Source organism: Micromonospora maritima, from assembly GCF_902825405.1.
Lineage (GTDB): Bacteria > Actinomycetota > Actinomycetes > Mycobacteriales > Micromonosporaceae > Micromonospora > Micromonospora maritima.
Genome location: NZ_CADEAU010000003.1, coordinates 1 through 49,975, shown reverse-complemented (window position 1 = coordinate 49,975; position 49,975 = coordinate 1). Strand labels below are relative to the sequence as shown.

51 protein-coding genes, 1 tRNA gene and 2 pseudogenes are annotated in these 49,975 nt (G+C 70.6%); 24 read left to right on the top strand and 30 right to left on the bottom strand.

Translation table 11 applies throughout. From position 1 onward, the window contains the following. From HUW36_RS00995 to HUW36_RS00980, 4 genes are all read left to right on the top strand, one after another. Positions 1–1,279 (top strand): FAD-dependent oxidoreductase (locus HUW36_RS00995; RefSeq protein ID WP_174526319.1); only part of this gene is annotated, 1,279 nt, incomplete at its 5' end. 149 nt (positions 1,280–1,428) lie between these two features. Continuing rightward, positions 1,429–2,379: a helix-turn-helix domain-containing protein gene (locus HUW36_RS00990; RefSeq protein ID WP_174526318.1), complete on the top strand. Its 951-nt coding sequence runs from the start codon at positions 1,429–1,431 to the stop codon at positions 2,377–2,379. A 94-nt stretch (positions 2,380–2,473) separates the two neighbouring features. Beyond that, the gene (locus tag HUW36_RS00985; RefSeq protein WP_174526317.1) at positions 2,474–3,220 is read left to right on the top strand and encodes an alpha/beta fold hydrolase; all 747 of its coding nucleotides are present in this window, start codon (positions 2,474–2,476) and stop codon (positions 3,218–3,220) included. Between the two features lie 39 nt (positions 3,221–3,259). After that, positions 3,260–3,841: a DUF6434 domain-containing protein gene (locus tag HUW36_RS00980; protein ID WP_217428742.1), complete on the top strand. Its 582-nt coding sequence runs from the start codon at positions 3,260–3,262 to the stop codon at positions 3,839–3,841. 30 nt (positions 3,842–3,871) lie between these two features. Here the strand turns inward: HUW36_RS00980 and HUW36_RS00975 are convergent, their stop codons facing one another. From HUW36_RS00975 to HUW36_RS00905, 16 genes are all read right to left on the bottom strand, one after another. Continuing rightward, positions 3,872–4,267: a DivIVA domain-containing protein gene (locus tag HUW36_RS00975; protein WP_099164506.1), complete on the bottom strand. Its 396-nt coding sequence runs from the start codon at positions 4,265–4,267 to the stop codon at positions 3,872–3,874. A 195-nt stretch (positions 4,268–4,462) separates the two neighbouring features. Further along, a complete protein-coding gene (locus HUW36_RS00970; RefSeq protein WP_099160224.1) occupies positions 4,463–5,128 on the bottom strand; it encodes a GntR family transcriptional regulator in 666 nt (221 codons plus the stop codon). Next, a complete protein-coding gene (locus tag HUW36_RS00965; RefSeq protein WP_174526315.1) occupies positions 5,125–6,195 on the bottom strand; it encodes a Gfo/Idh/MocA family protein in 1,071 nt (356 codons plus the stop codon). Before HUW36_RS00965 ends, HUW36_RS00970 begins: the two co-directional genes overlap by 4 nt. Positions 6,196–6,216: 21 nt before the next feature. After that, complete coding sequence (locus tag HUW36_RS00960; RefSeq protein ID WP_174526314.1) at positions 6,217–7,314, bottom strand: isocitrate/isopropylmalate dehydrogenase family protein; 1,098 nt, start codon at positions 7,312–7,314, stop codon at positions 6,217–6,219. Next, positions 7,311–8,150: an amidohydrolase family protein gene (locus HUW36_RS00955; protein WP_174526313.1), complete on the bottom strand. Its 840-nt coding sequence runs from the start codon at positions 8,148–8,150 to the stop codon at positions 7,311–7,313. The genes HUW36_RS00960 and HUW36_RS00955 overlap by 4 nt, the downstream gene beginning before the upstream one ends. Further along, complete coding sequence (locus HUW36_RS00950; protein ID WP_174526312.1) at positions 8,143–9,585, bottom strand: four-carbon acid sugar kinase family protein; 1,443 nt, start codon at positions 9,583–9,585, stop codon at positions 8,143–8,145. Before HUW36_RS00950 ends, HUW36_RS00955 begins: the two co-directional genes overlap by 8 nt. Continuing rightward, positions 9,582–9,986: a VOC family protein gene (locus tag HUW36_RS00945; protein WP_174526311.1), complete on the bottom strand. Its 405-nt coding sequence runs from the start codon at positions 9,984–9,986 to the stop codon at positions 9,582–9,584. The genes HUW36_RS00950 and HUW36_RS00945 overlap by 4 nt, the downstream gene beginning before the upstream one ends. A gap of 2 nt (positions 9,987–9,988) precedes the next feature. After that, the gene (locus HUW36_RS00940) at positions 9,989–10,897 is read right to left on the bottom strand and encodes a carbohydrate ABC transporter permease (protein ID WP_174526310.1); all 909 of its coding nucleotides are present in this window, start codon (positions 10,895–10,897) and stop codon (positions 9,989–9,991) included. 2 nt (positions 10,898–10,899) lie between these two features. Next, positions 10,900–11,856: a carbohydrate ABC transporter permease gene (locus HUW36_RS00935; RefSeq protein WP_174526309.1), complete on the bottom strand. Its 957-nt coding sequence runs from the start codon at positions 11,854–11,856 to the stop codon at positions 10,900–10,902. Between the two features lie 5 nt (positions 11,857–11,861). After that, positions 11,862–13,184 carry an ABC transporter substrate-binding protein gene (locus HUW36_RS00930; RefSeq protein ID WP_174526308.1) on the bottom strand — a complete coding sequence of 441 codons (1,323 nt, stop codon included), beginning with the start codon at positions 13,182–13,184 and terminating at the stop codon, positions 11,862–11,864. Between the two features lie 236 nt (positions 13,185–13,420). Further along, positions 13,421–14,245, bottom strand: coding sequence for a hypothetical protein (locus HUW36_RS00925; RefSeq protein WP_174526307.1), 825 nt, complete (start codon positions 14,243–14,245; stop codon positions 13,421–13,423). 146 nt (positions 14,246–14,391) lie between these two features. Then, positions 14,392–14,784 (bottom strand): DUF1996 domain-containing protein, encoded by a 393-nt coding sequence (locus HUW36_RS00920; RefSeq protein ID WP_246247771.1) that lies wholly within the window; start codon positions 14,782–14,784, stop codon positions 14,392–14,394. A 358-nt stretch (positions 14,785–15,142) separates the two neighbouring features. Continuing rightward, the gene (locus HUW36_RS00915) at positions 15,143–15,307 is read right to left on the bottom strand and encodes an SUMF1/EgtB/PvdO family nonheme iron enzyme (protein WP_281357486.1); all 165 of its coding nucleotides are present in this window, start codon (positions 15,305–15,307) and stop codon (positions 15,143–15,145) included. Between the two features lie 129 nt (positions 15,308–15,436). After that, entirely contained in the window at positions 15,437–15,559 is a 123-nt protein-coding gene (locus HUW36_RS34820; RefSeq protein ID WP_281357483.1) for a hypothetical protein, read from the bottom strand. 109 nt (positions 15,560–15,668) lie between these two features. Next, a complete protein-coding gene (locus HUW36_RS00910) occupies positions 15,669–17,456 on the bottom strand; it encodes a glycoside hydrolase family 6 protein (protein WP_174526305.1) in 1,788 nt (595 codons plus the stop codon). A 1,342-nt stretch (positions 17,457–18,798) separates the two neighbouring features. Then, entirely contained in the window at positions 18,799–20,202 is a 1,404-nt protein-coding gene (locus tag HUW36_RS00905) for a family 43 glycosylhydrolase (protein WP_174526304.1), read from the bottom strand. A gap of 288 nt (positions 20,203–20,490) precedes the next feature. Here HUW36_RS00905 and HUW36_RS00900 point away from each other — a divergent pair, with 288 nt between their 5' ends. Further along, positions 20,491–21,789, top strand: a complete 1,299-nt coding sequence (locus HUW36_RS00900; protein ID WP_174526303.1) for a hypothetical protein — start codon at positions 20,491–20,493, stop codon at positions 21,787–21,789. 182 nt (positions 21,790–21,971) lie between these two features. Then, a complete protein-coding gene (locus tag HUW36_RS00895) occupies positions 21,972–23,249 on the top strand; it encodes a BAR domain-containing protein (protein WP_174526302.1) in 1,278 nt (425 codons plus the stop codon). A gap of 107 nt (positions 23,250–23,356) precedes the next feature. Here the strand turns inward: HUW36_RS00895 and HUW36_RS00890 are convergent, their stop codons facing one another. Together HUW36_RS00890 and HUW36_RS00885 are read right to left on the bottom strand one after the other, a co-directional pair. Further along, positions 23,357–24,160, bottom strand: a complete 804-nt coding sequence (locus HUW36_RS00890; RefSeq protein WP_174526301.1) for a hypothetical protein — start codon at positions 24,158–24,160, stop codon at positions 23,357–23,359. A gap of 174 nt (positions 24,161–24,334) precedes the next feature. After that, positions 24,335–25,114 (bottom strand): GerMN domain-containing protein, encoded by a 780-nt coding sequence (locus HUW36_RS00885; RefSeq protein ID WP_174526300.1) that lies wholly within the window; start codon positions 25,112–25,114, stop codon positions 24,335–24,337. Between the two features lie 178 nt (positions 25,115–25,292). Between HUW36_RS00885 and HUW36_RS00880 the strand changes: the two genes are divergently transcribed. Continuing rightward, positions 25,293–25,811, top strand: a complete 519-nt coding sequence (locus tag HUW36_RS00880) for an RNA polymerase sigma factor (RefSeq protein WP_174526299.1) — start codon at positions 25,293–25,295, stop codon at positions 25,809–25,811. Positions 25,812–25,855: 44 nt separating this feature from the next. On the opposite strand, the gene HUW36_RS00875 is transcribed toward HUW36_RS00880, so the two are convergent. The 4 genes from HUW36_RS00875 to HUW36_RS00860 all read right to left on the bottom strand — a co-directional run bounded on the left by HUW36_RS00875 (position 25,856) and on the right by HUW36_RS00860 (position 28,016). After that, positions 25,856–26,131, bottom strand: a complete 276-nt coding sequence (locus HUW36_RS00875) for a hypothetical protein (protein WP_174526298.1) — start codon at positions 26,129–26,131, stop codon at positions 25,856–25,858. Further along, positions 26,110–26,640: a carbohydrate-binding protein gene (locus HUW36_RS00870; protein WP_174526297.1), complete on the bottom strand. Its 531-nt coding sequence runs from the start codon at positions 26,638–26,640 to the stop codon at positions 26,110–26,112. The genes HUW36_RS00875 and HUW36_RS00870 overlap by 22 nt, the downstream gene beginning before the upstream one ends. Beyond that, positions 26,630–27,496: a hypothetical protein gene (locus HUW36_RS00865; RefSeq protein ID WP_174526296.1), complete on the bottom strand. Its 867-nt coding sequence runs from the start codon at positions 27,494–27,496 to the stop codon at positions 26,630–26,632. Before HUW36_RS00865 ends, HUW36_RS00870 begins: the two co-directional genes overlap by 11 nt. 151 nt (positions 27,497–27,647) lie before the next feature. Then, the gene (locus HUW36_RS00860; RefSeq protein WP_099164497.1) at positions 27,648–28,016 is read right to left on the bottom strand and encodes a hypothetical protein; all 369 of its coding nucleotides are present in this window, start codon (positions 28,014–28,016) and stop codon (positions 27,648–27,650) included. A 209-nt stretch (positions 28,017–28,225) separates the two neighbouring features. Between HUW36_RS00860 and HUW36_RS00855 the strand changes: the two genes are divergently transcribed. The 10 genes from HUW36_RS00855 (at position 28,226) to HUW36_RS00810 (ending at position 39,659) form a co-directional block, all read left to right on the top strand. Continuing rightward, positions 28,226–29,587 (top strand): HlyD family efflux transporter periplasmic adaptor subunit, encoded by a 1,362-nt coding sequence (locus HUW36_RS00855; protein WP_174526295.1) that lies wholly within the window; start codon positions 28,226–28,228, stop codon positions 29,585–29,587. 67 nt (positions 29,588–29,654) lie between these two features. Beyond that, positions 29,655–30,365 carry a response regulator transcription factor gene (locus HUW36_RS00850; RefSeq protein WP_425487212.1) on the top strand — a complete coding sequence of 237 codons (711 nt, stop codon included), beginning with the start codon at positions 29,655–29,657 and terminating at the stop codon, positions 30,363–30,365. Between the two features lie 2 nt (positions 30,366–30,367). After that, the gene (locus HUW36_RS00845) at positions 30,368–31,939 is read left to right on the top strand and encodes a sensor histidine kinase (RefSeq protein WP_174526294.1); all 1,572 of its coding nucleotides are present in this window, start codon (positions 30,368–30,370) and stop codon (positions 31,937–31,939) included. A 96-nt stretch (positions 31,940–32,035) separates the two neighbouring features. Then, positions 32,036–33,142 carry an alpha/beta hydrolase family protein gene (locus HUW36_RS00840; RefSeq protein ID WP_174526293.1) on the top strand — a complete coding sequence of 369 codons (1,107 nt, stop codon included), beginning with the start codon at positions 32,036–32,038 and terminating at the stop codon, positions 33,140–33,142. A gap of 74 nt (positions 33,143–33,216) precedes the next feature. After that, positions 33,217–34,401 (top strand): efflux RND transporter periplasmic adaptor subunit, encoded by a 1,185-nt coding sequence (locus HUW36_RS00835; protein ID WP_174526292.1) that lies wholly within the window; start codon positions 33,217–33,219, stop codon positions 34,399–34,401. Continuing rightward, entirely contained in the window at positions 34,398–35,141 is a 744-nt protein-coding gene (locus tag HUW36_RS00830) for an ABC transporter ATP-binding protein (protein WP_099164493.1), read from the top strand. The genes HUW36_RS00835 and HUW36_RS00830 overlap by 4 nt, the downstream gene beginning before the upstream one ends. Next, the gene (locus HUW36_RS00825; RefSeq protein WP_099164492.1) at positions 35,138–36,376 is read left to right on the top strand and encodes an ABC transporter permease; all 1,239 of its coding nucleotides are present in this window, start codon (positions 35,138–35,140) and stop codon (positions 36,374–36,376) included. Before HUW36_RS00830 ends, HUW36_RS00825 begins: the two co-directional genes overlap by 4 nt. Before the next feature lie 11 nt (positions 36,377–36,387). Beyond that, complete coding sequence (locus HUW36_RS00820; RefSeq protein ID WP_174526291.1) at positions 36,388–36,852, top strand: hypothetical protein; 465 nt, start codon at positions 36,388–36,390, stop codon at positions 36,850–36,852. Between the two features lie 370 nt (positions 36,853–37,222). Beyond that, positions 37,223–39,232 (top strand): hypothetical protein, encoded by a 2,010-nt coding sequence (locus HUW36_RS00815; protein ID WP_174526290.1) that lies wholly within the window; start codon positions 37,223–37,225, stop codon positions 39,230–39,232. Between the two features lie 31 nt (positions 39,233–39,263). Beyond that, a complete protein-coding gene (locus tag HUW36_RS00810) occupies positions 39,264–39,659 on the top strand; it encodes a hypothetical protein (RefSeq protein WP_174526289.1) in 396 nt (131 codons plus the stop codon). A 386-nt stretch (positions 39,660–40,045) separates the two neighbouring features. On the opposite strand, the gene HUW36_RS00805 is transcribed toward HUW36_RS00810, so the two are convergent. Beyond that, entirely contained in the window at positions 40,046–40,540 is a 495-nt protein-coding gene (locus tag HUW36_RS00805; protein ID WP_174526288.1) for a DUF6326 family protein, read from the bottom strand. 232 nt (positions 40,541–40,772) lie between these two features. On the opposite strand from HUW36_RS00805, the gene HUW36_RS00800 reads away from it, so the two are divergent. Both HUW36_RS00800 and HUW36_RS00795 read left to right on the top strand, forming a co-directional pair. Next, the gene (locus HUW36_RS00800; protein ID WP_246247765.1) at positions 40,773–41,861 is read left to right on the top strand and encodes a sensor histidine kinase; all 1,089 of its coding nucleotides are present in this window, start codon (positions 40,773–40,775) and stop codon (positions 41,859–41,861) included. Then, a complete protein-coding gene (locus tag HUW36_RS00795) occupies positions 41,858–42,514 on the top strand; it encodes a response regulator (RefSeq protein WP_174526286.1) in 657 nt (218 codons plus the stop codon). The genes HUW36_RS00800 and HUW36_RS00795 overlap by 4 nt, the downstream gene beginning before the upstream one ends. Before the next feature lie 50 nt (positions 42,515–42,564). Here the strand turns inward: HUW36_RS00795 and HUW36_RS00790 are convergent, their stop codons facing one another. Together HUW36_RS00790 and HUW36_RS35065 are read right to left on the bottom strand one after the other, a co-directional pair. Beyond that, positions 42,565–43,491: an IS3 family transposase gene (locus HUW36_RS00790; protein ID WP_174526285.1), complete on the bottom strand. Its 927-nt coding sequence runs from the start codon at positions 43,489–43,491 to the stop codon at positions 42,565–42,567. Between the two features lie 91 nt (positions 43,492–43,582). Then, positions 43,583–43,798 (bottom strand): annotated as a pseudogene (locus tag HUW36_RS35065) (transposase); the annotation flags it as partial. Between the two features lie 169 nt (positions 43,799–43,967). Between HUW36_RS35065 and HUW36_RS00785 the strand changes: the two are divergent. Further along, entirely contained in the window at positions 43,968–44,288 is a 321-nt protein-coding gene (locus HUW36_RS00785) for a hypothetical protein (RefSeq protein WP_174526284.1), read from the top strand. 160 nt (positions 44,289–44,448) lie between these two features. Here the strand turns inward: HUW36_RS00785 and HUW36_RS00780 are convergent, their stop codons facing one another. Then, positions 44,449–45,285 (bottom strand): TIGR02452 family protein, encoded by an 837-nt coding sequence (locus tag HUW36_RS00780; RefSeq protein ID WP_174526283.1) that lies wholly within the window; start codon positions 45,283–45,285, stop codon positions 44,449–44,451. A gap of 275 nt (positions 45,286–45,560) precedes the next feature. On the opposite strand from HUW36_RS00780, the pseudogene HUW36_RS34255 reads away from it, so the two are divergent. The 3 genes and pseudogenes from HUW36_RS34255 to HUW36_RS00765 form a co-directional block, all read left to right on the top strand. Next, positions 45,561–45,924: pseudogene (locus HUW36_RS34255) on the top strand (transposase); the annotation flags it as partial. Between the two features lie 83 nt (positions 45,925–46,007). Then, complete coding sequence (locus tag HUW36_RS00770; protein WP_174526281.1) at positions 46,008–46,361, top strand: effector-associated constant component EACC1; 354 nt, start codon at positions 46,008–46,010, stop codon at positions 46,359–46,361. Beyond that, positions 46,358–47,482 (top strand): caspase family protein, encoded by a 1,125-nt coding sequence (locus tag HUW36_RS00765; protein ID WP_174526280.1) that lies wholly within the window; start codon positions 46,358–46,360, stop codon positions 47,480–47,482. The genes HUW36_RS00770 and HUW36_RS00765 overlap by 4 nt, the downstream gene beginning before the upstream one ends. Before the next feature lie 199 nt (positions 47,483–47,681). On the opposite strand, the gene HUW36_RS34250 is transcribed toward HUW36_RS00765, so the two are convergent. The 4 genes from HUW36_RS34250 to HUW36_RS00750 all read right to left on the bottom strand — a co-directional run bounded on the left by HUW36_RS34250 (position 47,682) and on the right by HUW36_RS00750 (position 49,325). Beyond that, positions 47,682–48,104 carry a site-specific integrase gene (locus tag HUW36_RS34250; protein WP_246247763.1) on the bottom strand — a complete coding sequence of 141 codons (423 nt, stop codon included), beginning with the start codon at positions 48,102–48,104 and terminating at the stop codon, positions 47,682–47,684. Continuing rightward, a complete protein-coding gene (locus HUW36_RS34245) occupies positions 48,058–48,654 on the bottom strand; it encodes a hypothetical protein (RefSeq protein ID WP_246247761.1) in 597 nt (198 codons plus the stop codon). Before HUW36_RS34245 ends, HUW36_RS34250 begins: the two co-directional genes overlap by 47 nt. Beyond that, on the bottom strand, positions 48,651–49,049 hold the full coding sequence (locus tag HUW36_RS00755) for a hypothetical protein (RefSeq protein ID WP_246247759.1): 399 nt from the start codon (positions 49,047–49,049) through the stop codon (positions 48,651–48,653). Before HUW36_RS00755 ends, HUW36_RS34245 begins: the two co-directional genes overlap by 4 nt. Before the next feature lie 189 nt (positions 49,050–49,238). Continuing rightward, positions 49,239–49,325, bottom strand: a tRNA-Leu gene (locus tag HUW36_RS00750). 198 nt (positions 49,326–49,523) lie between these two features. Between HUW36_RS00750 and HUW36_RS00745 the strand changes: the two genes are divergently transcribed. Beyond that, on the top strand, positions 49,524–49,975 hold a 452-nt coding region (locus HUW36_RS00745; protein ID WP_174526279.1), incomplete at its 3' end, for a tetratricopeptide repeat protein.

Genomic DNA, 49,975 nt, shown 5'->3' with positions numbered 1-49,975 from the left:
CGCGCACGCCGCGCACACGCTGGCGACCGCCGGCCGTTTCGGGCTGCGCTGCGGCGCGCCTCGGGTGGACGACGTCGCGGTGCTCGCCGCCGTGCGGGCCGCGGCTCGCGCGGAGTCGGGTCAACTGCGCGACGGCACGATCGCCGGCGGTCCGTACGTGCTGGACGGCCGGGCCGAGTTCACCGGCCCGGACTCACTGCGGGTCACCGGCACCGACGCGGTCCGCGAGGTGCGCTTCCGTCGCGCGGTGATCGCCACCGGATGTGCTCCCGCCGTACCCCTGATTCCGGGCCTCGCCGACGCGCAACCGCTGACCGCCGACGACCTGTCGCGGCTCGACCGGCTACCGGAACGGATCGCGGTGCTCGGCGGCGGCTCGACGGGCTGCGAACTAGGTCAGGCCCTGGCCCGGCTGGGTGTGCGAGTGACCCTGATCGAGGTGGCCGACCGCCTGTTGCCGAACGAGGAACCGGCTGCGGGCGCCGTGATCAGCGAGCGGCTCCGCGCCGAAGGCGTCGCGGTGCGTACGGGCCAGCTGGTCGATCGCGTCGGTGTGGGGACGGTGCATCTGGCCGACGGGGCGATCGTGCCGGCCGACCGGATCCTGCTCGCCGTCGGGCGCCGGCCGCGCACCGATCGGCTCGGGCTGACCGCCACCGGCGTGCGGCGCGACGTGCGGGGGCACGTCGTGGTGGACCAGCGGCTGCGCAGCGCGAACCATCGGGTCTTCGCCGCCGGCCCGGTCACCGGTTCCGCGCCGCTGGCCCGGGCCGCCGAACTGCAGGGCGTCCAGGCGGCCGAGAACGCGCTACTCGGACCGGTCGGGCGGGTCGACCGGATCCCGGTGCCCCGGGTGACGCGTACCGATCCCGAGGTGGCGCAGGTCGGCGTCACGCTGGAGCAGGCACAGCGGCTCCACGGCGACCGGGCGCGGGCCCGCTGGTGGGTCGACGACGACCTCGACCGGGACGAGCTCGGCGAGCGGGTCGGCGGCTTCTGCCACCTGGTCGTCGGGCCGGGCGGCCAGCTGCTCGGGGCCACGGTGGTGTCGCCCCGGGTCGGGCAGTGGATCGGCGAGCTGGCCGCCGCGGTGCGTCAGGGCATCAGCGTGTCGGAGCTCGCCCGGGCGCTACCTGGGCAGCCCACGTACGCGGACGGCCGGCGACGGGTGACCGGCGACGTCGACGACGGCCTCGGTGCCCCGTTACCCGCCCGTCTCGTCGGCGCCTGGCGCGGACTGCGCCGGATCACCCGACCGTCCGCCCGCCACAGCGGGTGACCGCCTCCGCCCGGCCGGAAATCGCGATCCGGGGCGGCCCCGGATCCGTCCGGACAGCCGAGGCCGGCCCGTCCGGGCACGAGGATCATCGAGGGAACCGAGCGCGCCCGCGGTCGCCCGAGCCGCGGCGAACAGATCAAGGAGCGACCGTGCCCGTGCTCACGCACCGCTTCTCGGGTCCACGCGGCCTGCACGACTTCCGCCGTGCGGTCCGGCAGAGCCTGGTCAGCCAAGCGGTCGAGGCCCGGGACCCGGCCGGCTTCCGTGCCCGGCTGAGCACCGCCGACGTCGGTCCGACTCGGCTGGTGTCCGTCACCGTCGCCGCGCTGCACGCGCGGCAGACCGGACAACGCTCGCCCGGGGGCGTGTTCCTTCTGCTGGGCGCGAAGGCCGACGGTCGGATTCGGCACCGCTTCGGCGTCGAGCCGGTGGTGCCGGGCCGGCTCGTGGTCGTACCGGGCGGAGAGTCCTTCGAGGTCGACTATCCCGCCGTCGCCAAGCTGTTGTTCGTCGTGCTTCCGCCGGCTCTGGTCGAGGCCCGGTACGCGGCACTGGACGCAGCGATCACGTCAGCGCCCCTCGACCCGGTCGGGCGCGCCCTGGGCAGACAGCTGCCCCACCTGATGACGGCGGTCGGCGCCACCGAGGACCCCGCCCGCCGGCGAAACCTCGCCTCGGTGTTCGCCGCCGTGCTGGATCTGCTGCTCGCCGGCACGTTCGGTGACACACGGGGCAACCCTCACCTCGCTCTGCGCATCGGCGCGGAGCGACTCGTCGAGGACCACCTCACCGATCCTGACCTCTCCGTCTCCTGGCTGGCCAGCCGACTCGCCGTGTCGGTGCGCCAACTGCACCGCGCCTTCGCCGACAACGACCACGGCCCGGCCGGCTACATCCGGCTACGGCGGCTGCAGGCATGTGCTCGGCACCTGGTCCGCTCTCCGGTGAGCGCAGCCGAGTTGGCGTACCGCTACCAGTTCGCCTCCGCCTCCCATTTCGGCGCCGCCTTTCGGGCTCACTTCGGCTCGAGCCCGGGACGCTGGCGAGCGGACGCGGCGGCAGATGGGCACGGCCTCGACAGTGTTGCGGCGCAGCTGTGATACCGGTGCCGCGCCGGTGCCCCCTAGCGTGGTCCGGGCCGGACGCGAGTCACGGCGGAAACCGCACGGCACCACGACCCGGACGGACCACAGGGTGGAAGTCAGCGAACACGGCCCACTGGAGGCACCCCCGCTGCTCCTGTTGCACGGCCTGCTCATCGACCGCACGATGTGGCAGCCCGTCATGGAGACACTCGGCCGCTCGTTTCGACTGCTGATCCCCGATCTGCCCGGGCACGGCACGGCCCGGAACCGGCGATGGACTTCGATGAGCCGAGTGGTGCGCGACCTGACCGACCTGATCGACAGCAGGGTCCCCGACGCCCGGGTCGGTGTGGTGGGGCTGTCGCTCGGCGGGTATCTGGCCTTGGAACTGGCCCGCGCGGCGCCGGATCGGATCGCGGGTGCGGTCGCCAGTGGAGTCAACGCCGTCCCGTTGCCGTTCTGGTCGCCACCGCGGCTGCTCGGTCCGGTGCTGGCGCCGTTCATCGTCACCCGGCCGATGCTGAGCGCCAACGCCCGGGTGCTACGGATACCGCCCGACCTTCACCCCTGGTATCTGTCGGCGGCCCGGCGGACCCATCCTCGGGCGTTCGCCCGCGTCAACCGGGAGCTGACCGGATATCGGCCTCCGGTGGACAACGCATTCGTCCGACCGGTCCTGGTGCTGTGCGGTGGCGACGAACCGCCCGGCATCCGGCGCTCCGCGCCACTGCTCGCCGCGGCCTTCGCACGCGGAGAGCACCGGACGGTTCCCGGCGTCGGGCACGGTTGGATCATCGAACGACCGGCGTTGTTCACCGAGACGGTGTCGAACTTCATCACACCCCTGTTCCCCTGAATGCCCGGCTGGAGAATCACGGTGACGGATCGCCCGCCATTGACCCACGTCCGTTCCGGTTCGGAGTTGCGCCGCTGGTACTGGACGCTCGCCGAGCTGACGGAACTGGCCCGGACAATGGGCGTCCCGCGCGGGGGCGGCAAGCTGGCACTGGTCGAGCGGTTGGCCGCCGCGTTGGACGGCACGGCAGCGCCGGAGCATGCTCGGCGGGCAGGGTCGGCGCGACAACTGGGTCCGCCGGTGACGGTCGACACCGTCATTCCCGCCGGGCAGCGGTGCAGCCAGGTGCTGCGGGCATTCTTCCGCGATCAGGTCGGCAAGGGGTTCGTCTTCGACGAGTTCATGCGGGCGTTCATCCGTGACGGTGCGGGACGGACCCTGGGTGATGCCGTCTCGCACTGGTACGACACCCGGGCCGAAGCCGCCCGCGAACGGCCGGTGGCAGCACAGTTCGAGTTCAACGCGTTCCTGCGGCAGTGGCGGAGGGCCCACCCTCAGGCGGACCGGGCGGCTGCGCTGGCCGCCTGGCAGGAGCACCGGTCGCGGCCGGTGGAGGACCGTCCCGGACCGTTCCGGACCGACGCGCCGCCGAGCGAGGAGGGGCGAACGACAGTGCGGTGAGCGCCTTCGGCGGCCGGTGCGGGCGATCCGCTACCTCGCGGAGTCCTCGGTGTCCGTCCGGTGGGTCGCCGCGTGCGCTCCAGGGGTGCCTGCGGAACCCGCCGCAGGCTCCGAGGGCAGCCGCTTCGGCATGGTGGTCCGCCGCACCCGCCGCCCGGTGGTCGTCCGCCTCGCATGCGCCCCGGAGCCGGCTCGTTCCGACTGCCAGACGCGCAGCGCCCGCTTGATCCGCTGACCCTCCGCCCAGGCGATCTCCAGTTCCCGCCCCCGCTCACCCAGCTCGTACGCGAGCCGGTGCAGCAGCGCGTCGACCTCGTCGCGCCGGTAGCCGCGCTGGTACCAGGGCGCCAGCGGCAGCCGTACCCGGGTGACGTCCTCGGGGGTCAGTCTCCCGGCGAGCGGGCTTCCGCTGCGGTACGTGCCCATGTCAGCCTCCGCCCCCGCCACGACCCATACGGTCAGGGGTACGGCGGATGCCCGGTGACCGGTTCACTACTCGTGCGGGGCGCGGGCAGTCGTGGCGCACCCGCGTCGCCTGGCCGGGCCGCCGCACCGGGTGCCCGCGGAGACGGCCACCCGGGTGCGACGCGGACCGGGACGCGGCCCGGAGCCGGGCGACCATCAGGTGGCCTCCGCTCCCGGCACGTACACCGCACCGGTGCGAATGTTCGGCACGGCCGCGCGGATGTGCCCGCGGGCCAGTTCCTCGGCCCGGTCGGCGTCGCCCGCCGCCAGCGCCTCGATGATCGCCAGGTGCTCCGGATGCGTCTCGTGCGGGTCGCGGTAGAGCCCGGGCGCGAGGCTCGTCGTGAGTATGTGGTGCACCTCGGCGGTACGGCTGAGCAGCGGCTCGCCGGCCAGCTCCAGCAGCGCCCGGTGGAACACCACATCCGCCTGGTAGTACGCCTCGGCCGAACCGGTGGTGGTGAGCTGCTCGTAGGCGTCCTGGAACAGCACCCGCAGCCGGGCCAGCTCGGCCCGGCCGGCCCGACCCGCGGCGAGCCGGCACGCGAGCCCTTCGAGCACCGCGCGGATCTCGAACACGGCGGTCATCCGATCGGCGTCGAAGCCCACCGCGTGCCAGCCCCGCGGGCCGGCGGTGACCAGGCCCTCGCCCTCCAGGCGGGAGAGCGCGCGGCGGACCGGTGTGCGACTGACGCCCAGCGCGACGGCGACCTCGCTCTGGTTGACCGGCTGACCCGTCGGGATCTCACCGCTGAGCAGCATCGCGCGCACCCGCTGGTAGGTGCTCTCCTCCAGTGGAAGATAGGTCGTCTCAGTGCTCACGGCAGCCTCTCACCCGCGGGTTCCGGCACGCCTGCCACCCGCTCGGACCGGATCCGGACCGCCTGCCCCGATGCGGCCGACTGATAACAGGCCTCCACCACCCGCATCGTACGGACATAGTCCGCGGCGGGCGTCTCCGCCTCGGCGCGACCTCGCAGGGCATCGACGAAGTTCTGCTGGGCGGCGGTCGCGCAGCCGCCCTTCCAGCCGTCCGGGATCCGGTAGTCGTGCCGGACCGTCCGCCCGTCGCGGCGCAGCACCGTCATCGTGCCGTCGTCGGCCACCTCCAGGGTGGCGTCCGTGCCCTCCACCGACATCGTCCCGTACGCCAGGCTGCGGACCGTCCGAGCCACCGCCGAGCGGTCGGCGTCGTACACCACGATGCCGCCGCCGGAGGTGTGCAGCACCGCGATGACGAGGTCCTCACCGGTGACGGCCGGGTTGACGGTCGCGGTCGTGCACCGGACCTCGTCGATCTCACCGAAGAGGTATCGGGTCGTGTCGACGTAGTGCACGCCCGTCTCGAACAGCACCAGGCGTGGCATGGCGGCGAAGTAGGGCTGGTCCGGATAGGGCCGCTCCCCCCAGCCGTCGCCGGGCCGCATCCGCATGGTGGTGTGGAACGGTCGGCCGAGCACGCCGTCGTCGATCAGCCGCTTCGCCTCCCGGTACCACGGCTGCCAGCGCCAGTTCTCGTTGACCACGAGCGGCACGCCGCGCCGGTGCGCCAGGTCCGCCAGCTCGGCGGCGTCCGCCACGGTCGGCGCGAGCGGCTTCTGGCAGAGCACCGGCAGTCCGCGGTCGACCGCGAGCCGGATCAGTTCGGCGTGGGTGGCCGGAGGCGTGCAGATGTCCAGGAAGTCGGGCCGGACCCCCGCGATCGCCGCCTCGAGATCGACCCCCGACCAGCTCACGCCGGCCTCCCGGGCCACCGCGGCCACCCGCCTCGGATCACGGTGCCCGACCAGGCCGTGGATCTCGGCACCTGACACCGCTCGCCAGGCGGCGAGCTGGATCGGCGCGAAGTAGCCGGCACCGACCATCAGGCCCCGCAACGGCCGTTCCATCCCCGTTCCTCCCCTACTCACTTACCGCCTCCGCCCCGCCGCCGCGACGATCGCCGCACCGACCTCGACGGTGCTCGCGGTCCCACCCAGGTCCGGCGTAAGGACCCGTCCTTCGGCGAGCACGTCGCCGACGGCGTCCTCGATCAACCTGGCCACCTCGGCCGCGGCCGGATCCGCGTGCCGGTCCGCCAGCCAGTCGAGCATCATGGCCGCCGACAGCACGGTGGCGATCGGATTGGCCACGCCCTTGCCGGCGATGGTGGGCGCGGAGCCGTGCGCCGGCTGGAACAGCGCGTGCCGGTCACCGACGTCGCCGGAGGCGGCCAGGCCCAGCCCACCGACCGTGGCTGCCGCCAGATCGGAGATGATGTCGCCGAACATGTTCTCGGCGACCACCACGTCGAACATGTCGGGCTGCTGCACCTGGTACGCGGTCATCGCGTCGACGTAGACGTGCTCGGCGCCGATGTCGGGGTGGCCCTCGGCCACCCGGTCGAAGACCCGCCGGAAGAACGCGTACGAGGCGAGCACGTTCGCCTTGTCCACACAGGTGACCGTCCGGCGGCCGTCGCGGGGGCGGCCGGCGCGCTTGCCGGCCAGGCGGAACGCCTGTTCGGTCACCTTCCGGGTACCGGTCGCGGTGATCACGATGGTGTCCGTGGCGACTTCCTCCCGCACGTTGCAGCCGCCGGTCCGGGAGGCGTACAGGCCCTCCACGTTCTCCCGCACCACCACGTAGTCGACGGGCGGCGCGGCCGACAGCGGGCTGGTCAGTCCCGGCCAGGACCGGACCGGCCTGATTCCGGCGTACAGGTCCAGGTCGAAGCGGAGCCGGAAGATGACGTCGCCGTTGACCTCCCGACCGTCCGGGTGACGCGCCTCGGGCAGACCGATCGCGCCCATCAGGATGGCGTCGGCCCGCACGCAGGCGTCGTACGTCTCGTCGGTCAACACGGTGCCCTCGCGCAGCCAGCGGGTGGCACCCGCGTCGTGCCGGTCGAGATGGAGCGAGATCCCGCCGTGCGCGGCGGTGAGCCGTTGCAGCACCTCCGTGGCGACGGCGATGATCTCGGGACCGATGCCGTCTCCGGGCAGCACGGCGATGCGGTAGTCGGTCATGCGGAAACCTCCGGTCGGGGGGTGGCGGGGGCGGACGGGTCGAGGGAGAAGACGCTGGCGGCGGTGCCGGCGTAGACGAGGCGCCGTTCCCCGGGGGTCAGACCGACGGCGTCGAACTTCGCCAGTTCCACCGGGATGTTGTCGATGTGGTCGCTGCCGAACATGACCCGGTGGGCACCGAGCCGACGCACCATCTGCCGGACGCTGAAGGCCGGGCACCAGGACGGCTCGAGGTGGACGTTCGACTGCGTCACCGCCACCTCGATCGCCTCGGCACAGAACGCGCCGAATCCGGCGTGGCAGAGCACCACCGGCCGCTCGGCGTACCGACGGGCCGGGTCGACCACCCGGTGCGGCAGGGTGTGTGGCCCGCCCAGGCCGGTGTGCACCATCACCGGTACGTCGTAGTCGGCGGCGATTCGGAACGCCTTGTCGCAGACCGGGTCGTCGGGCGCCACCGCGAACCCCGCAGTGTGGATCTTCACCGCGACGAAACCCGGCCGGTCGAGCAGGGTCGCGGCCCGTCGCCGGTACTCCGCGTCGGGCAGGCGCGGGTCGAGGTTGACGATGCCGTAGAGCCGCCCGGGATGGCGAACGACCGCCTCCCCGATCTCGGCGTGCACCTCGTCGGCGGTCTCCCGGTCGGTCGACGGCTGCGGCATGACGAGCGTGGTGTCGATGCCGTGGTGGTCCATCGCCGCGAGCAGTTCGGGCGCGCCCGCCGAGTATCCGGTGGCGGCGGAGCGACCGAAGTGCCCGTGCACGTCGACCAGCGGCGACCGGCGGCTCGCCGGCCGGATCGTGTGTACGTCGTATCCATTCAACGGCTCAGGCACGTGTCGACTCCTGCCAATCGGCTCCACCGAGCCTCGCCACCACCGCCAGCAGGTCGTCGGGACCGCCGACGTTGCCGGGAAAGACCACGTAGGTGAGGCCCGGATACCGGCTGTTCATGCCGGCCCGCCACACCGGCACACCCGGCACCACCTGCCCGAGCACCTCGGCCCGGTTGATGCCCAGCCCGTCCGCGGCGACGTCGCTGGACGTGATGCCGCCCTTGGCCACCACGAAGGCGGGCCGCGCCGGGATCCGGCCGACGATCCGCACCAGCCCGGTCGAGATCCGTACGCTGCGGGCGAGGGCCCGCGCCGCGGTCGCCGCGGTCAACACCCGCCGGCTGGTGTGCACCACAGCGGTGCACCCCGCCGCCATCGCGTGGTCGGCCAGCGTGGCCACCCGGTCGACCTCGGCGGCCGCCTGCCGTTCGGTTCCGGCGAGCAGTGTCGCGTCGACCTCGACGCCCACCACCGTGGGGTCGGCGAGGAGCCGTTCGAGCTGGACGGTGGTGGTGGGCACGTGGGAGCCCACCACCACCAGTCCTCCCCCGCCGGTCCGCCGCCGCAGCCCCAGCTCTCCGTTGGTGAGCAGGTCGCGCGGCGGCAGCCCGGCACGGACCCGGACGAAGGACGCCGCCGTGCGGTAGAGCAGTCGTGCCCCGGCCGCCTCGGCGGCCAGCACCCCGGCGACCAGCACGTCGAGGTCGGCCTGGTCGGCCGCGTCGCAGGCGCAGACGGCACCGTCGCGCAGGCGGGCCAACCGGCGGAAGACGGCTGCCGGGCCACCCGTGCGCAACTCCCGCAGCGTCAGCACCTGCACGGCCTCCCGTGGGATCCGGCCGCCGCTGCGCTCGGCCACCCAGTCGGGCAGGTCGGACGAGCCGAACCCGAACGTGGCGTCCCGGGCGTACGGCGTCCGGCCCACCGGCGTCCAGCCGTCGGCGTCGGCCACCCAGTGCCGGCCGTCGACGGTCACCCGCCCGCCCTCGAGGAAGGCGGGCACCAGCAGGACGCCGTCGAACCCGCCACCGAGACCGTCCGCCAGGGCCATGGTTTCGTCCGGGAAGTGTCCGCGCAGGGTCGAGTCACCCCGGCTGACCACGACGACCCGACTCCGCACCGACTCGGCCGCGGCACGGATCTGCCGGCCGGTCCTGGTGTTGATCTCCGCGGCGCGGGCCGGATCGAGCGACCGCGAGTTGGTCAGCAGGAACAACGCCGGCGGTCTGGAGGAGAGTTCCCCGGCGATGGCGGCGGCGTCCCATCGGGTGAGCACCGGCACCCCGTGCGCCGTCTGTGTGCCGGTCGGGTCGTCGTCGAGGACGACGACCGTACGTCGTTCGGCGGCGATGCGCTGTGCCAGTGGCGGCACGAGGGGCTCCGCCCACGGGGCGGGCAGCCCGGCCAGGTCCGGCGCGGTCGAGGAGTGAGTCATGAGCCGGTCAGCTCCACCTGGACGCCGCCGGAGCGGCGCGGATCGAGGAAGACCGACCGTCGGCCGCGGATGCCCTGGTGCGGCGACGGCTGGGCGGGCGGGACACCGACGCCGTCGCCGTGCCAGGCCACGTCGACCGAGTCCACAGCGAAGCAGAGGTGGTGCAGGCCGGCACCGTGCCGGTCCAGCCACTCGTGCAGCGGGTGCGGCCGGACCAGGGGCTGCACCAGTTGCAGGTGGACGTTACCGAGGTCGAGGTGGGTGAGCAGGACCGTATCGTCGTTGACCACCTCGGCGTGCGTGACGGTGAAGCCCAAGCGGTCCCGCCACAGCGCCAGCGCCTGCTCCGTGTCGGGCACCACCAGCCCGACGTGATCGAGCCCGCGAACCTGCTCGCGCATGCTCATCCCTTCACCGCTCCCGCGGTCAGGCCGGACAGGTAGTAGTCCATGAGGAAGGAAAAGATGATCACCACGGGCAACGCGCCGAGTAGCGCCCCGCCCATCAGTTGGCCCCAGGCGAACACGTCGCCTACCTGCAGGGCGTTGACCAGTCCCACCGCGACGGGCTGCTTGTCGGTAGAGCGCACGAAGGTCAACGCGTACAGGTATTCCTGCCAGCAGAGGGTGAAGGCGAAGAAGAACACCGAGACCACGCCCGGTAGCACCAGCGGCAGGTCGATCACCATCATCGCCCGTAGCCGGCTGGCGCCGTCGATCCGGGCGGCCTCCGCCAGTTCGACCGGCAGGCTCTGGAAGTAGCTGGAGAGCATCCAGGCGATGAAGGGCACCAGGAAGGTCAGGTACACCAGGATCAGCGCGCCGAGCGTGTTGCCCAGGTGCAGCCGGTTGACCACGACGTTCATCGGGATGAACAGCAACGCCGGCGGGAGGAGGTAGGTGGAGAAGACGATCACGCCCACCACGGCGCCGCCGCGGTACCGCAACCGACCCAGGCTGTACGCCGCCGGCACCCCGATGACCAACGCGATCGCCGAGGCCGACAGCGCCACGATCAGGCTGTTCAGCGTCCAGGTGAGGAACTTCGTCTCGGTGAGCAGTTCCCGGAAGTGTTCCAGGGTGAGCCCACTGACCGAGAACGGCCGGTCGGCGACCCGGTAGAGGTCCGATCCGGTGCGCAGCGAGGTCAGCGCCATCCAGACGAAGGGGAACAGCGTGAAGACGGTGAACAACGTCATCGTGACGGTGATCAGCAGCCGCCGGCCCAGTTTCAGGCGGCGCAGAAGCCGTCCGGTACGCGGCGGAGGCGCGGGCAGGGGTGGCCGGGCGGCCCGGCCGGACACGGTGGTCATGGTCATTTCGCCTTTCGTCGCATCACGGTCAGTTGCAGCGCGATGATCGCGGCGAGCGCGGGGAACACGAAGAACGAGATCGCCGACCCGGAGGCGATGTCCGCGCCCCGGATGCCGGTGCGGAACGCCAGCGTGCTGATCAGGTGGGTGCTGTTGACCGGGCCGCCGTTGGTGAGGATCCAGACGATCTGGAAGTCGCCGAGCGTCTGCACGAACGAGAAGAGGGTGACCACCACGAGGATCGGGGTCAGGTGCGGAAGGATGACGTACCGCAACCGCTGCCACGCGCTCGCGCCGTCGACGACGGCCGCCTCGACGAGTTCCTTGGGTACGGTGGCCAGCCCGGCGAGGATGATGATCCCGAAGAACGGGGCGCCACGCCAGATGTTGACCGTCTGCACGGCGGCCATCGCCCAGCCCGCCTCGCCCAACCACGGGATGTTGCCGTCCACCAGCCCGACCTGCCGGCCGAGATAGGTCAGCACGCTGAAGTCCGCCTGGAACATCCACATCCAGGCCAGCACGCTCAACGACGAGGGCACGACCCAGGGCAGGAGGAACGCGGCCCGGAAGAACCGGCGGAACCGACGGACCTCGTTGAGCGCCAGCGCCATCACCAGGCCCAGCACCAGCTTCGCGAGCACGGCGGTGACGGTGTAGTTGAACGTGTTCCACATGGTCCGGGCGAAGACCGGGTCGTCGAGCAGCTCCAGGTAGTTGGTCAGCCCGACGAAGGAGACCGTATCGCTGCCGAGTGACTTGTCGGTCAGGCTGAACCACACGGTGAGCACCAGCGGATAACCCACAAGCCCGAGGACCACCACCGCCATCGGCAGGACGAGCAGGTAGCCCAACGGAGTCTCGCGGTCCAGGAAGGACCACCGCTCACGGGCGGCCGGAGGGCTCGGCCGGGCCGGGCGTCGCGGGCCCACGACCCGGTCTACTGTGCGTACGGTCATCGACGTCAGCCCCCGTACACCTTCTTGAGCTCGCCCTCGGCGACCCGGATGGATTCCTCCGCGCTGGCCTTGCCGCTGATCACCCGGGCGAACATGTTGACGATCGTCTGGTTGTTGTACGCCTGGGCCGACTGCCGGGAGGCCGGCCCGGGCCAGCCCGGCATGTGTCCCCCGGCGGCCAGACCCTTGAGCCCCTTGAGCTTGGCCTCGGAGTTCCACGGCATGGTGGGCAGGTCGTCGTAGCCCTTCAGCAGCGGGGTGTAGTAGGTGAGCGCGATCTCGGCCAGCTTGCCGAGCTGCGCCTTGTCCATCAGGTGACCGAAGAGGTTCTTGGCCGGTTCGATCCGCTTGCTGTGCGAGAAGATCGCCAGCGAGTTCATCTCCACGAGCTGCTGGTGGCCGGCCGGACCCTCCGGGTAGCGGGCGTGGCTCATGTTCTTCGCGACGTCCGGAGCCTGCTTCTGCGCGGTGTACCAGATGCTTGTGGCGTTCTGGGTCACCGCGATCTTGCCGGCGAGGAAGCTGGTGTTGTTGCCGCCCTCGTCGTAGGAGGAGATCTCCGGGGCGCTCGCGGCGGCCAGGTCCTGCATCACCTTGATGGCGGCGCGCGTCTCGGCGCTGTTGATGGCGACGGTCTTGCCGTCCTTCTCCACCTCGGCGGCACCGTAGGACCACAGCAGGGAGTAGGCGACGCTGGCCGAGTCGTTCGGGCCGGCCTGGCTCATGGTGAGGGCCACCCGGGGCAGCTTCGCGTCCCGCAGGCGGGTCGCCGCCTCGACCAGACCGGTCCAGGTCTTCGGGAACTCGGTGATGCCGACCTGCGCGAACAGGTCGGTGCGCCAGTTCATCACGTGCGCGGTGTACGCGCGCGGGACCGCCCGCCACCGGCCGTCCACGACGCAGGCGGCCCGGGCGACGTCGTACCAGCCACCGTTGGCCTCGCCGATGGACTCGCACAGGTCGGTGAGGTCGACCAGGCGGTCCGCGTAGATGTGCGCCTGGTTGGCGAAGAGTTCACCGAGGTCCTCGCCGGCGCGGGACTCGACGACGGCGGCGATCTGCTCCCGCCACTCCTTGGCGAAGGTCAGCTCGACGGCCCCGTCGTGGGAGTCCGCCCAGGCGGTGGCCTGCTTCTGCTGCAGTTCGTGGATGGCCGGGATGAAGCTGGCGCGCATCAGTCCGGTGAGGCTGGCCCCGCCGAGCGACGTCCCGCCGGCGGTCGAGGTGCCGTCCTCGCCGCACGCGGCGAGGGCGACGGTGAGGCCGGCGCCGAGGCCGAGGCTCAGCGCGTGGCGGCGGGTCAGGCCGGTGCGGCTCAGGTGTGCCATGGCTCCTCCAGGGAGAGGGCGAGAAGGTGTGGTGGGGGGTGTGGAGGTCGATCGCGTCGGCTCGATCCGATGTCTTCGGGAGAGCCGTCGTCGGGGCCGGCCGTCGGGGCGGTGACGGACGACGGCGCCACTGTCAGTCAGCCCGGTGGCTCTGGAGCAGCCCGCGGCACTGCCCGGGCGGTGGGCGGGGCGGCGTGACCGCGGGTGTCGCCGGCCGGGCGCCGCCCCGTCCACCCTCACTGCAGGAAGTTGCGCAGCTTGGTCGCGTTGCCGGAGTCGTCGCCGGTGATCAGGTAGTACATCATCCCGGCGTCGGAGACATCGCCGTTCTTGTTCATCACGTTGTTGACCACGTCGTGCACGTAGCGCAGACCCGGGTCTGCCGAGTTGGCCATCCAGGACCACCTGGCCTCGCCGCCGTTCGTACCCAGGCCGGCGTTCTGGTCCGGGATGCGGGTGTACCGCACCTGGGGGAAGTCGCGGCGGATGTCCGCGAGGTTCCAGATGTTGTCGTCGTCGTCGTGGTTGTTGTTCCAGTCGGAGTGGGAGATCAGCGTGACGTGCGGGTGGACCGCGGGGTTCGAGGCGTCAAGCGCCCGGTGGACGACACCCATCGGCCCGGCGCCGATCAGGCAGAGCCGGCTGCTGGCCGTCGAGGCGTCGATCTTGTTCTTCAGATGGGTGACCGCCCGGCCGAGATCGGCCTGGCTGTTGCGGAAGATGACGCCCGTGTCATACCCGAACTGGCCCGCGGTGCCCTCGGTCGCGGTGACCATGTCCCGCTCCCAGCTGGCGGTCGAGCTGCCCAGGTGGGAGTTGTAGTCCCAGTGCACCAGCCGGGACTGCTGGCCCTTCTCCGCCAGGAGCGCGAGCGCCATCGCGGAGGCGCCGATGTCGTCGCGGTCGTGGTAGTTGCCGTCGGAACTCACCGCGATCCGCTCACACGGATAGCTGAGCGCGGGTGGCGCGGCGTGGGCGGCCACCGCTCCGGAACCGAGCAGCGTGACGGCTGCGGCCGCCGTCACGGCGACGCGCCACCCCCTGTTGAACGCCTTGCTCATCCGGCCTCCGTTCATCGATGCGAAGCTGACGGATACGTTGTATACAGTGAACACGGAGAACGTCAATGGAAACTTTGTGGCAATGCCGCGGTAACGCTGCGCAACCTAGGCGGCGACCAGTGGCGGCGTGGACGTGAACTCCTCGTTTACCTCCCCGGGCGCGGCCGGCCGGTTGACCGCCCGTATGCGACGAGCGGCCACCCCGCCGGGCTGCCAGCATTCCGGTCACCGGAATTCGCGGCGTTGGGGCAGCCGGCGACGAGCCGACCCAGGGTCGCCTCCTGTCTCAGGTGGTGATGAAGTCCGCGTGGCCGGAGAGGACTCCGCCGCCGGAAAGGCTGATCCGGTCCCGACCGCTGGATGTCCCTGCCGTATTCGACGTTCACCGACAGGGTGATGCCCGGGACCGCCACCGGATGGCGCGGGCAGTCGCCCCGGTCCGCGTAGGCCAGGTGACTCCTGTGGTCCGGACTGTCGAGCCGGACGCCGTCCCAGCACTCGGGGAACTGAACACCCCGACCCACGCCCGGGGGTTTCATGTCACCGCCACCCCGGCGCCGTCGATGAATCATTTCAGCCTTCGCTCGGCCCAGACGATCGCCGGCGAGAACCGCGCCCGCTTACGGATACGCTGCTCAGACGACCTTCCGCGCAGTGACGGCTCCGGCACTGTCATCGGCGATCAATGCACCAGGATAGAGCTGCGTGGATACACATGGCAGCCTCGGGACCACCGCCCGACTCCGTCCGACCGAACGGGTGCCGTACGCACCACCGGCCTGTGACCCGCTCCGCACGGCGATGGTGACACGTACCGGCCCTCGGTTGGGCGAGCCGGGGGCCGGTACCCCCGCATGTCGGCCAGATCGGGCGGCTGGCACCGAGCGAGGCCGTCCGTCATGCGCGGCCCACGGTGCGGAAACCGGCGTTGTCCATCGACGAGTCAGGCGTGTTGGACGACCGCGCGGAGTTGCGATACCTGTTGCAGCACGAGTCGTGACACAGATACGAGCCGCCAGGCAACACCCGGGACGGGCCGCGCCCGGGCCCCTGTGGGTCGATCAGCGCCGGGCGCGGGCAGTAGTCGGCGGTCGAAGCGGGCGCCGGAGCGGGCCGGCGCGTCGAGGGCCGGCGTGGCCGCGAGCTGGTTGCCGTACGCGCCGAGCATGTGCACCCGGTGCTGGTCGGTCGTCAGGAAGAGGATGTAGCGCGGGTTGGTGACGTGCTGGCCGCCGGGACGAGATCGCCGGTGTAGTAGGTGCCCGGGTCGACCGGCGTGGTCAGCTTGCCGGCCTGGACGACGTTCTCGTTCATGCCGGTCACCCCAACCGTCCCTGATCCCGGCCGGGCGGCCGGGATCAGGGACGCGGGAACTACCGCGGGTGGTGACGTGCCGGGTTCGAGCGACCGGCGCGCACCGGACTCAGGACAGCGCCGGGTAGGCGTTCTGCATGAGCTGCGCGAACTGCGCCGGGAACCAGGCACCGGAGATCGGTGCGTTGGGCAGGGCCCCGGTCATGCTGTACCCGTTGCGGGCGTTGCCGGTGTACGTCGGGTCGCACATCCGGTCGAAGCCCTTGCCCTCGTCGTTCGGGATGGCGGTGCTGGAGCCGTCCGACTCGCCCGGCGGCTTCACCCAGACGTAGGCGTCGATGCCGGGCTCGGGGTTCGCCCGAGGCCGCTCGCCGAGGCCCGCGCCGGCCTGGTTGCACCAGTTGCCGGCGTGGATCCGGCGGTCGATGCGGCCACCGTTGACGTAGGCGTCGACGTTGGTCATCGGGCCCGGGCCGGTGGGCCGGGCGGAGCCGCCCCAGCCGTTGCGGGAGGTGTCGATCAGCATGCCGATGTTGTTCCGGAAGCCCTTGGAGATCAGCTCCTGCCGGAACGCCTGGGCGAACGAGAGCTCGTCGACGTAGAAGTTCCAGTCGACCCACTTGGACTGCCGCACCATCTGCCCGTTCACCGTGTCCGTGACCTTGAAGTACGGCTCCTTGAGGGCGGAGTAGTTCGCCGTGTTGACGATGAAGCCGGTGACGTTGTCCACCGTGCTGCCCGAGGCGATCGCCGCCTGGTGCAGCAGGGTCGCGACGGGGCTGAAGTTGCTGTCCCAGCCGATCCAGCCGTGGTGCGCGGCGTCGATGTAGTTGTAGACGTTGCCGATCGCGCCGAGCTTGGCCAGCGCGTAGCCGACGCCGTTGATGTACGCGCCGTTGGCCTTGACCGTGTCGCACATCGCGGTCGCGCCCGGGCTGCCGCCGGTGTTGGTGTGCAGGTTCGGGATCGAGTCGATCTCGATGATGTTGACGATCCGGAGGTCCTTGTACTTCGGGTCGGCCTGGATCGCGGCGATCGGGTCGATGTAGTCGGACTTGTACTTGGGCAGCTCGTTCGGACCCAGCTCACCGTTGGAGGCGAGCGCGGCGCAGTCGCGGCCGGGCAGGTTGTAGATGACGAACTGGATGTAGCCGGCACCCTGCCGCAGCGCCTCGTCCAGGTGGTCCCGCACGCCCATCGCGCCGTTGGAGCTGCTGTCCGGGGTGCCGTTGATGGCGGCGATGCGGTCGAGCCAGACCGCGGTCGGGTTGTTCGACACCCGGTTGCCGCCCGCGACCGACTCGGCCTTGGCCTTCCACTCCGGGTTCACATAGCCCCGCACCCCGGCGTACGGGTTGTCCACCTTCGGTCCGGGCGGGGTCGTCGGGCCGGTCGGCGACGGCGTCGGGCTGGCCGTCGGGGTCGTGGTCGGCGACGGGCTGCTGCTGGTCGGCGGGGTGGTCGGAGTGCCGCCGTTGCAGACCGTGCCGTTCAGCGTGAACGACGTCGGTTTCGGATTGCTGCCACTCCACGAGCCGTTGAAGCCGAGGCTCAGCGTCGCGCCGCTGGCGACGGCGCCGTTCCAGGACTCGTTCTGGGCGCTGACCTCCTGGCCGGACTGTGCCCACCGAGCGGCCCAGCCCTGCCCCACGCGCTGACCGCTGTCCGGGAAGGTGAATCCCAGCGTCCAGCCGTTGAGGGCGTCGCCGACGTTCTTGATGGTGACCGAGGCGGTGAACCCGCCCGGCCAGTCGTTGGTCGAGTAGGACACCTCGCACTGGGTGGCGGCCTGGGCTGCGGTGACGGGCAGCGCCACCAGACCTCCCGCGACCAGGACGCCTGCTCCGGAGAGCGCGACCGCCCGGCGTGAGCCGGAAAGTCTTCTCCACATGTTCATCTGCACAGATCTCCTTCGGGACGGTGCCGGGCCGTGGGCGGCCCGGTCGATCGACCCGGCGGGCGTCCGAACGAACGGCCCACCGGTGTCATCGACGTTCTTCCTGAGGTGCCCGACCCGGACGGGCGGTGGTGGTGCGATGGCGTCGACAGTGACGCGACAAGCAGGTCGGCGGGTAGGCCGTCCGGAGAACCGGTGCCCTCGACCTCCCGCCGATGTGCCGTTACGAGCGGCTCCTAAGCCCCACAACTGTCACACGAGGGCGCTTCCATTGCAATAATTTTAGGGTCAGTTTCTCGGTCACAACTGGTATGGCGATAATCGCGATCTCGGGCACCCATGCAAAACAGATAACGCCGCGCACAATCCACTGGCGAACGTTGGCTTGCTCGAAAGATGCAGCTCAGGGCGGGCTCGACGCTCGCCGAGCAGCGAGCAGACACGACTCGACAACCGTCATCGAGCCGTCATATGTGACCGGTAACATTCAATGCGCGCAATGGGCTCAGATTAAAGCCTCCCAACCCTTACTTTGCGTGTATGGGATTCGCGCGACGAAAGCGACGCCGTCGCCGTACGCGGTTTCTTCTGCTGACGTCGAGATCCCTCGCCGCACCACACCGGCGGGAACCGGGGCCTGCGCGGGAGTGTCTTCGCCAGGGGCCGGCGGCAGGACAACCGCGCCGACACGTCGACGCGCCTTCGAGACGACCGGAACGGCGGCGCCGAGGTGGTGACTCGGCACGGTGAGGCCGATCGACGATCGGCGTCGCGGCGGCTTTCTCCGGACCGCGGTGGGGCCCGTCGCGGCGCCCGTCGACCCCGCCCTTCCGCAGCGCGACCATACTGAATGCCTGATCGGGGCACCTGATCGCCATGTTCAGCCAGATTGCTCCGGCGGCGGTCGGATCAGGTGGATCGGGTGCCGACAGGCGGCACCCTGGCGATCGGTGCTCGCCGGCGCGTCGCAGGCATGGTCGATCACTGCGGCACCTCGGCGTAGTCGCCGTCCCACGAGGTCGGTACGGCCCTCCCCGGGGTGCGCTCACCCGGGCAGCCGCAACGACGACGATGGTCACCGTCGTTGCCAGCCAACTGCCGATCTGCACGGCCTAAGCATCGTCAGAACCCGTACAGACGGGCCACATCTTCGATCCCCTCACCCCACCCCACCACCCTTGACCTGCGACGGCGTAGATCGGGGCTCTGAAACGTCCACGCAATCGCGCGAATACCTGACGGACATCGGGTGTCCGGCCGAGCGGGATCACGTCGAAGGCGGCCGGCGACGGCGTTCCGCCCGGCCGTCCTGCCCGGGCGGAACGCCTGGTGCGCGTCGCCGTCAGCGCCGGATGACGTCGAAGAGATCCAGGTTGAGCAGGTAGTCGCCGGCGCCGTCGAAGGTGAGGGTGAGGCGCTGCTTCGTGCCGGCCTTGAGGTCGACGTCGGCGGTGACGCTACGCCAGGCCGTCCAGCCACCGGTGCCGCGGACCGTCGTCCCCCCGACCTGCGCCCGGCCCTGCGTGACGCTGATCCGGGCGCCCGTCGCCGCCGATGCGTAGCGGAAGGTCACCCGGTGGCGGCCGGAGGCGGCGACGTCCACCTCGTACGTGACCGAGGAGCCGTCGGTGACGTACCCGATGCTGCGCCCGTCGGCGCCGGCCGCGGTCTCGATACGAACGCCGCCCGTCTGCGCGGTGAAGTCCTCTGCCTGGATGCGGCCGGGGACACCTGGCGAGGTGGCGCCGCCCGGCGAGGGCACCTGCTTCACCCCCGTCGTGGTGTGCACGACCTTCTTCAGGCCACCGTCGGCGCGGAAGTGCAGGTAGTCCACCGAGGCGTTGCGGCGGTATCCGGCGCCGGGCTCACCGGCGGCGTTGGTGTAGTTGCCCACGTGGTAGAAGTAGTACCACTTGTCGGCGTACCGGATGATCGAATGGTGGTCCTGCGCCCCGGCCGGGCTCGGCCCGACCGCTCCCTTGAGCTGGCCGGCGGCGCCGAACGGGCCGTACGGTGAGCTGCCGGTGGCCCAGAAGCCCTGATCGGTCTCGCCCTGCCAGTCGGTGTAGGTGAAGTAGTAGGTGGTGCCCCTCTTGAAGACGAAGATGCCCTCCTTGTGGTTGGTCGCGCCGTAGCTGACCACCCGCGGGGTCTCCGCGAGTTCGGTCATGTTGCTCTTGAGTCTGGCGACGTACGGGATGTGCTTGGTCTGCCCGCCCTCGTTCTTCCAGCCGCTCCAGTACAGGTAGTAGTCGCTGCCGTCCTGCAGGACCATCGGGTCGATCCCGGAGATGTCCGGGATGTGACGGCCGATGTCGGTGAACGGCCCCGCCGGGCTGTTCGCGGTGGCCACACCGATCCGCCAGATCCCGCTCCTGTCCTTGTGCGGGTAGAACAGGTAGTTCGACGTGCCCCTGCGGGCCGCGCCCGGCGCCCACATGTAGCCGCGGGACCCCCAGCTCACGTCGCGTGAGTGCAGGACCTCGCCGTGGTCGGTCCAGTTGACCATGTCGGTGGAGGAGAAGACGTGGTAGCCGTCCATTCCTGAGTAGTTCGTCGAGGCGTCGACCGGCGGTCGGTCCTGGGAGGTGTACATCCACACCGTGCCGTCCCGCACGTGGACGTCCGGATCGGCCCCTCTGATGTTCTTCACGATCGGGTTGCCGGAGGTGACCTCGCTGGTGGTAGCGGCCGTTCCGGCTTGCTGCTGGTCGGCGTTGGCGGAGGTGAGGCCGGCGACCGCCATCCCGAACACTGTGACGGTGCTGACGGCTGCGGTGAGCAGCCTCCTTCTACGGGACACGACGGAACTCCTTCTGGGCCACCGGCCTTGTCGATGCGACGGACCGGCACGGGACTGCTGCTGCTGCTGACGAAGCAGAACACTCCGCGATGCCGTGGACGGTTTCGTCGCGGCAGCGCGATATCCGAGGTCTTCTCGGTGAAACCTGGGCCGGCGACGCGGAGTGTCTCCCTGTCGGTCGGCGCATCCGTCGATCAGCGAGAGTCAGACGAGTCCTGAGGAGACACGACGATGTCACGACGATCCTGGCGTCAGTTGGCAGTTGCCGGCCTGGTGGTGGCCGCAGGTGGTGGGGCGTGGGCGGTGGCCCCGACCGCCTCCGCCGACGACGCCCCGCGCATCACGCAGCTCGCCGGTGTCACCGAGGGTGCCGCGCTGAGCGGCACGGCCCGGATCGAGGCGCGCACCAGCGGCACGGTCGACCGGGTGGAGTTCTCGCTCTCGGGCGCGAGCACGGCGACCTGGACCGAGCGGGAGGCGCCCTACTACTTCCTGGGCAACAGTGGCCCGATCGTGCCGGGCTGGAACGCGGCCACCGCCCCGGACGGCGCGTACACGCTGGCGGTGCGGGCCATCGGTCCCGGCGGCACCACCCGGCAGACGGTACGGTTCACGGTCGGTCAGCAGGCCGGCGAGCCGGCCTCGACGCCGCCGACCGGCGGCAACGCGAGTGCGACGAACCCGTCGGTCAGCAACGGAGTGGCGACGTTCACCGCGAACAAGTCCATCGGCAAGCTCTCCGTACCGGATTCCTGGACGGAGATCGTGATCGGCGCGGGGGTGACCCTGAAGGGCAACTTCTTCATCCCGGCCAACCGCACGAAGGCGTTGACGATCACCGGCCGGGACAAGCAGACGTCCCAGTTGACAGGCGACGGTCCGCACGCCAAGGACTACGCCCGGGCCGGCGTGACCACCGAAGCGAAGATCAAGCTGACCCTGCGCAACTACACCTCGGTCAACCCACGCTTCTACCACATGTGGGCCAAGAACGCGCATGTCGTCATGTCGGGCATGCGGTACCTGGACAACCGGGACCTGGGCAGCAACAACTCCGACGGTTTCAGCGGCGGCGACAACTCGCTGATCGAGAACACCCTCATCGACACCTGGGACGACTCCGCCAAGCTCTACACCGGCGACCTCACCATCCGGGACACCACGATCGTGCACAACCACAACGGCGCGCCGATCCAGATGGCCTGGGGTGACTACGGGCAGGGCACCGCGATCCTGGACGGGCTGACCGTCATCTCCAACTCGTCCGACGGTTACAACCAGGGCGTCTTCTCCTGGGCCGGCGGCACGCAGGCCGACACCCGGACGATCAGGATCGTCGGTGCGGGCTTCACCCGCAAGGTCAACCCGGGCATGGACGAGGCGCCGCTCTACACGTTCAAGGACGGCGTGAAGAACAAGACCATCCGGGTCGAGGGCGGCGACTGCGCGGTGGTGCGCAGCACCTCCGCCAACACCGTCCAGGGCGCCAACACCTCCGGCAACAAGGTCGTCGTCACCGGCTGCGAGTGACGGCGCCACCGGGTGCGGAGCCGGGACGTCGCCCGGCTCCGCACCCCGGGTACCACCACGTCACCTCACCGTCCCCGCCCTCCGACGCGTACGCCGCACGCGGCCGAACGGGGTCTCTCGGTGGCAACCGCCTTCCGTGACCGCGGCGGGCATCGGCACAAGCATTGACAGGAGTGACAGGCATGGCGAGGAGCAGCAAGCGATGGACGACCGCGGCAGGTTTCGCCGCGGCGGCGACGGCGATGGTGGCGGGTATCTGGATCCTGGGGCCGCAGGCCTCCGCCGACGAAACCCTCCAGGTCACCGGCCTGACCGGAATCCCCGCGGGCGGGGTGGTCAGCGGAAAGGTGACGATCGAGGCGAAGGTCGACGGCCGGCCCGACAGCGTGGTGTTCCGCCTCGACGGCGCGACGGACCTCACCCGGACCGAACGCGTCGCACCGTACTTCTTCGGTGGTGACAGCAACGGGTCGCCCTTCGGATGGGACAGCCGGACGGTGTCCGAGGGGAGGTACACCCTGACCGCTGTCGCCAGCAGGGGATCCACCACGACCAGGCGCAGCGTCACGTTCACCGTGGACCAGGACGGCCGCACGACCCCGACTCCTCCCACCACGCCGGCTCCCACGGACCCGAGCAAGCCGAAGCTGTGGGTGACCTCCGACATGAGCGAGCCGGGCGGCGAGACCGACGCCGACGACATCTCGGCCCTGGCGGCCCTGAGCGTGTACGCCTCGAAGTTCTCCCTGACCAAGGTCGTGGTCGGCGGTGAGCAGCGGATCACCGACTGCGCCGGAGCGATGACCCACGCGCGCAACGCCTACGGGGCGTACCTGAAGAACCTGGAACTGTCCTCGATCTGCGGCCTCGAGGGCGGCTTCACCACCTGCACCGCCTCCAACCCGTGGGTGAAGAACCCGCCGGCCACCGTCAAGGCACTGATCGAGGCCGTGCGGGCCGGCGGCGTGACCGTGCTCAACTGGGGGCCGATGACCGAGTCCGCCGGCGCGGCCTGCTGGCTGGAGCACAACGCCCCGCAGGACCTGGCGAGGCTCTCCATCGTCAGCCACTGGACGGTCACCAGCCCGGGCTTCCCGATCGACCCGAACTGCGGGCCCGACCGTTCCGCCTGCGAGTACGTTCACGAGCTGGCCGCCAGGAACAAGATCAAGCTGATCGAGCTGGGCGCCGCCGGGCAGAAGTTCATCAACACCGCCCGCGGCGCGTGCGACGCCGACGTGACCATCCCGAAGAAGGGCCTGGGCGTCCAGCTGAACGCCAAGTACGCCGGCATCACGCCCGACTTCTCCGACGCGATCACCTTCCTGGTGTTCCTGCACGGCGGGATCGCCGGCTACGACACCAACGGCGAGGGCGACGCCAACTTCGACAAGGCGTACGACCGGGTCTGCGCTCAGGCATCCGCGATCTTCGACGACCTCCGCGCCGCCGCGCAGTAGACCCGCGCGGTCCGGGCCGGCCAGACGCACCGGACCGGCCCGTCGACAAGCTGCGTCCAGCCAAGCGCCCGGCCGACGGCAGACCGTCGGCCGGGCGCGGCCCGTCGCTACCTGAGCGTGTCGATGACCTCCTGAAGACGGCCGGCACTACGGGAGAAGGCCTTGTCGTTGCGCAGGCGGTGCGGCTGGTACTCCTTGCCGAGCCCACCGAAGATCTCGAGGGCGCCGTTGTGTCCACCTTCGATCTTCTGACCGTTGGCTGCCCGGTCGAGCATCATCGTCACGATGTCGGCCGAGATGCCACCGGCTGCGACGACCAACTTCCGGAGGTTCTCGCTCCAGTTGCGGCCGTACTCGTCGTCGATGTGCGCCTCGGCCGCGAAGAACGGGCGGTAGAGCGTTGATCCGAGTGCCATCGCGGTGTACATCTCGAAGTAGCTGATCTTGTCGTCACCCGGGAGCAGGCCTCTGCCGCCGAGGTCGATGGAGACCGTGGCCACGACAGAGCCGAGGTGGGTGCGGAGAGCTTCCTTCTGCGCGCCGCTGAGCCCCGGGTGGCCGTTGGCGCCCGGCTCGGTGCCGGTCACGATCGCGATGTACCGGTACGCGTGGTTGGCCTCGAACTGTGACAACCCGGAGACCATGTACAGCCGTCCCTGCGAGGTGTTCTTGCTGGTGACCGGCAGCAGTGGGGGCGTGGGCGCCTTGATCGTCGCGGTGGAATCGGGTCTGCTCGGCGCACTGGAGGCCAGGGCGCCGCTGGTGCGCTGCGTTGCCGAGGCGCTCGGCACCGGGACCGGGGCCGGCGTCGTCGGGACCGCGACGCTGACCGGGGGCGCCGCTGACGGAGCCGACGCGGCCGGGTTGTCGCCCGGCTCGCACCCGGCAAGGGCAGCGATCACCATCAGCACGGCGAGTTGCGGCCGTCGTCGGACGGCCTGTGCGAGGCCGGCCGTGCTGAGGGGGACGGGCGACGGGCTCTGATTCTGGTGTTGGAGGTTCACACCCAATGGCACTCCGCGGGCCGGCGCCAGGTTTCACCGCTCGACCGGTCGGTCAAGCGCGGGAGGTCGCCGAGCGCGTCGTCATTCGGGAACCCGGTCGTGCAGCACGTCGGCGTAGAAGGCCCGCTGGTCGCCGCGGATGGAGAACCGTGCCTGCTCGATCCAGCCGAACTGTTCCAGGGTGCGGCGCATCGGCTCCAGCAGCTTGGTCTTCTCGCAGCTGTCGTCCGGGGCCAGGATGCCGTCGAGGTCGGTGAAGTCCGCCCGCGCGTTCGTCCCCTCCAGCTTGAGATAGCGGAAGCGGTGGGCGTCACCGTCGAAGGCGCTGGTCAGGCCGGCCGCGCGATCGGCCGGCGTGGGGCCGTCGAGCAGCGCCCGCAGGGCCTCCTTGGCGACGCTGCGGGCCGGGACCTCCCGGGTCACCGCGACGACCCGAGGGCAGCGCTGGCCGGCCTGCTCACGCAGCAGGAACAGCTTCACCTGACGGGTGCCGATGGTCGGCTCGGTCGCCGGCTGGATCGGGCCGCCGGTCTCCGTCGCCCGGGCGCTCGCCGTCGCGGTGGACGGGACATCCGACGGATCAGGCGACGCCGCTGAGGGCGCCGGCGAGGCGGGGGCCGTCGGTGCGGGAGCGGCGAGCTGCGGCTCACGCGTCGGTGCGGCCATCACGGCCACGCCGACGGGAACGGCCACCATCGCTGCGGCGACCAGGCCGGCCGCGGTGACGGAGCGGACGCGGCGACGGCGGGCGCGGTGGCGCAGGTCGCGCAGATCCGGTGGACGTGCGGTGTCGGCGGCGGTCCCGGCCAACCGGCGCAGCGCGTCACGCGTCGCCTCCGCGTCCGGAATTCCGTCAGTCACCGTCATCTCCCCTGGGCGTAGCCGTCGCCACTCTACCGTTTGACGCTGCCGCATTAATCACATACGGTGCGATCGTTATTTAAGCGGATGAGTACGACAGTGTCCACGTCGGATGATCGCCGCACGGTAAGCGCCCGAATCGGGGACACGCGCGTTGCGACAGGTGTCGAGAGGTCCGATGTCGACAGATCGGGAGTTCACCGAGTTCTACCTGGCGACGTACCGTCGGCTGGTGGGTCAGCTGTTCGTGCTGACCGGCAACCGTCACGACGCCGAGGAACTCGCTCAGGAGGCGTTCTCCCGTGCGTTGCCCCGGTGGACGAAGATCAGCGGGTACGAGGCGCCGGAGGCGTGGGTCCGGCGGGTCGCGTTCAACCTCGCCTTCTCCCGGCGCCGCAAGGCGCTGCGCGGCGCGGCCGCCCTGCTGCGCCTCGGCACCGACCGGGTCCACGACGGCGACAGCACTGACGGTGTCGCCGTCGCCGAGGCGCTGCGGGCGGTGCCGGTACGGCACCGACAGGCACTGGTCCTGCATTACGTCGTCGACCTTCCTGTACGTGATGTGGCGGCCGAGCTGGGCGTGCCCGAGAACACCGTCAAGACGTGGCTGCGGCGGGGCCGTCAGCAGTTGCACGCCGCGTTGTGCACGGACGAGACGACGACAGCCGACGAACTCCTCTCCCACCTGCGGCCCTGAATACCGTCGCGGGGGTACGCCCGGCGGGCGTACCCCCGCGACAGTCACTGCAGTGGTTGACCGTCGACGGTGACGCCGGTGACGGCACCGCTGACGCTGAGCTTGCCGACGGTGGCGGCGGTGACCCGTCTGCCGTCGACGACCAGGCCGGTGATCGTGACCCCGGTGATGCGGGTGCCGATCCGGGCGGAGATCGTGTTGCTGCCGGTGACCGGCCCGTCGACGCGCAACCCGGCGACGGTGATGTCACCGGCACTGCCGGTGGCGGTGTCGGTGTCGGTGTCGGTGTCGGTGAGCATCACGTGCAGGGCCTGGGGCACCCCGTGGTCGATACGACGGCGAGGGCACGGGCGCGGTGGGCGTGGCACCGTCGGCCGGTGCGCCGACCCGCTCGACCAGCACCCGGCTGGCCCGGTCGTTGAGCGGGTTGCCGCAGAAGTCCTTGTCGCCGGTCAGCACCACCAGCGGCACGGCCGAGTCGGTCCGGTCGAAGACCGACACCCGGAACCCCGCCGCGACCCTCACCCCACTGACATCGCTTGTCGGGCGTCCGCCCGGTGAGATCGTGGTAAGACGTCCAGCCGGCGGTCGTCGGCACCTTGACCGAACCGAGCAGCGGACCGCCGGCCGAGCCGGAGCGCACCTGGATGGTGCCGCCGGAGGTGCCGGAGGCGACCCGTGCGGAGAACTGCGTCCGGCCGGCCGTGGACACCTGGGCGTAGCCGGCCCAGTCACTGTCGTTCACGTAACCCGCCGTGGCGCCGCCCTGCGCCGGGGCGTGGAAGGCCGCGTTCGCCCCCGACTGCGACGTGAACGACTCACCTTGCACGGTCTGCGACGACCCACCGCCGTCCCCCGGGCGAGGTCAGGAAGGTACGCAGCCTGTTGGCGTTGCCGGAGTCGTCACCGGTGATCACGTAGTACATCATTCCGGCGTCGGAGACGTCGCCCTTCTTGTTCATGATGTTGTTGACCACGTTGTGCACGTACTGCAGCCGCCGGTCGGAGTTGTCGGCCATCCAGGCCCACTTCCCCTCACCTCCACCGGTGCCCAGACCGGCGTTCTGGTCCGGGATCCGCTTGTACTTCACCTGGGGGAAGTCGCGGCGGATGTCGGCGAGGTTCCACCGGTTGTCGTCGTCGTCGTGGTTGTTGTTCCAGTCCGAGTGCGAGATCAGGGTGACGTGCTGACGCGCGGCGGTGTTCGAGCCCTGCAACGCCCGGTACACGACACCCATCGGGCCGGCACCGACCAGGCAGAGAGTGTTGCCGGCGGTGGAGGCGTCGACCGCCGCGCGGAGGTGGGACACGGCGCCGTCGAGGTTCGTCTGGCTGTTGCGGAAGATGCCGGCCACGTCGTAGCCGAACCGCCCGGCGACGCCCTCGGTGGCGGTGACCATGTCCCGCTCCCAGCTCGCGGTGGAGCTGCCCAGGTGCGAGTTGTAGTCCCAGTGCACGAGTCGGGACTGCTGGCCCTTCTCCGCGAGCAGCGCCAGCGTCATGGCGGACGCGCCGATGTCGTCGCGGTCGTGGTAGTTGCCGTCCGAACTCCAGGCGACCCGCTCGCAGCCGAAGTCGAGAGCCGGCGGCACAGCCTGCGCGGGCTGCCCGGTGAGCGCGACGGCGGCGCCGAGCCCGAGGGCACAGGCGGCAGCCGCGAGGCCGGGGCGGTTGATCCTTGGCATCAGTGGTCCTTCCGGTACGAGGGTGTGGTCGCCGTCCGGCCGGGACCGGGTGCTGTCGGCCCGGCCGGACGGCTCACCGACAGACACCCCGACCCACGGTTGAAGGTTTCGCCGCCACCACGGGTCAAGTGCCCGGCATACCGCCCTCGGGTCAGCCGTCGCCGCGCCGGCCGCCCTGCGGGCGTGAGCCCTCGCAGGCCTGCTGAGCGCTCGCCCAGGTGGCGTCGTCGACGTCGGCCGGCCGTAACGCCTCCAGCCCGCCCTGGCGGTTCCCCTCGGCCGGCTGTCCCGAGGGTCGGGCGGTGGGTCGGTTGCTCGGTCGGGCCGTCCGGTCCCCCTGCCCGCTGCGGCCGGGTCGGGCCGAGGGCAGGTCATCGGGTACGTCGATGCCCTGCTCGCGCAGGCACGCCGCGTACGCGGCCAGCCCACCGGACGCCGGCGGGGTCGGGTTCGACTGCTCGGCCGCCGGTTCGCCGCCGCAGCCGGCCGCGAGTGCGAGCAGGGCGGCGCCGACCGCCACGGTCAGGGCCGGTCGTCGATGGATGCGGGGCATGTGGCTCTCCTCGGGTCTCGGGTGCGGGCCCACGCCCGCCCGACCGGGTCAGCAGAGACGACCAACCTCCGGCGTCGCTCCGACGGGCCTGGGAGTCGCCTCGGAATGGTGGGCTGTGAGGTAACTCCGAGGTGCGGCCGAGTTCTCTGTCAGCAAGTGGGTCGACGATCGCTGCCATGGGCATCCACCTGCACGTGTGGCGGGCGGTCCGGCGCCGGCCGGTACCCGCCGTCGCCGCCGCCACGTTGGTCGCGGTCACTGTCGCGGCGGGGGCGGTCGCGTTTCCCGGCGACGCGGATCGGACCGCAGCGCCGGCGGCGACCGTACGGGTGGACCGGGGTGAGGTGACCTCGGCGGTCGCCGCCACCGGCTCGGTACGGCCCGCGGCGAGCCGTGGACTGGCGTTCACCGCGGTCGGCACCGTGACCGAGATCCGGGTCCGCCCGGGGGCCGACGTCACCGTCGGGCAGGTGCTCGCGGTACTCGACGACGAGGAGGCCCACGCCGAGGTGACGCGCGCGGAGCAGGCGCTGGCCGACGCACGCGCCGCGCTCGACGACCTCGAGGCCGAGGATGAACCGGACACCCTCGCGTGCGCCACGTCACCCGTGTCGGACACGCGGGGAGACGGCGCGGGAGGTGCAGCCGGCGCCGCCACGGCGGGCGACACCGCCCGGACGACGCCATCGGGCGACCCGGGGTCACCCACACCGAGGCCCGAGCCTGACCAGCCCTCGCCGTCGGCCTCACCGTCGGCCACCCGGTCGGCCACACCGACTCCCACGGGATCGTCGGCCGCCCCCGTCAAGCCCTCGCCGAGCGGAACCGGGAAGGGGCCGGCGGCTAGCGCGTCGACCCCGGCGTCGGCGGGCCCACGAGGTTGCCCGGCGGAGCCGGGTGGTTCGGGGCCGGGCGGGAACGCCGCCGGCGCCGACCCGCTGCTGCGGGCGCACCAGCAGGTGACGGCCGCGCAGCTGGACCTGGCCGAGGCGGAGGATCGGCTGGCCGGCACGACCATCACCGCGCCGGTCGCCGGACGGGTGCTGTCGGTGGCCGGGCCGGTGGGAACCCGGGTGTCGGCGGGTGCGCGCTTCATCGAGCTGGCGGTCGTCGACGGGATGCAGATCACGGCGACCTTCCCGGAAGCCGACGCCGGGCAGATCACGGTGGGGCAGGCCGCCACGGTGACCCCGGCCGGACGGCCGGACACCGAACTGGACGCCGAGGTGGTCGAGGTGGACCCGGTGGGCACCAGCGACGGTCAGGTGGTCCGGTTCGGGGTCCGGCTCGCGCTGGACGGTGCTCCGGACGATCTGCTGATCGGGCAGAGCGCCGCCGTGCGGATCCGGATCGCCACCGTCGCGGACGTCCTGCGGGTCCCGTCCGGCGCGGTCGAGATTCGGCCCGACGGGTCGGGCACCGTACTGCTCGCCGGGGCGGCCGAACCACGCGCCGTCGTGATCGGTGTGCGGGGGGACCAGTTCGTGGAGATCAGGTCCGGCCTCGCCGAGGGTGACCTGCTCCTCGCCACCGGATGATCTCGCTCAGCTCCGGAACAGGTCGCTCCCAGCTCGCTCCGAGGTTTCCCCGATAGACCTGGCAATCGTGTCTGATCGCCGTACCCGTGTGCTCGTCGTCGACGACGAGGAGAACATCCGTGCCCTGCTGTCGGCGACGCTGCGGCTGGTCGAGTTCGACGTGCGGGTGGCCGGCGGCGGCCATGAGGCGTTGGCCCTGGCCGAGGAGTTCGATCCGGACCTGGTGGTGCTCGACGTGATGCTGCCCGACCTCGACGGCTTCCAGGTCGCCCGGCGGCTGCGCGGCACGGGGGCCGGGGTGCCGGTGCTGTTCCTCACCGCGCGGGGCACGGTGGAGGACCGTATCTCCGGGTTGACCGTCGGGGCGGACGACTACGTGACCAAGCCGTTCAGCCTGGAGGAGGTGGTGCTGCGGATCCGGGCGATCCTGCGCCGCAGCCGCGCCGACGACGCGCCGGCGCCGGACGGCGTGCTGCGCTACGCCGACCTCGAACTGGACGAGGACGCGCACGAGGTCCGGCGCGGCGGCCGCGTCGTCGAGCTGTCGCCGACCGAGTTCAACCTGCTGCGGTACCTGATGGTCAACGCCGGCAGGGTGGTCAGCAAGGCGCAGATCCTCGACCGGGTGTGGAACTACGACTTCGGCGGCGACGGACGAATCGTCGAGTCGTACATCTACTACCTGCGCAAGAAGATCGACGTGCAGGCCCCACCACTGGTGCACACCGTCCGAGGCGTCGGCTACACGCTACGGGTGCCTCGCACCGGGGGTGGGTGACGGTGGGACGCCGTCGCGCCGTCCGCGTGCGGCGGCTGCGCCGCTGGGGACGCTGGACCCTGCGGTCCCGGCTGGTCGTGGTCGTGGCAGCGCTGACCGCGCTCGCGCTGGTCGCGGCGAACGCGGCCGGGCTGGTGCTGCTGCGCCGAACCCTCACCGACCGCATCGACGACCAGCTCACCGCGGTCAGCCGGCCGTTCACCCGGGACACCGTCCCGACCTACGACCCGCACGAGCGCACCCGCGTGCTGCCGCGCGCCCGGCTCGGCCCGGAACAGGTGGTGCTGCTGTACGGCCCGGACGGCAGCCTGGAGGACGTCCGGCGCTCCGACGAGTCGACCACGGTGCCGGTGGTCGAGCCGTACGACGGGCTCGTCGCCCGTGCCACCGACGCTCGCCCGTACACCGTCGAGGCCACCGACGGCACAGCCGCGTGGCGAGTCCTGGTGGTCGAGCGTGGCGACGACCGGGGCATCGCGGTGCTGGCGGTGTCGCTCCGTGAGGTCGAGGAGACCACCGACCTGCTGCTGCTGATCGACGCGGTCGTGATCGTGGTCGTCCTGATGCTGCTGGCGTCGCTCGCCGCGGTGGTGGTCCGGCTCGGCCTTCGGCCGTTGACCCGGATGGAGCAGACCACGGCGCAGATCACCGGCGGCAACCTGTCGCGCCGGGTGCCGGACGCCGATCCGCACACCGAGCCGGGCCGGCTCGGTGGGGCGCTCAACCTGATGCTGGACCGGATCTCCACCGAGGTCGCCGCCCGCCGCGAGTCGGAGCGGCGGTTGCGGCAGTTCATCGCCGACGCCTCGCACGAGCTGCGCACGCCGCTGACCTCCATCCGCGGTTTCGCCGAGCTCTACCGCCGGGGCGGAACGCCACCGGGTCCGGAGTTGGACGGGACGATGGCGCGGATCGAGGCCGAAGCCGCCCGGATGGGTCTGCTCGTCGAGGACCTCCTGCTGCTCGCCCAACTCGACCACGAACGCCCCCTGCGACGTCGACCGGTCGACCTGCTGGCCGTCGCCGCCGACAGCGTCCGCGACGCGCACGCCCGCGCACCGCAGCGGCGGATCCGCCTGGCGGCCCTCGACGACAACGACGGGTTCGAACCGGTGATGGTCACCGGCGACGAGCACCGGCTGCGCCAGGTGGCCGCCAACCTGCTCAACAACGCCCTGCAGCACACGCCACCGCAGGCCCGCGTGACGGTCCGCACCGGGCGACTGCGGGGTACCCCGGCCGGACCGGCGCCCGTCACGGCCGTGGGAGACCCGCTGCCCGCCGCAGCGCCGGTCGCGGTGCTGGAGGTGACCGACGACGGGCCGGGCCTGGCTACCGACCAGGCCGTACGGGTCTTCGAGCGGCTCTACCGCGCCGACCCGAGCCGGACCCGCGGCAGCGGCGGGTCCGGCCTCGGCCTGTCCATCGTGGCGGCCCTCGTGCGGGGACACCAGGGCCGGGTCGAACTGCTCACCGCCCCCGGCCGGGGCGCCACCTTCCGGGTCCTGCTGCCCTCGGTGCCCGACGTCGACCGCGACGAACTGGTCGACCTGCTGCGCACCATGCACGGCTGACCCCACCGGCGGCTGTTTGGAAACGTCCAGCGGGCACGGAGCCCGCTCCGAGCCTGCCCCCGTTCACTCCCGTACAGCAACCGAACGGGAGGCAGCATGCGTACGAGAACACGGACCATCGCGGCGACGGCGGCAGCCCTGGCATTTCTGACCGGGGCGCTCCTGGTGCCCCGATGGGTCGACGACACCCGCGACGGAGGGCTGCCGGTGACGGCGAGCGGCTACTTCTTCGTCGGTGGGCAGCAGGTCACCGACGACAGCGGCGACCGGACGTCGACCACCTGGACCGGACAGACGATGGTCCACCAACTCGTCCCCGCCGGGGCCGACAAGTCCCCGGTGATCATGATGCCGGGGCTCGGGCTCAGCTCGTCGATCTTCCTGACCACGCCGGACGGCCGGGAGGGTTGGGCACAGCAGGCGGCCCGCGCGGGCCACCCCGTGTACGTGCTGGACGAGCCGTCCCTGGCCATCTCCGGCTTCGACGTGCGGCCGTTCAACGCGGTCGCCGCCGGCGAGGCCCCACCCGCGAGCCAACCGACGATGTCGGTGTGGAGCGAGGAGGAGATCTGGTCGCGCTGGGGCTTCGGGGCGTCGCCCGGCCAGCCGTACCCGGACACCCGGTTCCCGGTGCGGGACATGGACCAGTTCCTCGCCGCCTTGCCACCGTACTGGCGATCTGACAGCGGCGCGGCTGGTGCACGCGCCGAGACGACCCCACAGCGACCCACCCCCGGACCGTCGGCGACCGCCACCGGTGCGGCCGACAGCGGCAGCCGGGGACCGGGAGCGACGGCTCAGGAACAGGCGCTGCTGGCCCTGCTGGAGCGGACCGGCCCGGCGATCCTGCTCGCCCACTCGGCCGCCGGTTCGGCCGCGTTCGCGGTGGCCGACCAACACCAACACCCCGAGCAGGTCGTGGCGGTGGTGGCCGTCGAACCCGTCGGCTGCCCCACCGACGCCGACCAGGTCCCCACCGCACCGACGATCGCGGTCTACGGCGACCGGATCGCCGAACGTCGGCAGACCGGGCGACTCGACGCCTGCCGGCGCACCGTCGGTCTCGTCGACACCGCCGGCCACCCGGCCCAGCTGGTGTACCTGCCCGACGAGGGCGTCCGGGGCAACACGCACCTGATGATGCAGGACGACAACAGCGACGACATCTGGCACCGGATCGAGGACTTTCTCGCCGACAGCTGACCGCCGCCCGACTCCCAGCCGGCTCCGAGGTTGCGCCGGGTGCGCTCCGAGCCGCCACCCCCAGGCTGTCGGACATGCGTGTGCGACGACTCATCCCTGCTCGCGGCCCGTCCCTGCTCGTCAACACCGGCCTCGCCGTGGCGGTGCTGCTCGCCGGCGGCTGGGCGTACACCACGTTCACCGCGCCGGGGACGGCGAGCGCCGGCGAGGCCCGGACGGTGCCGGTCAGCCGGGCGACCGTGACGTCCGCGGTGTCCGTACCCGGATCCGTGCGCAGCGCGGCGACCGCGACCGCGACCTTCGCCACCGCCGGGCCGATCACGGAGATCACCGTGGCCGTCGGCGACTCGGTGAAGAAAGGCCAGGTGCTGGCCCGGGTCGACGCCTCGGCCGCGAAGCGGGAACTCGCGGCGGCCGAGGCCGACCTGGACGCGGCGCAGGATGCGGCCGACCGGGCGGCGGAGACCGACGGTTCCACCACCCAGGCGGATGCGGCGGTGACCCAGGCGGAGCTGAAGGTCGCCGCCGCGCGGGAGAAGGTCGACGGCGCCACCCTGACCGCGCCGATCGCCGGCACCGTGGTGGCCGTCAACGGCAGCGTCGGGGACTCCGGCACCTCGGCGGGCGGCGCGACCGGAGGCGGCGCGACCACGGGCGGCGCGACCACCGGCGGCGCGACCGGAGGCGGGAGCACCGCGTCGGGCTCGGGAGGCGACGGACTCGTGCAGATCGCCGACCTGACCCGGCTGGAGGTCACCGCCGCGGTACCCGAGGCCGACGCTACCCGGCTCAAGGCAGGCATGCCCGCCACGGTCAGCTGGAACGCGCTGCCCGGCACCACCGCCGACGCGACGCTCGCCGCGATCGACCCGAACGCCACCACCGCCAACGACGTGGTGACCTACGGCGTCACCCTGAGCCTCAAGGACCGTCCGGACGCCGCCCGGCCCGGCCAGAGCGTGCAGGTCACCGTCACCCTCGACACGGCCGAGAACGTCGTCGCCGTATCCGCTCTCGCGGTGACCAGCGCCGGCAACCGGAACACCGTGACCGTCCTGGACAACGGCAACCCGGTCGTCCGCCCGGTCGAGGTGGGCCTGCGGGGCGACCAACTCGTCGAGATCACCTCCGGCCTGACCGAGGGCGACCGGGTCGTCCTGCCCAGCACCGGCGGCGCCGACCCGAGCACCGGCGGCGGCGGGCGCGGCGGGCCCGCGGGCGGCGGCCTGACCGGTGGCGGCGGGCGGGGCAACCGGTGACCCTCTACCTGGTCGACGGAGCCCACCGCACCACCGAGGGCCCGAACCGTCCGGTGCTCGACGTCCGTGACCTGACCAAGGTCTACGGACAGGGCGAGGCGACCGTGCATGCGCTGCGCGGGGTGTCGCTGACCGTCGCGGCCGGCGACTACGTGGCCATCATGGGATCCTCGGGATCCGGAAAGTCGACGCTGATGAACATCCTCGGCTGCCTCGACGTACCCAGCGCCGGCACCTACCGCCTGGACGGGGTCGACGTCAGCCGACTCGACGACGCCCGGCTGGCCCTCGTCCGCAACCGGCGCATCGGGTTCGTCTTCCAGTCGTTCAACCTCATCCCCCGCACCTCGGCGGTGGCCAACGTCGAGCTGCCCCTGGCGTACGCCGGCGTCAAGCCGGCCGAGCGACGCCGACGGGCCCTCGCGGCCCTGGACATGGTGGGTCTCGCCGGCCGGGCCGACCACGAGCCGAACCAGCTCTCCGGCGGGCAACAGCAACGCGTCGCCGTCGCCCGCGCCCTGGTCACCGAGCCAGCGCTGATCCTCGCCGACGAACCCACCGGAAACCTCGACAGCCGCTCCACCGAGGAGGTGCTGGCCATCCTCGACCAGCTGCACACCGCCGGCCGCACCATCGTCATGATCACCCACGAGACCGAGGTGGCCGCCCGCGCCCGCCGGCTGGTCACCCTCTTCGACGGACGGATCACCACCGACGTACGACAGGACGGTGCCCGGTGAGCCTGCTGGAGATCCTCCGCTTCGCCGGCCGCGGCGTCGCCGCCAACAAGCTGCGCTCGGCGCTGACCATGCTGGGCATCCTCATCGGCGTCGCCGCCGTCATCCTGCTGGTCGCCGTCGGCAACGGCTCCGCCCAGGCCGTCAACCGCAGCATCGAGGCGCTGGGCACCAACACCATCACCGTGTCCAGCACCGCCCGCGGCGGGACGACGCCGTCGGCACTCACTGTCGACATCGCACGGTCCCTGCACGACCCGGCACTCGCCCCCGACGTCCGCGCGGTCTCACCGGTGGTCAGCACCACCCCGACGATGACCCACGCCGGGACGGAGCACCCGGTGGCGCAGTTCCTCGGTACCCACCCGAGCTACTTCGGCTCGTCGAACAGCCCACTCGCCGCCGGCGCCGCCTTCACCGACCAGGACGTGGCCCAGGGTCGGCGGGTGGTCGTGCTCGGCCGGACCGTCGCCACCGAACTGTTCGCCGACACCGACCCGGTCGGCCAGCAGGTCACCGTCGGCGGCGCACTGTTCACCGTCGTCGGTGTCCTCGCCGAGAAGAGTTCGGCGTCCGGCTTCTCCGACCCGAACGACCTCGCCGTCGCCCCGCTCACCGCCGTGCAGCAGACCATCACCGGGTACGGCCCGGTCAACTCCATCCTCGTCGAGGCCACCGGCCCGGACCGCGTCAACGCCGCCCAGCAGCAGGTCACCCAGATCCTCAACCAGCGCCTCAAGCTACCGGCCGGCACCGCCGCCACCGGCCGTGGTGGAGGTGGTGGCGGTGCGGGTGCCGCGCCGTACCGGATCCAGAACGCCGCCCAACTCCTCGCCACCCGCACCGAGACCGCGCAGACCTTCACCGTCCTGCTCGGCACCGTCGCCGGCATCAGCCTGCTCGTCGGCGGCATCGGCATCACCAACATCATGCTGGTGACCGTCACCGAGCGGACCCGGGAAATCGGCATCCGCAAGGCCCTCGGCGCACCCCGCCGCACCATCCTCACCCAGTTCCTCGCCGAAGCGACAATGCTCAGCGTCCTCGGCGGCGGCCTCGGCGTGGCTGCCGCGCTGATCGGCAGCCGGTTCACCATCGTCGGCGTGCAACCGGTGATCGTGCCCAGCTCCGTCGCGCTGGCCCTGGGCGTCTCCGTCGCGATCGGGCTCTTCTTCGGCAGTGTCCCCGCCAGCCGCGCCGCCGGCCTGCGCCCCATCGACGCACTCCGCTACGAATGACAGGTGAAGACATGACGACCGACCTGGACACCGCTCTCGCCGCCGGACCCCGCCCCTGGCGGAACCGGGCCACCCCGTGGCTCGCGGCAGCGCTGCTGCTCGTCGGCGGCTTCGCCGGCGGCGCTCAGGCGCAACAGGCATACGGACCGGATCCCGCCCCCGCACCGGCGGGACGCGGGGCAGCGGTAGACGGACCCGCCGGTGGGGCCCGCGGCGGCGGTGCCCGTGGCGGTGGCGCCGCTCCCCCGGCCGCCACCGCCACCCCGGCCACCACCGGCACCGTCACCGACATCGACGGAGACACGATGAAGATCCGGCGCGAGTCCGGCGAGGTGGTCACCGTGCAGACAGGCGACCGTACGCAGGTCCGGCTGACCGGCGCGCTCAAGGACCTGCAGACCGGCGACACCGTCGTGGTGACCGGGAACATGCAGGGCAGCGACATCACGGCCGCCACGATCACCCGACAGAAGTAACGGCTCCTCCCAAGCCGGCGGTCATCGGACGGATCTGGTGGCACAGGCGGGCAGCCGCTCGGACGACGTCCGGCGCGCCGACCTGCCACGCGTCGAAGGGACCACGAGTATCGCCTGCTTCGCCGCCGCCACACGCGACTGGCAGTGCCGGAAAGGCATCCACAGCGTCGGCCGGGATGTTCTCGACGGTGCCGCCGGCCAACGGGCGGAAATTGCTGACCGCCGACCCGGCACCCCACCGCCGTAGGCGCTCCGGTCGACCGACCGCCGACCACCAGCGCCCGTCTGTGACCGTTCGAACAGCCGGGAACGCGCTTCTCCGATCGGCGGTCGCTCCGTAGGATCTCCGGCGATCAAGGGGGATGAAGCGGTGGGCGATTTCCAGCAGTTCGTGACGGATGTGACTTCGCGTCTGTCCACCATGTCCAAGGGTGAGTTGTACGTCGTCGGCGACGGCCTCGACCGGGACTCACTCTGGCTCACCTTTCTCGATTCCTTCCCCGCCGGCACCAATCCGCGGTTCCGTGAGCGATCCGAGTACGACTGCTCGACCTGCCGCGGTTTCATCAAGCACTTCGGCAACGTCGTCGAGATCCACGACGGGCGGGTCCGCACCGTCTGGTCCGGCGTCTCGGCATCCGACCCGGTCTTCTCCGTCGTCGCCGCCGCTCTGGACGAGTTCGTTCTGTCGCTGCCGTTGTCCACCGTCTTCCGGTCCGGTCAGGCGCAGTACGGAACGAAGACCACCCGAACGCTGCGCGACGGCCAGGTCGAGGTGTGGCACCACCTGCACGGCCGGGTGGGGAAGCGGCATCACGTCGAGGACGTCGGCGCGGCGCAGGGCAACTTCGACGCCGCGGTGCAGGTCTTCCACCGTGGCCTGGCCGAGCTGACCCCGCACGCTCTGGACACCGTCGTCGACCTTGTCGACGCCAACGCCCTCTACCGCGGCACGGAGCATCGTCGAGCGGTGACCGAGTTCCGGTCGCTGCAGAACCGGTGGACGAAGGCGACCGACGCACGTGCCTTCGTCTTCGCCAACGCCATGAACCCGGCGGCCCGTCTCCGCAACACGGTGATCGGCACCCTCGTGCAGGACCTCTCCGCGGGCGTCGACCTGGAGCAGGCGGTCCGGTCCTTCGAGGCAAAGGTGGCGCCGCAGAACTACCAGCGCCCCACGGCGTTGATCACCCCGGCCATGGTCAAGGCCGCCGTGAAGACCATTGCCGAGCTGGGCGTCGAGGAGTCTTTGCAGCGACGGTTCGCCCGGCTGTCCGACGTGTCGGTCACCAACGTGCTGTGGGTCGACAACGACACCCAGGCACGGATGAAGGACGGCATCGAAGGGCTGCTCATGCAGGCGGCCGCCCCCCGGTCGTCAGGTGCGCTCCTGCGCGACGCCAAGCCGGAGGAGATCCCCGTGGTCTCCTTCATGAAGGACATCCTGCCCGGCGCCGCCACCATCGACCTGTGGGTCGCCAACTCCCACGAGCCGAATCTCGTCAGCCTCACCACCGGCCGGCACCCGGGCGCTCCGCGGTTGTTCCGGTGGGACAACGACTTCGCCTGGTCGTACGGCGGCAACGTCACCGACTCGATCAGGGAGAAGGTCAAGCGGGCCGGCGGCAACGTCACCGGCAAGCTGCGGGTGAGCCTGTCCTGGTTCAACCACGACGACCTGGACCTGCACGTGTACGAACCCAACGGTGACCACATCTGGTACCAGGAGAAGCGCAACAAGCTGGACGTCGACATGAACGCCGGCGGGACGCTCTCCCGCGAGCCGGTGGAGAACGTCACCTGGACCGACCGTGTTCCCGACGGTGAGTACCGGATCGAGGTGAACCAGTACCGCAAGCGGGACAGCACCCAGGGCGGCTTCGTGGTCGAGACCGAGAGCAACGGGAAGATCGAGCACTACCGCCACGAGCGCGCGGTCGGCCACAAGGAGACCGTCGAGGTGGGCCGGATGACGGTTGCCGGTGGGGTGATCACCGCTTTCCGGCCGGGTAGGGACGTGCAGCCGGGCAGTGCCGGCAAGCAGTTGTGGGGCATCACCACCGAACAGTTCGTACCGGTGTCCACGCTCATGTACTCACCGAACTACTTCGACGACAACGAGGTTGGCAACCGGCACTACTTCTTCATCCTGAAGGGGTGCGTGAACGACCAGCCGACGCGCGGGATCTACAACGAGTTCCTCCGCGGCGACCTGCAACCGCACCGCAAGGTGTTCGAGGTCCTCGGCGACCGCACCAAGTGCGAACCGTCTCCGGATCAGCTCTCCGGCCTCGGCTTCAGTTCCACCGTCCGCAACTTCGTGGTCGCCAGGGTGACCATGACCGGCGGCCGACGCCGCCTCATCAGCATCCAGTTCTGATTCCCTACCCAGATTGTGCAGAGAGGTCACCATGACCATCTTCGAGAAGGCCACGCGGGAGAAGTTCCGTTATCCGTCGACCAAGGGACTGCTGTCCACGGAACAGCTGTGGGAGCTTCCGCTGACCGCCAAGTCCGGCTTCAGCCTCGACGACGTGGCCAAGGCGGTCAACGCCGAACTCAAGGCCGTCGACACCGAGTCGTTCGTGGCCACCGAGGCCAATCCGGCCAAGGCAACCTTGGAGACCAAGCTGGAGGTCGTCAAGCACGTCATCGCCGTACGCCTCGCGGAGGACCAAGCGGCGAAGGCGGCAGCGGCCAAGAAGCTGGAGAAGGAGAAGCTGCTGGCGGTCCTGGGCCGCAAGCAGGACGCGGTCCTGGAAAACCTGACCGAGGCAGAGCTGCTGGCCCGAATCAACAACCTGTAGCTCGCCGAACAGCGGCTCCAGTGGTCATTCCGGCCCCGGCCGTGCGCCAACGCGGAGATCGAGGCATCGTCGTACGGCGGTGGCCCGCCCGGTAGGAAGACCTGCCGGGCGACGACGGTTCGGCGCGGCCTGCCGTCCGGTGTGCTCGGGTGCGGCTTGCGTGGCACGACTCTTCGCCCCGGCAGGGGTGCTGTCGCCCGGCGGGAGGCGGGATCATCGCGGTCGCTCCGCCACCTCGCCGGGCTGCCGTCGCCGTCCCCCTGCGGGACGGCGACGGCAGCCCTGGACGTGCCCACGTGATCCAGTGCACCGCGGCCTGATCACGCGGCCGGCTGAGGGTGGTCGCGGCGGTCCTTGCCGCCGCGCTGCTCGTGCTTACGCCGCCGCTACCCGACGGGGCGGGCGACTCCGTGGTGCGTCGCGACGTCGGTGCCGTCCCGCTCTGGATCGTTCCGGGGCCAGGTCCATGCGGCGCGCAGGATGAAGGCCAGGAGCAGCACCTCGAGTCCGATGGACAGGCCGTAGAAGTAGAAGTAGCTCCAGGATGCGCCGTCCGCGTTGTAGACCGAGACGGGGATGTAGAGCGTCGCCACGACGAGGTTGGTGGCTCGGTTGACACGGGCGGGGAGTGTCGTGGCGAGCAGGATCATGAGGCTCGGGACGGCCATGAGCGTGAGCGCAAGGGAGACGAAGGTGGGGCCGGTGTCGAACTTGTGGACGACGCCCGCCAGGATGTCGTCGATGAAGCCGGGCTCGTACAGGCCGAGGTAGTCGACGTAGATGTAGAGGAACATGATGCTGGCCCAGGCCGCGGCGAGCTTCGCCTGGACGGGGATGTGCGCTTCCTGGAGCGCACCGGCTGGTCTGTCGGTTCTGGTCATCACGTCTCCTGTGTGATGGCGTCAGCCAGGTCGGCTCACTCGATGTCTTCAGCATGAGCAACCTCGACCGGCGCCACCTCGGCTCGCGGGCTCGAGCTGTCCTGGCCACAGGCACGGGACATCCGCCGTACTTTCGACTGATCCGCCTGAGCGGCGGCCCCCTTACGTTGTCCGGGAGGGGGGATGCATGCTTGCCGGGATCTGGGCTGAGCCGCGCCCCGCACGTCCGCCGGTGCGGGTCTGGCGGGACTGGGCGTTGTCCTCGACTCTTGTCGCGATCTCGCTCGTCGAGGTGATGCTGCGCGACGACAGGGCGTGGGCGCCGCTGCTGGTCGGTGTCAGCGTCGTGGTCGCGGCGTGCCTGCTGTGGCGACGCACGCGGCCGCTGGCCGCCGTCGCCGTGGCCTTCGGAACCGTTCTCGCGTTCGACATCGCGAGGATCGCGGTCATCGACACCACAGGTCTGCTGGGCATCGCGGGGCTGCTCGTGTTGCCCTACGCACTGCTGCGCTGGGGGGCAGGTCGAGAGGCTGCCCTCGGACTCGGCATCATCCTCGTCTGGCTACCCGTCACCCTCATCGCGGACCCGACCTCACCCGCGGAGAAGGTCGCCGGTTACGGCTTCTTCCTGTTCTCGGCCACGCTGGGCGCGGCAGTGCGCTACCGCACCAGAAGCCGCGACCGCGACATCGAGCAGGTGCGGCTCCACCAGCGCAACGAACTGGCCCGCGAGCTGCACGACACGGTCGGCCACCGCGTCCTGGCCATCGCCGTCCAGGCACAGGCAGGTCGCGCGCTGTCCGCCGCGGATCCGAAACGCGCGCTGGCCACCCTGGTCACCATCGAGGAAGAGGCGTCCCGGACGCTCACGGAGATGCGAGCCCTCGTGGGCGTGCTGCGCGACGGAACGGACGCCGATCTCGCAACCCGGCGAGGAGTGGTGGACGTCGAACGACTCGCTCGTCCCGGCGGCGAGGTGCCGGGCGTCCGCGTGCGGGTCCGCGGTGACGTCGAGGCCGTGGAGCCGGCAGTCGGCACCGCCCTCTACCTGATCGCCGCCGAGGCGGTCACCAACGCGACCCGCCACGCCTGCGGCGCCACCGGAGTCACCGTCGACGTCACCGCATCCCGCAGCCAGGTGCACCTGCGAGTGCGCGACGACGGCGAGGCGGGTACGACCAGCTCCCCGCACGCCGGCTACGGGCTGCGCGGCATGGCCGAGCGGGCGAGCCTGCTCGGCGGCACGCTGCGGGCGGGACCCGACCCGGACGGCGGCTGGAGTGTCGACGCCTCGCTACCGCTGACCGCGCGGGCCTCATGACCATCCGCGTGCTGGTCGCCGACGACCAGGACATCGTCAGGGCAGGGCTCTGCATGATCTTGAACGCCCAACCGGGCATCGCCGTCGTCGGTGAGGCCGCCGACGGCCGCCGGGCGATCGCCATGGCCCGCTCGCTGCGTCCCGACGTGTGCCTGCTGGACATCCGCATGCCCGACGTCGACGGGATCGAAGCCACCCGCCAGCTCGCCGGAGCCGACGTCGCCGATCCCCTGGCCGTCGTCGTCATCACCACCTTCGACCTCGACGAGTACGTCCACGGCGCGCTGAAGGCAGGCGCCCGAGGCTTCCTCCTCAAGGACGCCGGCGCCGAGATGCTCACCCAGGCCGTCCATGCCGCCGCCCGCGGCGACGCCCTGATCGCACCGAACATCACCGCGAGACTCCTGTCCTCCTTCGCGAACAGCCGCCCTCGCTCGGTGCCACCCGAGCCGGTCGAGCCGCTGACCGCTCGCGAGGAACAGGTCCTGGTGGCCGCCGCTCGCGGGCGGACCAACAGCGAGATCGGCGACGAGCTGTCCATCAGCCTCAGCACCGTCAAGACCCACATCGCCGCCGTGATGCGCAAGCTCAACGCCCGCAACCGCGTCGAGATCGTCATGTGGGCCTACGAGACACGCCGCGTCGGCACCTGACCGGCGCCCGCATACGCCCTTGAGGTTCCCCCGGTTTGCCGGAGGGTTGGTTACCTGGCGCCGGTGGGCTCAGGCTGAACGATAGCCGTCTCGTCCGGCCGGGCCTGGTGGGTGTGCCAGGCGGTTTTGTACTCGTCTGGGGATCGCCAGCCGAGGTCTTTCTGGATGCGGCGGGTGTTGTACCAGCCATCGATGTAGCTGAAGATCGCGTTCTCGGCCTCGTCGCGGGTCCGCCAGGAGTTGCGGTAGACCAGCTCGATCTTCAAGGTCGACCAGAAGTTCTCCATCAGGGCGTTGTCGAACGAGTCGCCGACCGACCCCATGGAGGGCAGGATGCCGTTGTCGGCCAGGCGTTGCGCGAAGCGGAACGACGTGTAGTTCGAGCCCTTGTCCGAGTGGTGGATCAGCTGGCCGTCACGAACGTCGCGGGACCAGACGCCGTATTCGAGGGCGCCGAGGATCAGGTCGGTGTCGCAGCGGTCGGAACACCGCCAGCCCACGATGCGGTTGGAGAACACATCCCGCACCGCGGCCAGCCAGAACACACCCTCACCGCAGGGGATGCGGGTGGCGTCAGCGACCCACAACCGGTTCGGCGCCGCAGCGGTGAACTCCCGGTTCACCAGATCCGGCGCCGGCGTCGCCTTCGGATTCGACCGCGTCGAGGGGATGCGCCACTTCTTGCGCAGGAACGCCCCTTGCAGGCCGACGTCGCGCATCAACCGCTCGACCCGTTTGCGGCCGACGTGCCGGCCTTGGCGGCGCAGCATGGCGTGCACCCGCGGACTGCCGTAGGTGCGGCCGGACACGTCGTGAATCTCCGCGATCTCGACCGCCAGCTCGGCGTCCTCGCGTCGCCGAGTGGACGGGTTGGCGGCTTGGGCGAGCCAGCCGTAGTAGGTCGACACGGCGATGTTGAGGACCCGGAGGACGGGCTCGACCCCGAAGCGATCTTTCAGCTCGTTGACGAGCGTCACGACCGTCGCCGGGTCGGTCGAGTTCCGAGGCGAAAAGAGCCGACGCGGCCTTCAGGATCTCGTTGGCCCGCTTCAGTTCGGCGTTCTCCCGCCGCAGCCGGCGCAGCTCCTCCAGCTCGGTGGTCGTCGGCCGATCTCCGCGCTGACCGCGGTCGGCTTCGTCCTGGCGGATCCAGTTCCGCAACGCTTCGTGATGCACCCCAAGCTGTCGGGTGAGTTGGCGGATCACCGGCTTCGGGTCCGACTCCCGGTATAAGCGCACTGCACGTTCACGCAGCTCATCGGGGTACTTCTTCGGTGCTGCCACGGATGACTCCCTTCAGCTCCATCAGAGCATGATCGAAAGCCTCCGAGCTACCGGGGGAACCTCACGTGCGCTACGAAGCCACCCTCACCATCGCCGCCATCAACCAATGGCTTCGCGCTACGAAACACGGCCTAGAGGAGCTTCCCCGACGACGGGCACGAACGACTTCATGCGCACCCAGACCGAGATCATCGAAAGGGCAGGCTGGGCGCTCGCTCTGGTCCACCCCACTGCCGACGACTCCAACGATGGCGGGCCGCTCGACTACACCGCAGGCCTCACCGCACACCGCTACCCAGAGCTTCTCGTCGCCGGAATTCGAGGGGCCCCCAAGGCCGAGGAGCCGGACGTTGGGGTTCGAGTCGTCGGGCAGGCCAGCACCTCGAAGTCGGGTTTGACCTGGAGTGTTGGGTTTGGGGGTGCGTCGGGATCGACACGAACCGATGCTCACCTCGGGTTGCACGTTACTGGTGCCATCCTGATCGGTTGACGTTCAACCTACACGGACTGTACGGGTCCCCGGACCGCCAACGGGGACCCGTACGGCACCACGTCGAGGGCTGACCTGAGGTTTGGGTCAGTTGTTCCGCCGGTCGTGCTCGTAGCTGAGCCGCTTCTCCTCCTGCGTGATCCGATGTACTCAGCGACGCTCACCGTCGATCGTTACCACCCGCCGAGTCCACGGCATTTCCTGGAAAGCGTTCCACAAACGTGCGATACACGGGTGTGCCCGGCAGGCCGTCGCGGATGGCGAACACCACGTGGTCGAATTGGTCGACCACCCGCAGCGCGTCGGCGAACGCGCCAGCCACCGTAGCGGGATCGTTGCGGAACACCCCGCACCCCCACGCGCCCAACACGATCGTTCGACGCCCGTGCGCAGCGGCGACCTCCAGCACCCGCCGAGCACGTCGGGCCAGCACCACCGGCACATCCGCAGCATGCTCGGGCTGGTTACGCACGATCGCCCCGAGGTTCGGCGCCGCAGCCGTCAGAAACGACGTCGTGTACGGCTGGTCGAGCAGGTTGCCCTTGTCGTCCCGGAACACCGGCACGGCCGGGGAGTAGATCACCCTGTCGCTGTAACGCAGATCCCGCTGCCCGCGATGGAATGCATAGAACTCCGGTGCGGCAAGTAGACACGGGTACAGCGCCGACGAGCGAGCGATACTCTCCTCCTGCGCCTTCGCCCCGCCCAGGAAACCGCCACCCGGGTTTTTCGCCGACGCGAACACCAGACACGCCGCACCAGGCCCAAGCCGGTACGCCGCCTGCAACGTCGACTCGTACGTCACCTCCACCATGCCGGCACCGGGCTCCGCGTTTCCCACCGCGAGCACCTCGTCCGGCAGGTGATGACGAGTGCCGGCGACCGCAGCACGCACCGCCCCGCCGATGACGACCTCATCACCGGCGCCATTGCGAAAGCACCCCGACTCGGCGATCGCCACCGTCTGCCGAGCAATCTCACGAAGACGGCCGCTCATCCGGCGTACCTGCATGCACCAGGACCAATGATCTGCACGGTCAGCAAGCTAGGCAGTCCCGCTCCGACCGGCAACCGATTAGTGATCCCCTTTGGCGTCACCGTAACGCCGGAGACGCGATACCCCGTGGCCCTGGTCTGATCTTGGAGCGCCGCCCGGTGGGCCGCAAGCAGGTGGAGCGGTTTAGAGCTCCTAACGAAATGATGTTGGGCGTGTCCTTGAGGACGTGGGGGTCGTTCTGTCTGAACGTGAGGAGGGGTGAGCAGCCGCCGTGGATTGTCTCGGACGAGCTCTGGGCCGAGATCGCACCGCTGTTGCCGCCCCGACCACCACGCAGGCACCGGTTCCCGGGCCACGCCTCTCGATGACCGCAAGGTGCTGTGCGGGATCCTGTTCGTGCTCTACACCGCGATCCCGTGGGAGTACCTGCCCCAGGAGCTTGGGTTCGGTTCAGGAATGACCTGCTGGCGCAGGTTGCGGGACTGGAACGATGCCGGTGTCTGGCAACGACTGCATGAGGTTCTGCTCGGCAGACTGCGGGCCGCTGGGCAGTTGGACATGTCCCGGGCGGTGATCGATGGCTCCCATGTTCGGGCCCTCAAGGGCGGCCCAAAACCTCAGAGATCTTGCCCTTCTTCGACTTGCATGCAGACTCGGAATGGCCGCCTACGCGACACTACCGGTATGTAGCGCTCGTGCAGCGGGTAGCGGATCATCGTTGGGTGCACGCAAGCATCGCACTTGTTGACGACACAGCCGATCAACTGGCGTCGCTCTACGCCTGGCTTCAACGCGACGACGAGTTGCGTGGTCGAATCCGATCGGTTGCGGCAGACCTGAAGCCGGGCGACATGGGCGGCCTCACAGAGACGTTGACCGTGGCGCTCGGAAGCGGCGGCGCGGTGGCCGTGCTCGCCGGCACGCTGAGTGCCTGGCTGTCGGCCCGCCGCACCAGGATCAGTGTCGAGATCATCGACGGCGACCGCAGCCGGCGCGTCGAGATCGACTCCGCGAATGCGAGCGAGGCCACCCGACTGCTGCGAGTAGCGTATGAGACGACCGGCGGGCTCTCATGAGCACGCGTTTGCCGGACCCAAGGCTCTCCAACGCCCTGCTGATCGGAACAGCGCAATTCACGAGTGATGCGATCAGTGACCTGCCGTCCGTCGCCAACAACGTGACCGCGCTGGCAGAAGTGCTCACCGATCGGGCCGCCGGAGTAGTAGACCCTTCCCGATGTCGCCAGCTGATCAATCCTCGCGTCCAGCACGAGGTCGGCACGGCGCTCGACGAGACTGTCAACGCCGCTGACGACACCGTGATCGTCTACTACGCAGGCCATGGACTTCTCACTCCTCGTGGGGTGCTGCACTTGGCCGTGGCCGACACCGATCCACACCGCGTTGCCTACACCGCCGTTCCCATAGAGTGGCTGCGCATGGCCTTGGCCGAGAGTCCGGCGAAGAACCGGATTCTGATCCTGGACTGCTGCTTCTCCGGGCATGCGGCGAGCGCGATGACCTCCGTCTCGTCAGTAGTCACCGCCGCCATCGACATCAGCGGCACCTACACCCTCACTTCCGCACCCGCGAACTCGACTGCCATCGCTCCGGCCAGTGAACGATTCACCGCCTTCACCGGCGAACTGCTCCGAGTCCTGCGCGACGGCATCCCCGGCGCGGACGACCTGCTCTCGCTACGCGACATCTACACCGCCCTCGTCCGTGGATTACACGCGCGTAGCATGCCCCGTCCGCAGCACCTCGGCACCGGGCTCGCCGACCACATCGCGCTCGGTCCGAACGCGGCCGGCAGGCCGCCGAGGCCTTCCATGGACGCCATCCCACCCGCCACTACCGAGGCACCGGAGAACGCGCCGCCGGCGCGAAGCGAGGAACTGGAGAAGAACTTCCACCAGGCGCTCGTCAACGGCTACCGCGCCATGAAGCGCGAAATCAACTACAACGCGACCATTTACATCCGCATGATCTCCACCCACGGCGGGCTCGGCGCGGCCCGGCAACTCCTGCACGCGTCCTCGGTCTCCAGCGGATTCACCACCCTCTGGGAGAAGGGCCGCCTCGACCTCACTGTGGAGGCATTCGTCCTGCGCGAACCCTGGTCGGCTCTCTTCACCGATGAGGAACTACAGATTGCCCGCGACCGGCTCGCTGAGTACGGCTACCACCCGAACTAACCACCGGCGCTGTGCCGAGCAACAGTCTTGACCCCGGAGCCCCCAAGATCAGCGGGCGGCGCCGAAGCTGCCGGTAGCAGAGGATGCGGCTCGCCTGTAAGCGCTGCCAGGGCTCGGGCGACCTCGTAGATGTCAGCTCGTACATAGGTGCTGGTCGTACCCGCATCGGACCTGCCGTTGTGACCTGCGAACGCTCGAGCTACCGCATAGCCGAAGCTCCGTTCCACCCTACTGGTGGTGCCGACATCACTGCCGCTGTCGGTATGCCCTGCGTACGCACGTGCCACGGATAGCCGAAGCTCCGCTCGACCCACGTCAGCGCCGTGTGCCGCAGCCAGTGGGTGCTGATCTGCTGCACGTACACCCACGGCAGATGCTCACCGATGCGCACCCACAGGTGGTCGTAGCGCCGGTAGGTGATCGGCTGCCCGTTGCGGTAACGCAGCAGCTGACCAGTTCCCGTCGCCTGGCGCTCCTCGGCATGCTGCTGCAGATGCCTCATCAGCGTCGGTGACACCGGCTGCCACCGCACCGTGTCGCCCTTCTCCCGCAGCAGGATCAGGCACTGGTCCGGGTCAAGGTCGACCGGCCTCAGCGCCAGCGCGCCCCGCCCCGGCGACACGCCGTCTCGGTGTGCAGCCGCAGCAGCAGACTGTCCAGGGCAGGGTCGTCGCCGTGCTGGCGGCAACGGCGTTGATCTCCGCGAACCTGCTGTCCGCCACCGCCCGTCTGGTGCTGGGCAGGCGCCGCGGCTTGGCCACCCTGAGCGCGGGATTGTCCGCCGCAGCGACGTAACCATCGGCCACGGCCCGCTTGTACAGGCACCGCAGCGCGGCGATCAGGTGCTCCGCCGCGCTTCGTCCGCCGCGCGCGTTGCGCCGGGCCACGACGTGCGTCTTGGCGTACTCGGCGAGCTGCTCGATCTCCGACGGCGTCGGCTCATCGAGCCGCCGCTGTCCCCAGTGCTCCAGGACCCGCTTCCAGTACGAGCCGTAGGCCCGCCGGGTGCCGTCGCTGACCGCCGCCGCTACAACCAGCACGTACTCGGCGAACGTCGGTGCGGGTGGACGGTCCAACGCCGCCTCGACAAGGTCAGCCGGCGAGATCCCCATCCGCGCCAGCAACAGCCGCGCGGCATCGAGTTCCGCCCGGCCAGCGGTGGTGTCGCTCACGCCTTACCACCGCCCAGCAGGTCTACGTGCACCGCGACGACCATCGCGTCCAAGGCGGCAGGAGGATGCACCACGAGCAGGCCGTCAGCAGGGTGGCCGGCCAGCAGCACCCGGTCGCCGGCGGTCAGCCCGCACCAGTGCCGGACAGCCGCCGGCAGGTGGAGGTGGCCCTGGCCTGTGATGGTGAAGACGCCCTGCCGGTCCAGCCGGACGACGATGACTCCCGAGCCCTCGCGGATGTGCAGACGGAAGCCCGGCCCCCATCCGAGTGCTCGGATGATGGTGCGATTCTGCCGCTGTTGTCGATGGCAGCCAGGCCGGCCGTACACCATCGTGCCGGCGTGGCGTCGGCAGGACCGGCAGGGGCAGCGGCGCACGGCGAGGAGCTCCACCACGCGGGCGACGAGAGCCCTGCTCCCGGTCGGCCAGCATCACCGGCGGGATGGCGGGGGCCACGGAACGATCAGCCACGACAATCGCCCCCGATCGAGACAGGGTCGATCGAGGGAGTCGCTGAGCTGAGCGTTGCGTGGTCAAGCGCGCTTGACCACCAGTACGCGAAACACAGCATGGATGCTGCAATTTGGTGTCCGAGGGGGGACTTGAACCCCCACGCCCTATACGGGCACTAGCACCTCAAGCTAGCGCGTCTGCCATTCCGCCACCCGGACCTGCACGTACAGCCTACCCGGTCGGCCGAGGTGATCTTCTCACCGGATCAGCCGGCCGTCGGGCCGCACGGGGGATTACTGTACACGGCCCGGAACGATCATGCACATCACCACCAGCGCCCCACGTTTGCCCAGGTCAACGCCGTCCATCAGCGGGCGGGTAGCGCGCGACGGACGATTCCGGGCAGCATTGCTCACGTGCCCCACCCCTCCCCGTTGACCGCCGCTCAACACCAGGCCCTCGCGCTGCGCGCCGCGGGCGACCTGACCGGCGCCCGCCGGCTGCTCGCCGATGCGATCGCCGCGGCCCGACCGGCGTACGGCGAGGACCACCAGGACGTCCTGACCACCGGTCACCTGCTGGCCCGACTGCACCGCGAGGCCGACGACCCGGCCGCCGCCCGCCGGACGCTCGAAGAGGCGTACGCGGCCGGTGAGCGCCGTCGTGGCGATGCCGACCCGCTGATGCTCGCGCTCAGCTTCGACCTGGCCGGCGTGGCGGAGGAGCTGGGCAACCGGCACGAGGCCCGCCGCAACTACGGCCGCGTCGCCACCGCCGGGCCCGCCGTGCTCGGTCCGGACCACCCCGCGGTACGCGCGGCCCGGCACTACCTCGGCGGCTCCGCCGCCGCTCCCGCCGGCTACGGCCC

What these genes read in the sequence shown, in the direction of transcription:
- HUW36_RS00975 (WP_099164506.1), bottom strand. Translation starts at nt 4,267, where the DNA reads ATGGGCACGTACCGCAGCGGAAGCCCGCTCGCCGGGAGACTGACCCCC.
- HUW36_RS00965 (WP_174526315.1), bottom strand. Translation starts at nt 6,195, where the DNA reads ATGGAACGGCCGTTGCGGGGCCTGATGGTCGGTGCCGGCTACTTCGCG.
- HUW36_RS00960 (WP_174526314.1), bottom strand. Translation starts at nt 7,314, where the DNA reads ATGACCGACTACCGCATCGCCGTGCTGCCCGGAGACGGCATCGGTCCC.
- HUW36_RS00950 (WP_174526312.1), bottom strand. Translation starts at nt 9,585, where the DNA reads ATGACTCACTCCTCGACCGCGCCGGACCTGGCCGGGCTGCCCGCCCCG.
- HUW36_RS00945 (WP_174526311.1), bottom strand. Translation starts at nt 9,986, where the DNA reads ATGCGCGAGCAGGTTCGCGGGCTCGATCACGTCGGGCTGGTGGTGCCC.
- HUW36_RS00940 (WP_174526310.1), bottom strand. Translation starts at nt 10,897, where the DNA reads ATGACCACCGTGTCCGGCCGGGCCGCCCGGCCACCCCTGCCCGCGCCT.
- HUW36_RS00935 (WP_174526309.1), bottom strand. Translation starts at nt 11,856, where the DNA reads ATGACCGTACGCACAGTAGACCGGGTCGTGGGCCCGCGACGCCCGGCC.
- HUW36_RS00930 (WP_174526308.1), bottom strand. Translation starts at nt 13,184, where the DNA reads ATGGCACACCTGAGCCGCACCGGCCTGACCCGCCGCCACGCGCTGAGC.
- HUW36_RS00925 (WP_174526307.1), bottom strand. Translation starts at nt 14,245, where the DNA reads ATGAGCAAGGCGTTCAACAGGGGGTGGCGCGTCGCCGTGACGGCGGCC.
- HUW36_RS00920 (WP_246247771.1), bottom strand. Translation starts at nt 14,784, where the DNA reads ATGAAACCCCCGGGCGTGGGTCGGGGTGTTCAGTTCCCCGAGTGCTGG.
- HUW36_RS34820 (WP_281357483.1), bottom strand. Translation starts at nt 15,559, where the DNA reads ATGAACGAGAACGTCGTCCAGGCCGGCAAGCTGACCACGCCGGTCGAC.
- HUW36_RS00910 (WP_174526305.1), bottom strand. Translation starts at nt 17,456, where the DNA reads ATGAACATGTGGAGAAGACTTTCCGGCTCACGCCGGGCGGTCGCGCTC.
- HUW36_RS00905 (WP_174526304.1), bottom strand. Translation starts at nt 20,202, where the DNA reads ATGGCGGTCGCCGGCCTCACCTCCGCCAACGCCGACCAGCAGCAAGCC.
- HUW36_RS00900 (WP_174526303.1), top strand. Translation starts at nt 20,491, where the DNA reads ATGTCACGACGATCCTGGCGTCAGTTGGCAGTTGCCGGCCTGGTGGTG.
- HUW36_RS00895 (WP_174526302.1), top strand. Translation starts at nt 21,972, where the DNA reads ATGGCGAGGAGCAGCAAGCGATGGACGACCGCGGCAGGTTTCGCCGCG.
- HUW36_RS00880 (WP_174526299.1), top strand. Translation starts at nt 25,293, where the DNA reads ATGTCGACAGATCGGGAGTTCACCGAGTTCTACCTGGCGACGTACCGT.
- HUW36_RS00865 (WP_174526296.1), bottom strand. Translation starts at nt 27,496, where the DNA reads ATGCCAAGGATCAACCGCCCCGGCCTCGCGGCTGCCGCCTGTGCCCTC.
- HUW36_RS00855 (WP_174526295.1), top strand. Translation starts at nt 28,226, where the DNA reads ATGGGCATCCACCTGCACGTGTGGCGGGCGGTCCGGCGCCGGCCGGTA.
- HUW36_RS00840 (WP_174526293.1), top strand. Translation starts at nt 32,036, where the DNA reads ATGCGTACGAGAACACGGACCATCGCGGCGACGGCGGCAGCCCTGGCA.
- HUW36_RS00835 (WP_174526292.1), top strand. Translation starts at nt 33,217, where the DNA reads ATGCGTGTGCGACGACTCATCCCTGCTCGCGGCCCGTCCCTGCTCGTC.
- HUW36_RS00820 (WP_174526291.1), top strand. Translation starts at nt 36,388, where the DNA reads ATGACGACCGACCTGGACACCGCTCTCGCCGCCGGACCCCGCCCCTGG.
- HUW36_RS00810 (WP_174526289.1), top strand. Translation starts at nt 39,264, where the DNA reads ATGACCATCTTCGAGAAGGCCACGCGGGAGAAGTTCCGTTATCCGTCG.
- HUW36_RS00805 (WP_174526288.1), bottom strand. Translation starts at nt 40,540, where the DNA reads ATGACCAGAACCGACAGACCAGCCGGTGCGCTCCAGGAAGCGCACATC.
- HUW36_RS00795 (WP_174526286.1), top strand. Translation starts at nt 41,858, where the DNA reads ATGACCATCCGCGTGCTGGTCGCCGACGACCAGGACATCGTCAGGGCA.
- HUW36_RS00785 (WP_174526284.1), top strand. Translation starts at nt 43,968, where the DNA reads ATGCGCACCCAGACCGAGATCATCGAAAGGGCAGGCTGGGCGCTCGCT.
- HUW36_RS00780 (WP_174526283.1), bottom strand. Translation starts at nt 45,285, where the DNA reads ATGAGCGGCCGTCTTCGTGAGATTGCTCGGCAGACGGTGGCGATCGCC.
- HUW36_RS00765 (WP_174526280.1), top strand. Translation starts at nt 46,358, where the DNA reads ATGAGCACGCGTTTGCCGGACCCAAGGCTCTCCAACGCCCTGCTGATC.